We start from the raw sequence: 57,671 nt of genomic DNA on the forward strand, positions 1-57,671 counted from the left end.
CGACAACGATCATTACCCTATCGATACTCATTCTCGGTATCAAGGATGCCGACTTGCGGGCATGCAGTTATGAAAAGAGCGAAATCGTTCTCTCCCGCCATTCAACAGCTTCTCTTATTGCTTGAAGCAATCAAACAACAGAGACTGAACGCTGCCGGATCTTACTATCGCGCTCTTCCTAAAAACTACGCGCCGGCAGATAATGATCTTCTATCACCGACAACGATCATTACCCTATCGATACTCATTCTCGGTATCAAGGATGCCGACTTGCGGGCATGCAGTTATGAAAAGAGCGAAATCGTTCTCTCCCGCCATTCAACAGCTTCTCTTATTGCTTGAAGCAATCAAACAACAGAGACTGAACGCTGCCGGATCTTACTACCGCGCTCTTTCTAAAAACTACGTGCCGGCAGGGTTCTATTGAAACAGTATTACGGTTGAATTCGACTCGGTTGATAGAATCTTCCACGCATCCGCTTCATCGTTCCTTTGGGAAGCCAAATATCGTAATGACTTGGAATCTCCGCTCGATTAGTCTCTATATTACGTAACCATGCAGGATTAAGCTCAATTAAGGTCGCTTCCGAAACACCGGTCTCTTTTGCTAAATCACGCAAGAACATTGGCGTTAAAAGTTCAATCCCCTCAATACTACTCTTAGGATAACGGTAACGGAATCCTGGGAAGTAATGCCCCGGATCTTCTGCAATCTTCTTCGCTGCTAAAAATTCTGCATAGAAATTGCGAGAAGCAAATTTAAAAGCACCCTCACTATAATTGAATACCACTAAACCGATATCATTCCCATAACGCTCCTGCGCTCGCATCGAATGTCCCACTCCGGCATTGTAAGCCGTTAATGCTAATGGCCAATAGGGAACTAAATTGTAGTTATAAGCCATCAATTTAACAGCCCCTTTTGCCGCATGACGAGGATCATAACGAGAGTCGATCACATTCGCTCGCATCGGCATAAAGCTTCGCGCCGTTGAAGGCATAAATTGCCACATTCCCGCAGCCCCCACTTTTGATCTTGCCCCCATATTAAAGGAGGATTCTACATGTGGAAGATAAGCAATCTCCTCCGGCAATCCGGCATCTCTAAAGAGCTTTTTAAAGTAGACAATATAGGGCTCACTCCGCTCTAAGCCTCGGCGAAACTCCGATTTTAAACCTCGCTGTCCTCGTAATCGATCCGCAGCACCGTAAAGTGCCTCTTTTCCACCCGCTTTTAGAAGCATCTTTTTAATCCGCTCCTGATTTTTACTCAATTTCACCGGCGTGTTGAGCGATGCTTCGACCGCTAAAAGATCATCACGAATCAACTCTGAGATGGTATCCCAAGTCATGCGATCCCCTTGTCTGATCGGCGCTAACTCATAGACCACATCAAGGTAACGATTATCATGAAACGCGACAAGATTATTATCCCAACGCGCATAGACATGCACCCAAAAATTGACCATCGGCTCCAGTGCTTTTGGCTCATCAAAACCATTTTTGATACGAGGACCACCGGCACAACTGGCAATAAAGAGTATCAATGCAAAGAGAAAGGTGAGTCGTTTAAAACGGCTAAAAAGTGGGGATAGAAACATCTTAAAATTGCCCTATAAAGCGTAGGAAGGGAAAAGGTAGAGAGATGAGCGCTATAAAAGGAGAAGACGATAGGATTAATAATGCCTATCGCCTCTCACCTCTCAATAACGAGAACTAAACAATTAGTGCTAGATAATCGCTTTTGCACGCTCAATCGCCGCTAAGACCTGTTTCGGTGCAGTACCACCGTAATGATTACGTGCCGCAACAGAACCCTCTAATGTGAGATATTCAAAGACATCTTCATCGATTAGATCGGAGAATTGCTGCAATTCTGCAAGCGTCATCTCTGAGAGATCTCGCTCTGTCTCAACACCTAAACGGACGGCATTTCCAACGACCTCATGTGCATTTCTAAAAGGCATTCCTTTACGGACAAGATAATCTGCTAAATCGGTCGCTGTTGAGAAACCTAATTTTGTCCGCTCATACATATTCTCTTTTTTACTAGAGATCGCCGGGATCATATCGGCAAAAGCACGAACAGAGCCTAAAACAGTATCAACGATATCAAAGAGTGGCTCTTTATCTTCCTGATTATCTTTGTTGTAAGCTAAAGGCTGGCTCTTCATCAGTGTTAAAAGAGAGAAGAGATGACCATAAACGCGCCCTGTTTTTCCTCTCACTAATTCAGGAACATCGGGATTTTTCTTCTGCGGCATAATGGATGAACCAGTACAGAAGCGATCTGGAAGGTTAATAAAATCAAATGCCGGCGTTGCCCAAAGGACTAACTCTTCTGAGAAGCGAGAGAGATGCATCGCTAAGATAGAAGCTACTGCCGCAAACTCAATGGCAAAATCACGATCAGAAACGGAATCGAGTGAGTTTTCAGAAGGCGCACTAAAGCCTAACAATTTTGCCGAAAGATGGCGATCGATCGGATAAGTTGTTCCCGCTAATGCCGCAGCACCTAAGGGTGAGATATTAAGACGCTTACGGCAATCTTGAAAACGCTCACGATCTCGCTTAATCATCTCAAACCAAGCCATCAAATGGTGACCAAAAGTGATCGGTTGTGCCACTTGAAGATGGGTAAATCCTGGCATAATGGTGTCATATTCACGCTCGGCAACAGCAAGAATTCCCTCTTGAAGACGTTTTAACTCAAGATCGATATGATCGAGTTCTTTACGTAACCAGAGACGAATATCGGTTGCCACCTGATCATTACGTGATCTTCCGGTGTGAAGTCGTTTGCCGGCAATCCCAATCTTTTCTGTTAAGCTCGACTCCACATTCATATGGACATCTTCAAGCTCAATCGACCAGGGGAAATCTCCCGCTTCGATCTCTGCTTTAACCGCAGCAAGCCCCTCTTTGATCAGATTGAAATCCTCCTCTGATAAGATACCTTGCGTATAGAGCATCTTTGCATGAGCAAGAGATCCGGCAATATCTTCGGCATACATTCTCTGATCAAAATCGACCGATCCTGTAAAGGCTTGAACAAATGCATCGGTACTCTCAGAGAAACGTCCGCCCCACTGTTTATTCACTTTATTCGACATTATCTTTTCCTTCTTCTAACTCTTCATAGAGAGGAAGCACCACTTCAACGCGTGTACCGATCTGCTCTTTACCTGAATAGATGGCGATCTTTCCGCTATGCTCCTCTACAATCTTCTTCACAACTGATAAACCTAATCCGGTTCCCTTCTCTTTTGTTGAGACATACGGCTCAAACATTCGATTAATTAAGGATTCATCAATACCGCTCCCATTATCGCTAACGGTTAAGCGTAGATGAGCTTCATCAAGCTTGGAGATCTCAACATAGACCTTTCCTAATAATTGATCCTTCTCCTCCTGACATGCTTCAATCGCATTCTTAATCAGGTTATGGAGTAGCTGCCTTAAACGAATCTCATCCCCATTAACATAGAGGATCTGTGCCGGTTTTTGTAAAATAACCTCAACACCTCGAACATAATCACTATAGAGGAAAGTAACCTCCTCTGTTAAAGCATTTAGATCGATCTTTTTCAGATGAAGCTTCGGCGCTCTTGCATATTGGCTAAAAGCATTAACCATCTTCTTCATCGCATTAACTTGCGTAATAATTGTCTGGGTCGATTTTTCAAGGAGGAAGCGATCATCAACCTCCAATTTCCCTTGTAACTTAAAGGCTAATCGCTCAGCAGAGAGCTGTATCGGCGTTAAAGGATTCTTAATCTCATGCGCAAGTCGCCTTGCCACCTCACCCCAAGCCGCTTCCCGCTCTGAATTGATCAATTGGGTAATATCATCAAAAACAATAGCATAACCGCTAGGAAGACTGCGGTTCTCTAAGGGTTCTGAGACACGTACAGAGAGTATCTGCGCAATCCCCTTCTCAACACGCATCACCTCTAATCGATCATTCTCCCCACGCTCTCGCTTCTCAAGATAGTTTTGTAGCGGCATAAAGAAGAAGTGAAGCGATTCATCAATTGTTTCAGGCGCTGAGAGTGAGAGCTTCTGCAATAAAATACGATCGGTCTTTAAAATCGAGAGTGCTGCCTCATTAAAGGTACGAATATTCCCATCATTATCGAGTACTAAAACGCCCGAGGAGAGATTCGCTAATACCGCCTCAAGATAGGATCGCTGTGCAACTAAGAGCCGCTGTGAAGCTTTCTCCGCCTCATTGGCTTGACGCAACTTAATAATCATCTCATTGAATGATTCTGTTAAAAATCCGATCTCATCATTCGATTTAACAACAATCTCCCGATCAAAATTCCCCTCTGAAACCGCTTTTGATGCGAGCGAAAGCCTACGAATCGGATTGACTAATCGTCTTGTGGCAAAGTAAGACCCCCCTAACGCTAAGAGAATCGCTAATAGTGAAACAAGGGTTAAGATGGCAATTAACTGCCCCTTGAGGGATTCTTGCAAGGTCTTATATTGCTTATAGCTCTCTACCGATGCTTGGGTCGATAACCCTAATTGCGTATAACGTTGCGGGATCTCATAGATTGCTTGTACGACACGAGGGATATCGGAATCGACTCGAATAATAACGCGCACCTGTAATTCATCATCCCCGACCGGCTCGAGCCAGACATAATCCATATCATTAAAGACACTCATCAAGACGATATCGTTAGGAAGCTCCGGAAGATTGACGGTGGTATTACTAGAACTTGTGGCTAAAATCCGTCCACGATGATCAAATACGGTAAGATCGAGCGCATTGGCATCAAAACGAAGATTCTCTAACTCATAAGCAAGATCGAGCGAGTTGAGATCTCCCACCCGCTGACCGATCGATTGGGTGATCTCCAAAGCATCTAATCGGCGCGTCTCCAAAGCAGATTGCGCTAATGTTAATGCATCATCAAAACCTTGATCGAGCGACTCATCAAACCAGCTATCGATTCCTCTTTGAATCATAATGCCGGCAAAGAGAAAGAGAATCACAATAGGAACGACCGATAAGCCGGAGAAGAAGATCATCATCCGCGCATTAAGCCTTGCGCCTAAACGCTTTTTCCGCACCCCTTGCAATAGCTGGATCAGAAAGTAGACCACAAGCGACATCAAAGAGAGAAAGCAGATGACGCCGGCAATAATGATCCAGGTATAGTAGCGTGAGTAGAGGACAGCGGACTCAATAGAGCGCACCATCACCCCCAAAATAATCACCAATAGAAGTGATAATAGTAGAAAGATGGTAAAAGCATGTTTTCGAATAAGACTCATCACTTGATTAACTCCCACTGAAACCAATCGGAGCTTAACCACCAATTAGAAGAGAGATAGGCGGGAATGCGAAGAGGAGTTGGCAATGCTTCAATATCGAGCCATAATTTTGCCCTTCCCACATATGCTGCTAGATCAATCCCTTCACTACTCTTCATACTGATAATAATCTCCGCCGGCGTTGAGATCGATAGCAGCGCTAAACTTAAAATAGGATAACTATGCTGTTTTTTTGTCTCTAAATCTCGCACCACAAATTGCTTTGAAAGCCCATGATAGAAGAGAAGATAGCGCACCTCTTTCTGATAACGTTGCTGTGTAAAAAAGCCTCTCTTCTCAAGCCGAATATCGTAAACAAAGGTGAGAGGTATCCCATTGAGAAGCATCTGCTCTTGCTCATCACTCATTATAATCTGGCTCTTCACCTTCAAAAGAAGATCGATCGCTTCTAATTGACCGCTATTGAGAAGCTCCTGATCTCGAATTCGATCCATCTTTTTGCCGGGGTAGTAATACTCATTTTTGATGCTTTCAATACTTAATGAGGAGGCGCGCTGCAATGTTGTTGCAAAAAGTGGTGTGGAGATTAGAAACATTATCAAGAAAAGAAGGGGCAATAAGCGTGAGTACCCCAGCGTTAAAAGATGCTGAGAGCGATTTCCGAATAATGTACGGTCTGTACAGTTCATAATCCGTTGCACCGCGATCTTCCCCTCTCCATACTCTTACACTATAACTGACTACTGCTTCTCTAAGAGCGCATAGTAGAAGCCATCTAAACTCTCTTCTGATTTAAAGAAGCGAGGCAAAATCTGAACACCCACATCACGTTGCTCACCAAAGGGGAGTGATAGAGCTCTCTCTTTCGCCTCAGGATGATTTTTTAAGAAGTGACGAATCTGCTGCTCATTCTCATCTTTGAGGATAGAGCAAGTTGCATAAAGAAGGCGCCCTCCTGTTTTTAAAAGGGTCCATGCATGTTCAAGAATCTCCCCTTGCAGCACTCTTAACTTTTCAATATCTGAAGCTTTGCGAAGACGCTTAATATCGGGATGACGATGCATAATGCCGGTTGCAGAGCAAGGAACATCGAGCAAGATAGCATCAAAACGTTGCGCAGGGCTGTAATCTTGACAAGCGATTGCTTCAATCTCAACAAATTCTGGAATCGCTCCCATCACGCGCTCAATATTCTCTTTCACACGAAGTAAACGTTCTGCGGAACTATCAAGCGCCACCAAGCCCTTCATTTGAGGCATCGACTCTAAAAGCGCTGTTGTTTTGCCCCCGGGAGCTGAACAGGCATCAAGGAGATACTCTCCACTTTGAGGTGCTAAAAGTTGTGCTGCAAGTTGTGCCGAAGCGTCTTGAACACTCACTTCGCCCTCCCAAAACCCTGGGAGCTGATCAACGCTCACCGGCTGATCTAAGACGATAGCACTCTCAACAAATTGGTGTGCAACCGCCTCAATACCACTATTGGCAAGTTTCTCTAGATATTGCTCGCGACTTCCCTTTGTTAAATTGACGCGCAAAATCATCTCAGGATGGAGTTGATAGAAGGTTCCAATCTCTTCTAAAGCCACTTTTCCCCATTGATTCTCAATTCGTTTAGCAAACCACTGAGGGAGATTGCTACGTCCGGCTACACTCTTTGCCGGTGGGAGTTTTCCACGCTGGATATTGCGCAAAATCGCATTGGTTAATCCCGCAGCCCAAGGCTTATCCATCGCTTTAATCAAATTCACCCAGTTATTGAGGATCGCATGCTCAGCAGTTGCCATCTCTGTGAGCTCATAAGCCGCTAAGATCTGGGCTACTTTAACTTCGATCTCTGAATTTTTAATCGGTTTCGATAACATTTGTGAAAGCCGATCCTCAAGAGCGTCATATTGTCTCAAAGCGCCAAAGAGGAGATGTTGTGTAAAACGGCGATCATTCTCATTGAGTCGCTCACTGCATCTTGGTAGTGCATCGGTCAGCGACTCTCCCTCTAGTACAGAGCAGAGTGCCTCTACTGCGACAAAACGGGGATCTTTCATTAATTTGGGATATAGCGCTTCATTGATGGCCATTTTATTGTGCTACCTTCTGATCGATTTCATTACCTTTGATGAAGAGCGCACTCTCCATTCTTCTTTTACCTGCAATCTGCAGCTCTAATACTTCTAATAGATGACCGTCGCCGGCAGTGACATAGAGCGACTCATCTTCAACATGGAATGTTCCCGGTTTTGAATCACTCTTTCGATCAGTCACTAAAACACGATAGAGCTTAAGGAGCGCGCCCTCTAACTCCGTAAAAGCGCCGGGAAATGGATTAAATGCATGAATCTTACGCGCAATTATCGCACAATTTTCATGCCAATCAATTCTTGCTTCCTCTTTACTAATCTTCTCTGCATAGGTAATACCCGCTTCCGGCTGTGGCGTTGGTTTACGCTCACCGGCAATCACTTCAGGAATCGTCGCTAATAGGAGCGATGCTCCCACCGCTTTGAGGCGATCGTGGAGTTCACCTGTTGTCATATAAGGGGTAATCGCAACTCGCTCCTCTCTCCAGACAGCGCCGGTATCTAAACCTACATCCATCTGCATAATCGCAACTCCACTCTCCTGATCTCCTGTCTCAATCGCACGATGAATCGGTGCGGCACCACGCCATCTCGGTAAGAGTGAAGCATGAATATTGAGACAACCATACTTTGGCATCTCTAAGATCGCTTTTGGCAAAATCAGTCCATAAGCAACAACAATCATCAGATCAGCATTGAGAGAGGCAAATTCCGCTTGCGCCTCAGGATCTCGAAGTGAGAGGGGCTGATAGACGGGGATATCATGGGCAACTGCAACCTCTTTTACGGGCGTAAATTGCACTTTTTTTCCTCTTCCTCGCGGACGATCAGGTTGTGTATAGACCGCAACAACCTCATGTTCTGAATCGATCAATGCCTCTAACGTAGGCACTGAAAACTCCGGCGAGCCTGCAAAGATAACTCTTAAACCCATTATTTACCCCTTTCTCCTAAACTCTAAACCCTAGATTCTTAGATCCTAATACTCTCTAAAACTCGCTAATACTCTACGCTAACACTCATTTTTCGACTATAGATTCACTAATAGATTCCTAAAATGCCGTAAAATACTATAATAATGCCACATTAATGACGTTGCGGTATTACTGATTCTGCTCTAATTCACGCTCTTTGAGTACCTTCTCTAACTTCTTCAAGATTCGTTGCTGTTTTAAACGTGAGAGATAATCGATAAAGAGCACTCCTTCGAGATGGTCATACTCATGTTGAATACAGCGCCCTAAAAGGCCATCAGCCTCAAGCTCAAAGAAATCACCATTAACATCTTGTGCGCGAACTCTGACCGCAACAGGACGAATCACCGGGCCACTATAGAGTGTTGGAAGTGAGAGGCATCCCTCTTCTGCGGCATCAGTCTCTTCAGATACTTCTAAAATTTCAGGATTGATAAAGACTTTAGGATCATTGCGCTCTTCAGAGCAATCCGCAACGAAGACTCGCTTTAAGACATTAACCTGATTGGCCGCTAAACCGACCCCTTTTTCGTCATACATCGTCTCTAACATATCCTCAACAAATTGCTTCAACTCTGCATCAAAAGTTGTCACGGGCGCAGCTTTTTCCCGCAAAGTAGGATGAGGAACTGTAATTACATCTAAGATTGCCATAAAACTCTCTCTTCTTTGATCTATCTTCTAAAATCATATCGCTATAAAAAGAGGGCATTTTACACTAAATCGGGAGCGCTCGGTAGCTTTCCAAAAAATTTACTCTACGGCATAATTTCGCCCCTCTTTCTCTCTCAATCGACCAAAATGTTAGCTACTTTATTATTGTCTCTAATCGATAAAGCCCCTCGACATCGTGGTTACTTTTTCAGCAATCTAAAGCATATAGATCAAGCCGAGTGCATCTTGTTCTCCCATAAAAGGGAATCCATGCTATAACAGGAATTTAGCCTAAATCAGATACTCAAGAGTAGATATCCAAGGGTAGATATTCAATTGCTACTTCATGATGTGTCATGATAGTTCTCAAAAAAGATAAAAAGTTTTCAGCTCTTTTTTTGGGTTTTTGCAATTTATAGGGTATTAATTAGAGAGGTATGAAAAATATTATCTATTCGATCCATTCGATCAACTCATTGATAAATGCTCGATATACTTCATTCGATCATTTTATTCAAAGATAAAGTCGATAATTGAATGAGTGATAAAAAATCGTGATAAAAAATTAAAACTAAAATAAATAGCGTTGGATTATGGCAGAAATGGTTAAATTCTCCCTAGTGCTTAATCATTTCAACTTAAAGCCCTCCCCTCACCTATCCTTACCAGGTGTCGTGAAATAAGAGTAGGCTTAGACCCTCACTACTCTTATGAGAGCTGAAAGAGCGATGATCCAATCAATAACAACAATATGTTCACCGAACATTGAAAGCTTAGGAGTCAAACAGTTATGTATGCTTTAGTCATCAATTGCGGAAGTTCCTCACTTAAGTTTGCGTTGATTCATGCAAAAGAGCGCAATACCGTTATTAGCGGGGGCGCAGAGCAGCTCGATACGCCCGACGCCACCTTAACAATTAAATACCATGGAGAGAAGATTAAGAATAAACTTGAAGATCCCACTCACCTAGGTGCATTTAAAGAGGCCTTCCAATTTCTCCAAAAAGAGGGTTATGCCGACAAGATCAAAGCTGTTGGCCATCGTGTTGTCCATGGGGGAGAGTATTTCCAAGAGTCCGTTGAAATTACTCCTGAAGTGATTGAGATCATCAAAAAATGTGCGCCATTAGCACCGATTCATAACCCGGCGAACTTAACAGGGATTTTGGCCGCAAAAGAGGTTCTCCCGGAACTACCACAGATTGCTGTATTTGATACCGCTTTTCATCAAACCATGCCTGAAGAGGCATATCTCTACGGCCTTCCACTTGAGATCTACGAAAAATATAATATTCGTCGCTATGGATTCCATGGAAGTAGCCACCGCTATATTACAGAACGCACTTCGCGCATTCTCGATATCCCCCTCGAAAAACTCAATATCATCAGCTGTCACCTCGGCAATGGTGCCTCTATTGCGGCGATTCGTGGGGGGAAATCGGTCGATACTAGTATGGGATTGACACCGCTTGAAGGGTTAATGATGGGAACTCGCTCCGGATCGCTCGATCCTGGCCTTATCCCCTACCTTGTTGAATGTTTAGATTACGATATCTATGAGATGGATAATCTTCTCAACTTCGATAGTGGACTTCTCGGTATCTCCGGCGTTTCCAATGATTGCCGTACCTTAGAAGCTAAAGCAAAAGAGGGGCATAAACGTTGCCGCTTAGCACTTGATATGTTCGGTTATCGCGTTGCCAAAACAATCTCAGAATATCTCCCTGCACTACAGCGCCTCGATGCCATTGTTTTCACAGGTGGAATTGGTGAAAACTCAGCCTATGTTCGTGAACTCATTATGAGCCAATTAGCATTCTTAGGTTATCGCTTTAGCAACCCTTCTAATAGCTACTGCACAGGTGGCAAAGAGGGTGTTATCGCCACAAGTTCCAACTTCGGTAAGGCTTTAGTTGTCTGTACGGATGAAGAGGGAATGATTGTTCAAGATACCTTAGAAATTATTGCAAAAAAAGAGAAACAGGCATCATAAATCGATCAAGAACGATTAAGACCGATCAAAAGGAATATTGTATCTATGAAAACATTATTTGTCGCACCTACTGGTGATATTAAGAGCTTAACCTCAATTTCACTGGCATTAGTTGAAGCGCTGCGCAAGGCGGGGTTAAGCGTTGGATTTGTTCGCCCTATTGGTGAAGATAATAATCGCTCTGAGCAGCTCTACCGTGAACTCTTCAATGATGAGTCCCCTTCCCCAATTTTGGAAGGAGAGGTGAATAATGCCATTCGCAATGGTAGCTATGATGAGCTATTAGAAGCGGTTGTTGGCAGAGCAACGGAAGCGGCTAAAGGGCACGATATTGTTGTCGTTGAAGGCTTAACCTATCACAACACGCGCCCCTATACTCACGATCTTAATGCCGATATCGCTCGCACACTCTGTGCGGGTGTCGTCTTTGCTGGAAACTCTCTAGCAAATACGCCCGAAGAGGTTGCAGCTCACTTTGATCTTAATGCCTATATCTATAGTGAATCCCATATCTGGCTTGCCGGTTATATTATTAACCATGTCAAAGATCCTAAAGCGATCGAAAAGACGGTCACTTTCTGCCAGACAGATTTCTGTCGCTCGCTCGATACTCTCGGTATTGTGCCTGAAAATGAATCATTAAAGGATGATCTTGCTGCAATTCGCTTTATTGCACAACATCTTAATGTTGAACGCTTAGTAAAAGAGCTGAAGACACAAGGAACAGATCGCATGCCACCATCTGCCTTCCGCTACAAATTGATTCAGAGCGCGCAAAAAGCAGATCGCCGAATTGTACTTCCTGAGGGTGATGAACCCCGTACGCTTCGTGCCGCTGCAATCTGTGCTGAACGAGGCATTGCTCGCTGCGTACTTCTCGGTGATGTTGCTACTATTCATGAGGTTGCCAAAGCACATAATATCCATCTGCCTGATCATGGAATTGAGATTATCGATCCCAAAACGTTGGTAGAGAGATATGTTCCCAGCTTTGTTGAGCGCCGAAAACATAAAGGGGCAACTGAAGAGAGTGCTCGAGAAGCACTGAAAGATAGTGTCGTAGTTGGCACGATGATGCTTGCAGAAGGGGATGTCGATGGCTTAGTTTCGGGTGCTGTTCATACAACTGCCGATACCATTCGCCCAGCATTTCAGCTAATTGGCACTGATAAAAATTCAAAACTGGTCTCAAGCATCTTCTTTATGTTAATGAAAGATCAGGTACATGTTTATGGCGATTGTGCAGTAAACCCCAATCCAACCTCAGAGCAATTAGCCGATATCGCCATTCAATCGGCGGAATCAGCGAAAATCTTTGGAATTGAGCCACGCGTTGCGATGCTCTCCTACTCAACGGGCACATCAGGTGCCGGAGAAGAGGTCGAAAAAGTAGCAAAAGCGACCGAGATTGCTAAAGAGAAAGCGCCCGATCTGCTCATTGATGGTCCACTTCAGTTCGATGCAGCTAGCGTCTTAAGTGTTGGCCAACAGAAAGCCCCCAATAGTCCTGTTGCTGGACGTGCAACGGTCTTTATCTTCCCTGATCTCAATACCGGCAATATCACCTATAAGGCAGTTCAACGCAGTGCTAATGTGGTCTGTATCGGCCCGATGTTGCAAGGTTTAGCAAAACCAGTCAATGATCTCTCCCGCGGCGCTCTTGTCGACGATATTGTCTATACCATTGCGATTACGGCATTACAAGCAACACCCGAAGCTTAAAGAGCAGAATAAAGCGCAATTCCGGCGCATCCTCAAGAGATTGATTCTAGATTTGCGTTAGAATTTGATATAATAGCGAGCTACCTAAAACCGGTAGCTCTCTCTTTATCTATTCGCTTTATCTGTATGCTTAATCTGTATACAGTCTGTATACTTTATCGCTTTGTACTATCTCTTCATGTTATCTCTTTAACAAAACTTATCTGAAGAGATCGATCAGTAGATAAAAGTTGATAGAGTCGATAAGAGATCGATAGAAGATCGCTAGAGAGCCCGCAGAGAGTAGAGAAGAATAGATTAGTTCATTGAAGCAACAAATATTGATAAATTGAGGAATGCTGTGCCTGTCATACGCCGATCACAAAAAGAACCATTTTCTGCAAAACAGATGTACGATTTAGTCAATGATGTGGAATCATATCCTACCTTTCTTCCTTGGTGTAAAGGATCTCGCATCCTTAAATCGACACCAACTATGATGGAAGCCTCTATCTTGACTGCGAAAGGTCCGCTTAACAAGTGGTTTACTACACGCAACACTTTGGTAGAGAGTGAGAAAATTACCCTCAACCTAGTGGATGGCCCATTTAAGCATCTTCGGGGAGAATGGCGTTTTAACGACCTTCCTGATGGTGGATCAGAGATTCATCTCATGATCGATTTCGATTTCTCTTTTGGTCCTGCAAGATTACTTTTAACTCCAATCTTTGAAAATATTGCCGGCAGTATGGTTGCCGCCTTTAGTGCTCAAGCAAAGGTGCGTTATGGAAAACTTCTCAGCTAATTCCCCCCATAATCGCGAGACAATCAAGCGCTATAATCGTACTAATGATCAATTTATAACGGTTGAATTTATCTTAGCGCTTCCCGATCGACAACCTACTGAAAAACAGAAGTTTCAAGAAGGGATCACCTTAAAAGATGCTCTTCCCTTCTTTGCACTCTATCATGAAGCCTGCAAGGTGATTGATTCTCCTCAATTTGGGATCTTCGGCATTAAGGTCGATCAAGATCATCCCCTTAAGGAGGGCGATCGAATTGAAGTTTATCGCCCCTTGATTATCGACCCCAAGCAAGCGCGACAAATTCGTGCTGCACGAGATCCTCGCTTCAAAAGAAAAGGGGATAGTTAACTCCCCTCTCTTAAATCCCTCTCGTTTAAAACTTAGCTTCAAGCATTTTCCTCAAGGAGCTCCTCTTCTTCCAAGCGCTCTCTTTTAAAAGCGCCCTTCGCTTGCTTCCCTCTGTCTCTTTAATCACTTCCCTTAAACTCAAATTGTCGCCATGCTTCATAGATCGCAATCGCAACAGAGTTGGAGAGATTAAGGCTTCTCCCGGCATTCTCCACCATAGGAAGACGTAGACGTTGCTCACCAGGGAGCGAAAAGATCAACGCTTCAGGCAATCCGCGCGTTTCGGGTCCAAAAATCAGCGCATCTCCCGGCTCAAATTTTGCTTCAAAGAAATTTCTACTTCCCTTTGTCGTCATAGCATAGAGCCTATTAGGCGATACTGCCTCAAGACATGCTTCTAAAGATGGCCAAACGCTCATTGTTGCCCACTCCGCATAATCGAGCCCAGCACGACGAAGCGCTTTCTCCTCTAACGAAAATCCAAGCGGCTCAATGAGATGCAGCTCCGCACCACTATTAGCACAGAGCCGAATAATATTACCGGTATTAGGGGGAATCTCTGGCTCATAGAGAATTATCGATAACTTCTGATTCATCTTCTAATATTATCCTTTATGTTGTTATCCTGTATGATTTCATCCTTTATGGTTTTATCCTTTATGGCGGATAAAAAAGAACCTAGAGGGATCTCGCTATCGACCACACTCTAGGCTCTTTCTATATTCTTATATCTTCTATTGTTAGCCGCTATTGTTAACTGATACTCTTAACTTTGACTATTCGTCACTACCCTTCTCTTCTTGCATTGCTTTTGCAGCATTAACAAAAGCGATAAAGAGCGGATGCCCATCTCTAGGCGTCGATTTAAACTCAGGATGAGATTGCGTTCCAACAAACCAAGGATGATCTTTCAACTCAATAAAATCGATCAAACCACGATCATTCGTACGACCTGAAACAACAAAGTTGCCATCTTGCAATTGATCGAGATAATCAAGATTAACACCATAGCGATGACGATGACGCTCATTCACATCAGCGCGCCCATAAGCTTCATAGGCTTTTGTCCCTTCAATCAAAGTTGCAGGTTGCGCACCCACCGTCATATAGCCTTTAAACTCATCTGTTTCACTATCGCGCTGTGGATCTAACATCTTAATAACAGGATATTCAGAAGTAGGATCAACTTCGCTCGTATTTGCGCCATCAAGTCCCAATACATTACGTGCATACTCAACAACCGCTAACTGCATTCCTAAACAGAGCCCTAAGAAGGGGATATTATTTTCACGGACATATTGAATCGCGCGAATCTTCCCTTCCATTCCACGCTCACCAAAACCACCAGGAATTAAGACAGCATCCATACCGGCAAATGCCGCAGATAGCTCCGTCTCATCCATATCTTCTAAAGAGGCAGCCTCTACATAGTGAAGCTTAATCTTTGTCTTTGTCTGAATTCCCGCATGAAATAGCGCTTCATTGATCGATTTATAGGTATCGGTCAATTCCGTATATTTACCAACGATCAAAATATTTGCCACACTATCAGCAGTAGCGATATTTTCTAACACCTGATCCCACTCAGAGAGATCAGCCTCTTTCGCTTGAATATTAAATTGCTCAAGCACGATACGATCAAGCCCTTGATCATGAAGAATACCGGGGATTTTATAGATTGAGTCAGAGTCAACACAGGAGATAACTGCCTCTTCTGCAACTGAGGTAAAGAGTGCAATTTTGCGACGCTCTTCCACTGGAATCGGCTCTTCTGTACGGCAGATCAAAATATCAGGTTGAATACCGATCGAACGCAACTCTTTTACCGAGTGCTGTGTCGGCTTTGTCTTCAACTCACCAGATGCACGTAAAAAAGGTACTAAAGTTAAATGAAGAAAAAGCGCATTACGAGGCCCTACCTCTGTACGAATTTGACGAATTGCCTCTAAAAATGGGAGAGATTCGATATCGCCAACCGTGCCACCAATCTCGATAAGTGCAATATCAGCACCTTGTGCGACATTGTAGATACGATGCTTAATTTCATCGGTAATATGGGGAATCACTTGAACGGTATTACCGTGATACTCACCTGCTCGTTCACGCTCGATAACGGTTTTATAAACACGTCCCGCACTGACACTATTGCGACGGCTCGCCGTCATACGGATAAAACGCTCATAATGACCTAAGTCGAGATCTGTCTCCGCGCCATCATCGGTCACAAAGACTTCGCCATGTTGAAATGGGCTCATCGTGCCGGGATCGACATTGATATAAGGATCCAACTTCATCATTGTAACCTTAAGTCCCCTAGCTTCTAAAATGGCACCTAAAGAAGCTGCCGCAATACCCTTGCCTAAAGATGAAACAACGCCACCTGTGACAAATATAAAATGTGTCATGAACCCACCCTGAAATTGATGTGAATAAAAAGTCTATCAGGGATCGTATTTTAACTCATTTTCGAAAAAAGTTCGATAAATAATTATCGTGCAACGATCGTCTAATTAACGCTCAAATAACGCACAAATAACGCACAACCATTGATTCCCTCATAATCATCCTTAGAGAGAAGTGACGGACACTTTTCAGTCAAAATGGGCGCTCTTTCCTATGGGATAAGTAAGATTTTTTATTGAAAGTTGAGTATAATTAGGGCTTCTATTTTCGAGTGCTTTAAAGGTTAATGAAATATTATGTCAAAGATGAATAAACAATGCGCAAACGCTATTCGTGCGCTCAGCATGGATGCTGTACAAAAAGCAAATTCTGGTCATCCCGGCGCGCCGATGGGGATGGCAGAGATGGCGACAGCTCTCTGGGGCCTTAATCTCTCACATAACCCCAACAATCCCCACTGGATCAATCGCGACCGCTTTATCCTCTCTAATGGGCATGCATCAATGCTGCTTTATTCTCTTTTACACTTAACAGGTTATGCGCTCTCGATCGATGATCTCAAAGATTTCCGTCAACTCAACGCTAAAACGGCAGGCCACCCTGAATATGGTTTTGCAGATGGGATAGAAACAACAACAGGGCCTTTAGGTCAAGGTATTGCCAATGCTGTCGGTATGGCGCTTGCAGAAAAGATGATGGCGGGAACTTACAATACAGATCAACATACCATTATCGATCACTACACCTATGCATTCTTAGGTGATGGTTGCATGATGGAAGGGATCTCTCATGAAGCTTGCTCTCTTGCCGGCACCTTAAAACTCAACAAATTGATCGCACTCTATGATGATAATGGCATCTCGATCGATGGAGATATTCGTGGTTGGTTTACCGACAATACTAAAGAGCGCTTCTTAAGCTACGGTTGGAATGTGATCGGTCAAATTGATGGTCACGATATTGCAGCTGTTGATGCAGCGATCAAAGAGGCGAAAAAATCAGACAAACCAACACTTATTATCTGTAAAACTCTGATCGGTAAAGGTTCCCCCAATAAAGAGGGATCAGAAGCGACTCATGGCGCTCCTTTAGGCCCTGAAGAGATTGCGGCAACTAAGGCGAGCATTGGTTGGAACTATGGTCCTTTTGAAGTTCCAGAAGAGATCTACCAAGCTTGGGATGCTCGCGATGCTGGCGATAAAATGGAAGAGGAGTGGAATAACCGCTTCGATGCTTATGTTGCAGATCATCCAGAAAAAGCAGATGAGCTTCTTCGTCGCATTGCCGGTGAACTTCCCGAAAATTTTGAAGAGACTTTCGCAGCTGCACTGAAAAGCGTTAATGAGAAGGAAGCAGATATCGCAACACGTGTTGCAAGTAAAAATGCACTCGATCTTTTAGCGACTGATCTTGCAGAGATTGTGGGCGGATCTGCCGACCTTACTCCATCGAACAACACCTTCTTCAAAGGAAGCCGCGATCTCGATATCACAACCGGCGAAGGCAACTATATCCGCTTTGGTGTTCGTGAGTTTGGTATGGCGGCTATTATGAATGGTTTAGCACTCTATGGCGGTTTTATCCCTTATGGTGCAACTTTCCTCGTCTTCTCCGATTATGCACGTAATGCAATCCGCATGAGCGCACTCATGGAGCAACGTGTGATCTATATCATGACCCACGATTCCATCGGTCTTGGCGAAGATGGTCCGACCCATCAACCTGTTGAGCACGTTGAATCTTTACGCCTTATTCCTAATCTCTATGTATGGCGTCCTTGTGATGCGGTTGAGACATTAGTTGCTTGGGCAGATGGTCTCAAAGCTGAAGGTCACCCCACATTACTCGCCCTATCCCGCCAAAACCTTCCTCACCAAACCCGCGATGCCGAGAGCTTAAAAAATATTGAGCGTGGTGGTTATACGCTTCTTGAGAATGATCAGGCCGAAATCACACTTCTTGCAACAGGTTCTGAAGTAGAGTTGGCGATGGAAGCGGCGAAAGAGCTTAATGCTCGCGTTGTTTCAATGCCGTGTGTCGAGCTCTTTAGAGAGCAAGATGAAGCTTATAAACAAGCTGTTTTAGGCGATAAGAAGATCCTTGCCATTGAAGCAGGTGTCACTCGTGGTTGGTATGAGTTTGCAGATGCTGTGATAGGAATTGATACTTTCGGGGCATCGGCGCCAGCAAAAGATCTCTTCCCACACTTTGGCTTCACTGTTGATCATGTGATCCAAAAAGCGCAGATGCTCTTAGCTAAAGCATAGAAGAGCCATCAAAATGGTAAATTAGTGAGATAGTTGGTGAGATAGTAAAATAGTTAGGAAATCTCATTAAACCATCCCTTATAAGAAATCGAGAGAAAGCCACCGGAGAATCATCTTGTGGCTTTCTTTATACCTGTTAACATCACTTCTCCCCCTTTATTTCACAACGCTTCTGCTTGCAAACTGATATGGGATCTTGAGTCATATCGTAAAAGTGGCATAATTGAATCGAATGAAGTACCACTGACAATGAGTGCCGCTACTTCGATCAAAATTTCGCTCAAATGAGTAGAAGTTTTAAGCGTTTGCAATAATATAGTGTTAGAATGATCAACTATTCATTTTTATAGTTGCATTTTTGTAGTTACATTGTTGTAGTTATATTTTTGCAATTATATTTCTGCAATTACATTTTTATATTCATAAATTTTTTAATTTCGAATCATATAAATCATATTTTAATGGGAGCATTTATGAAGCGTTTACTGATTGCTTTAACTGCCTTAGTTTCTCCAGCATTTGCACAAGCTCAAGAGCAAAGCATTTTTCCAACCCTGATTCTGTTTGGGGGAATGTTTGTTGTGATGTATTTCTTGATGATCCGTCCACAACAAAAGCGTGCAAAAGCACATCGCGAATTGATCAACTCACTTAAAGTGGGCGATGAGATCCTTTTAAGCTCAGGTTTTGTTGCAAGAATTCGTGCGCTTGATGAGAACTATGTGAGTGCAGAAATCGCTCCTAACGTTATTATCAAAGCACAACGTCAAGCGATCAGCTCACTTCTTCCAAAAGGAACTTATCGTGAAAAGCTTGATGCAACTCCTGAAAAAGTAGAAAAAACAGAAAAAGCAGAAAAAGCTGAATAATTTTAGAGTCGATATTCAGATCGATCTTTCAGAAAAAAGAGTATAAGGGGGATCAGTGGTGAACTTAATTGACGCAATAGGGGGTGATAAAATCACTCAAGCGTTCAGTTTACTGCTTCGATCACCCTCTCTTTTTTTAGAGTCTAGATTTTTAGAGTCTAGATGTTTAGAACATCAGTACTCAAAAATAGTAGTACTTAAAAGATCGATCAATATGACAATAGATCGCCTTTCTGGCGCCGGCGCCTCTACCCTGTAGAGGCGTTTAGGCTTTTGATTCACACACTAAAAGTAACCCAATATTATGCTAAATCGATATCCGCTTTGGAAAAATATTCTGATTTTTGGGGTCATTGTTCTCTGTACTATCTTAGCGCTCCCCAACCTCTTTGGGGAAGATCCATCTATTCAAATCTCACCGACACGGGATAGTCAGATCAATTCTGAATTGGTCGCTCGCGTGGATACTGTTTTGAAAGAGAACCACTTCGATGTTAAACGTATCGAAGAATCCCAAGATCAAATTCTTATTCGTTTTAAAGATACGGAAGAACAATTAAAGGCGAAAGACCTCCTCGATGGTGTTCTTCAAGATCAATACTTAACTGCACTCAATCTCGCTCCCGACATGCCGGAATGGCTCTCCTCACTTGGGTTACAGCCGATGTATCTAGGTCTTGACCTGCGTGGTGGTGTTCATTTCCTCCTCGAAATTGATATGGAAGGGTTAATTACCCAATTGACCAACACCTATGCCGAGAGCATCCGTAGCCATCTTGCAGATAAGGGGCTCACGCCGCTGATCGATATTACAGACCCTCAAACAATAACCATCAGTTTTGGGAATGCTAATGAAGCCAATCGTGCGCGCCAACTGCTCTCAACCAATCAAGCCTTCTTAGAGCTCTCCTTTGATAGTAGTGGCAATCGCGTCATCGCTAAAATTAGCAATAAAGAGATCAATGAGCGAAAAGCAAGTGCAGTAGTCCAAAATATCACCACGCTTCGAAATCGTGTCAATGAGTTAGGGGTTGCCGAGCCTATTATTCAGCAACAAGGGCTTGATCGTATTGTTGTTCAACTCCCCGGGATTCAAGATACCACTCGCGCTAAAGAGATTTTAGGAACAACTGCGACATTAGAATTCCGTATTGTTGATGATCGCTCCGCTACTGAAGCATATAAAGCGTTAGAAACGGGTCGTGCGCCATTAGGAACAAAGCTCTATCTGACTCGTGATGGGGTTCCCTACCTCTTAAAACGCCAAGTGATCTTAACGGGAGACTCTATCGTTAAGGCAACAGCAGGACTCAATCATGAGACTAACTTGCCGGAAGTCTATATTACGCTCGATTCAAAAGGTGCTGACCGCTTTGCTGAGGGTACAAAAGCCAATGTAAAAAAACCGATGGCGACAGTCTTTATCGAAAATAAGTTACAGACAACTTTTGATAAAGATGGTAATGAGATTCGTAAAAGTATCACAACAGAAGAGATTGCCAACGTCGCAACGATTCAACAGCAGCTCTTCTCCAACTTCTCGATCTCAGGTATCAACTCACTTCAAGAAGCAAACAATCTTGCAATTACCTTAAGTTCAGGGGCATTAGCTGCACCCATCCATATCATTGAAGAGAGAACAATTGGACCGAGCGCCGGTAAAGAGAATGTTCAACGCGGTGTTGATGCATCACTCTATGGACTCTTGATGGTGATGGTCTTTATGATCTTACGCTATCGTGGTTTTGGGATGGTAGCGAACGTTGCGTTACTAGCAAACCTTGTTCTAATCTTAGCGGTTCTTTCACTGCTTCAAGCAACTTTAACGCTCCCAGGGATTGCCGGTATTGTCCTCTCATTAGGGATGAGTGTTGATGCCAACGTCTTGATCAATGAACGGATTCGAGAAGATCTGCGAAAAGGCAGCACACCGCAACAGGCGATCAACAATGGATTTGGTAAAGCATTCGGCACAATTATGGATGCCAACTTAACGAGCCTCTTCTCAGCTATCGCCCTCTTCTTTATCGGATCAGGCCCTATTAAAGGCTTTGCGGTAACCCTCTCTGTGGGGATTATCACCTCTGTCTTTACTGCCGTTTACTTCAATAGAGCGATTATCAATCTTCTCTACGGAAGTCGCCGTACCATTAAGAAACTCTCCATCGGCGGTCGTGAGCGACTCCATATCTTCTCAGGAGAGACCACCTACAACTTTATGCGCTATGCAAAAGTCTGGATCGGCGCCTGTGTTGTGGTCTGTATTCTTGCTGTAGGGATCTCTGTAACGAAAGGCTTCAAATTGGGGCTCGACTTTACAGGAGGAACGGAGATTGAAGCGGTCTATGAAAAACCGGTAGAGATTGATGCTGTTCGTGAGCAGTTAGAGGCGATCGGCTTTGATTCTGTTGTGGCACAACATTTCGGTTCAGCACGTAATGTCTTAATCAACATTCCTACGACCGATGATATTGAAGAGTCCACCACAATCACAGAGGATCTCACGCTCGCTTTAACACTTCCTGATAATCCAATGACGATTCAAAAGATCGATTATATTGGCGCCAAAGTGGGGAGCGAATTAGTATCTGATGGGGTGATGGCATCGGCACTTGCGATCTTCCTAATCCTTGTCTATATCTGGTTTAGATTTGAATGGAAGCTCTCTATGGGGACAATTCTCTCCACAGTCCATGATGGTCTCTTTGTGGTTGCGGCATTCTCTATCTTAGGCTTAGAGTTTGATCTAACCTCTCTTGCGGCGATCTTGGCGGTAATTGGTTACTCTGTCAATGACACGGTTGTTATCTTAGACCGTATCCGTGAGAACTTTAGACTCAATCGTACCGATACTCCTAAAGAGATTATCAATGCCTCGATCAATCAGACACTCTCGAGAACAGTGATGACATCGCTTACCACCTTCTTAGCAGTCTTAGCACTCTATCTCTTTGGTGGCGAGGTGATTCACTCCTTCTCGCTCATTATGTTGATCGGTATCGTGATTGCGACCTACTCTTCAATCTTCATTGCCGCAGCAGGCGCTTATATCTTAGGACTTAAGCGAGAAGATCTTATTCCGCCTCCCGTTGCTAAAGAGGATGGAATTGTTATCGATGAGGGAGATAGTCAGAGCAACTCAACATTGCCCTAGAGTAACACCCCCCATATCAACTATTTGATAGATCCTTATAAGGATCGCTAAAAAACCTTTACATCTCGCAGGTGTAAAGGTTTTTATTCATGGGGCAATTTGCTAGAATAGGGAGTCTTATGAATCAATGAGGCAAAATAGGATCGGTTAGATCGACCGCTCATTAAATCACCGATTGAAGCATAAAACAGATTATTATATTAGATTTTTGTACTAGATTTTTGTACTAGATTTTTATAGTAGATCTTATAGTAGATTATTAAATTGTAAATTCTTGAAGTTAACTCTCTCCAAAGGATCTTCATCAATCTCTAAGAGAGTTCCATAAGGTATTCACTGTTACTCACTTTATTACTCACTTTATTTGCAATAAGGATGGCTCATCTTGCGGCAAGTTGTTCCCAAAAAACCGAAAGCCTCTACGCTTTTTCTGACGGCATTTTCAAAGACGGTAGGAATCGTACTATTTATTGCAACGCTCATTATTGCGCTTGCGATGTCACTGAGCTTCTACAGTTATCATCCCGATGATCCCGCTTGGAGTAGCGCAACCACTGCTGAGGTTGTCCATAATATTATGGGGGAACGTGGGGCTTATTTCGCCGATATTATGCTCTCTGCCATCGGCAGCACCGCTTGGCTTTTACCCCTTTTTCTGATCGGCTTTGGCTATCAGCTCTTCTTGAAAAGAAAGATCTTAACAGTCACCTTAGATAAGATCAGTTTTCGACTTTTAGGCGTCCTCATTACAATCTTCTCTCTCTCAGCACTACTTGATCTTCATAGTGGCAATGGTGGGATGATGGGCGGATTTATTGGGACAGAACTTATCAATATTCTCAGCACTGCTTTCTCCATCGATCCTGAGCTTTTAACCTATGGTACAAAGATCCTCTTTGCGATCTTAACCTTTGTCGGCTTCTATCTTGTTACCGGCTCAGGCCCTATCGGTTGGATGGATTATTGTGGCGCCTTCATCCTGATGCTCTGGTTCTCTATCTTCCCCTCAAAAGAGGCAGAGGAAGATATTGTTAATCAACATCTCCCTGATCACGATGGCAATATTGAGCAAGAGACGATCGACCGTATGCTCAATGAGACTGAAGGTCGCAAAGCACCAAACTTCTTCAATAAGATCTTTGCCGGTGCTGATGACAGCCTTGAGGGTAAACATCAAGATTTTATTGAGATCGATGAAACAATTCTCAAAGAGGAATCATATGAAAACTATGAATCTAATGCCGATTTAACAATGCCGAATACACCTCTCAAAGAGGAGGAGCTCAGCAGCTACCATTATCAACCTCTTGAGGAAGAGAACCAACCTGCGGAAGATCAAGACGAAATGAAAAAAGCACAAAACAACATCCCCCCTATTTTCCGTAACTTAAAAAAAAATCATAACGAACCCACCACGACAGAAGAAGCAATCGTAGAAACAGCTGAAAGACTCGACATCAATCCACTAGAGCCAAAGCTTGATGAGGTCTGGGATGATTTCATTCGTGCGCCCCAATCTTCACAAGAAGATGAGATAGTAGAGAGCGCTACTGATGAGGTGATTGAAGAGGAGGAAGAGAAGAAGAGTATCCCCTCTATCTTCCGTAATCTCTTTAAAGCGCGTCGTAAAACCAAAAAAGTGGAAGAGGAACTCCCTGTTAAAGTTGAGCCCTCTCTCGATTCTCTCAAAACTGCGGCAGTAGTAGCGAGTGCCTCAACAGATACAATACCTCATGAGCAAGAAGAGAGCGTGGAAGATATTGACGCTTTTACAACACAAGCAGATCAAGTAGAGCAAATAGATAGTGACAATCAAGATCTATTAGAGAGCGATCCACTCCAATTTACCCCGCTTCAATTTGCCATCACTGATCCTTCAGAGGTACAAGATGAGAATCACACAATGGAAGATCAGCCGACATTACAGCATGAGGAGCAAGAGATTCAGCCGCTTGATCTCACCGTTGCAGATCTTGAGATAGAAGAGAGTGAGAATGAAGCTGTCGAGGTCATCGCACCGGCATTTGAAACACCACAAGAGAAAACACCGACACCTGAGGCACCTAAAGAGCGCTATATTGGCCATGAGATCGACCCTAAAAGTGGTATGCCCATCCCCGTTAAAGCGCCTAAAGAGTTTCCGATGGCCGGTCGTCTGCCGGGATTAGATCTCTTAGGCAACCCTCCCCCTGTTACCGAAAGCTACGATGAAGAGGAACTTGCGGAACTTGCATCCCTCATTGAAGAGCAATTTAAACATTTCAATATCGAAGTCTCTGTCGTTAATATTGAGCCAGGTCCCGTGATTACTCGCTTTGAGCTCGATCTCGCTCCCGGCGTAAAGATCGCGCAGATCAATAATCTCAATAAAGATATTGCTCGCGCACTCTCTGTCACAAGTGTTCGTATCGTCGATATCATTCCTGGAAAACCCTATATTGGTCTTGAGATTCCTAATAAGAAGCGACAAATCGTCTACTTCAAAGAGGGGCTCTATGCCGAAGCGTATCGCAATAGTAAACATCCCCTTACGATCTTGCTTGGAAAAGATGTCTCGGGCAATCAAGTTGTGGCTAATCTTGTTAAGATGCCCCATCTTCTTATTGCCGGAACAACAGGCTCGGGGAAATCGGTCGGTCTTAATACCATCTTATTGAGCCTTCTCTACAAAGCGCGTCCGGAAGATCTCCGTCTCATTCTCATTGACCCGAAAATGCTTGAGCTTTCGGTCTACGATAATATTCCACACCTTTTAGCGCCGGTTGTGACCGACATGAAAGAGTCTGCAAATGCGTTACGCTGGGCGGTGATGGAGATGGAGCGTCGCTATCTTCTGATGAGTAAACTTCGTGTGCGTAATATCGATGGCTTTAATCAGAAGGTGAAAGAGGCCATTGCTGCCGATAACCCTATTGCTGATCCACTCTGGGATCCATCGCGTGAAGTATCTGACCATGCGACAGCACCGCTTCTCAAACCTCTTCCCTACATTGTGATCGTTATCGATGAGCTTGCCGATATGATGATGAGTGTCGGAAAAGCTGTTGAGGAGCTGATCGCACGCTTAACCCAGAAAGCACGTGCTGCCGGAATCCATATGGTCGTTGCGACACAGCGCCCATCGGTAGATGTAATTACCGGCTTAATTAAAGCTAATATTCCAAGCCGTATCGCCTTCCAGGTCTCAAGTAAGATCGATTCTCGAACTGTTCTTGATCAGCAAGGGGCAGAGAATCTCTTAGGGCATGGAGATATGCTCTTCTTCCCTACAGGAGCGCCCTTCCCTCAACGGGTTCATGGTGCCTTTGTCGATGATAATGAAGTCAATCGCGTCACCGATTTTCTCCGCTTAACAGGTGATACCGATTATGTGGATGATATCTTAAAAGATCCTACAGAAGAGATTCCAGGACTCTCAGAGAATGCCTCTGGCTATGTTGCTTCACCTGATGATGTGGAAGATGTCCTCTATGATGAGGCGGTAAAGATCGTTTTAGAAGATCAGCGCCCCACTATCTCCTATGTTCAACGAAAACTTCGCATTGGTTACCAGCGAGCAGCTCGTCTTATTGAGGCGATGGAGGAGCAAGGAATCATCTCTGCTCCTGCCGCAAATGGCAACCGAGAAATTTTAATTCATTATGAAAAATAGTCTTCCCCGATAAATTCCCAACTAAGATTTATCGAATCAGTAGACTTTTAACAGGAAAGTGAGAAACCATGATGTTACAGACCGAATTAGATCATCTTTATAGTAAACAGGAAGCGGATGCTATTCCCCTCAGTTTTGCAAGCACTCTCTCTGAGATAACGCTAACAGATGCACAACGAACGCGATTAAAGCGAGAAAAGGAAGATGAGACAATTCATGCCGGAGAGATCATCCCGCTCTATGATGAGCAAGGAGAACTTAAAGAGGTGGTTGTCGGTTACAATGAGAAAGAACCTCTCTTCACCTTGGGCGATAGCTATCAAAAACTCCCTTTAGGTCACTATCGCCTTCCTGAAACATTGGGAGAAGAGGCGCTCTATAACCATCTCCTCGCCTTTGGTTTAGGGGCTTATCAATTCAATCAATATAAAGAAGCAAAGCAACGCGCAATCTCCTTCTACCTTCCTGAAAATGTTGCAAAGCGTGTTAAAAATGCTTTGAGTGCTCACTACTTAATTCGCGATCTAATCAATGAGCCGGCAAATACCTTAACACCCGATAATTTTGTAACACAGATTCGTGCAGAACTCTTAGGGTTTCCCGTTACCATTAAAGAGATTGTGGGAAGTGAACTCTTAAAGCAAAATTTCCCACTCATCTATACCGTAGGTGCCGGCAGTAAATATCAACCTCGCCTTGTGGAGATTATTGCAGAAAAAGAGGGAGTACCACAATTAACCCTCGTTGGAAAAGGGGTCACTTTTGATACCGGCGGACTCGATATTAAGCCCTCGAATAGCATGCGTTATATGCAGAAAGATATGGGGGGTGCGGCACATATGCTCGCGCTTGGAAAATGGATACTACAAGAGGAGTGGAATGTCTCTCTTCGTATCCTTCTCCCAATTGTTGAAAATAGTGTCTCCGATCGCTCTATGCGCCCGGGTGATATTGTCAAAAGTCGTAATGGTATGAGCGTTGAGATCGATAATACCGATGCGGAAGGACGCTTAATTCTCTGCGATGCATTGACCTACGCATTAGAAAAACCATGTGATTTCCTGATCGACTTTGCGACTCTAACAGGTGCCGCTCGCGTCGCTCTCGGTACGGAGATCCCGGCACTCTTTACCAATGATGATGCTTTTGCACAGATCATGCAAAAGAGTGGTGAGAAGAATTGCGATACCGTTTGGCGACTCCCCTTTCATCAAGCCTACAATGAATGGATCGATGCAGAGACAGCAGATGTTAGTAACTCAGGAAGCGTCCCCTTTGCCGGCGCGATTACAGCTGCACTCTTTCTTGAACGCTTTACGAAACAGAGCAATGTCCCTTTTGCCCATGTCGATTTAATGGCTTGGAATATTCGTCATCGTCCAGGTCGCCCTAAAGGGGGAGAAGCGATGGGGCTTCGTGCAGCATTTGATGCCCTTAAAGAGCGTCTCAGCTGTCAATAAGGTCAGCCCTAGTAGATCGGCATAGTAGATCGGTCTTATAGATCGATCTGCTGGATCTGACAAGATCAATAAAGCCCTCTATTGAGTCGCAGACAAACAATGAAAACCATAGTATCTGGGGAGTTTTATAGAATCTCTTCTCATGACTATGGTTTTCTCAATTAAATAATTGTACACTGAAATAATAGCTCTTTTTTTGACAATGACTCTTCAATGGGAAACAATCTTATCATTGAGGATCAATATAAGAGATGGGGTTCAAGCTTTTTAATGATCTCTTTTGAAGTTAAAGAATCACCGAAGTTGACCGTTTCTCATACCTCCTGACTATTTCCCTCAACCTAGAATCGTAAATTGCGCCAATGAAAAAGACACTCCGATATCTCCTAGCAGCAAATCTACTGATCTGCACGCTATTGACTCTCGCCTTTGCCGAGACAGGGTTCTCCGCTTTTGTGGTTGATCATAGAACAGGTAAGCCGCTCTATGAACATGATGTCGATGCAAGACGCTATCCGGCATCATTAACAAAAGTGCTAACGCTCTATATTGTCTTTGAGGATCTTGCAAAAGGAAAGGTAAACCTCAATACCAAGGTTCCCTTCTCCGCAAAAGCAGCGGCTCAACCCCCCTCAAAAATTGGTGGAAAAGAGGGAACTGCAATCACATTAGAGACTGCTATTAAAGCTTTAATTGTTAAATCCGCAAATGATGTGGCGCTAGCCGTTGCCGAAAAGATATCTGGTTCTGAAGAGGCTTTTGCGCGTCGCATGAATCAGACGGCAAAAAAATTGGGGATGCATAGTAGTCACTTTGTCAATCCTCATGGATTACCGAATGATAACCAATATACAACTGCTCGAGATATGATCAAATTGGGAATTGCGATTCATAATCATTTTCCACAATACTATCATCTCTTTCAGACCCCTTCGTTTGAATATGCTGGCGTCACTTTCCGCTCCCACAACCGCGTTAACCGAGATTTCCCCGGCGCAGATGGGATCAAAACAGGTTATATTCGTAAATCAGGATTTAATCTCTTAACCAGCGCTAAACGGAATAATAATCGTGTTTTTGCTGTTGTTTTAGGGGGAAGAACCACACAACTACGGGATGATTTGATGATTTCACTTCTCGATCAGAGCTTTAATGATGGTTATAAAGGACGCTCTATTCGTGAGATCTCTCCTTATATCACAAAGGATATGACCGTTCTCTTTACTCCGACAAAAGCACAGCCAAGTGATAAAACACAACTCTTCGATAGCAAAAAAGGGCGTCGAAGTGGTTCTACCGCAATCGTTAAAGCACCACCCGCTCCTAAAATCGAGCCAGTTAAACCTGCAGAAGTCGTTGCCCCTATTCCGGCATTAGTTTTAGAGTCCTCATCTGATCAGATAATCGCCGGCACAGGAGATTACTCACCCGGCACAGCTCCCATCCGTGGGCCGATTGTGAGCGCTTCAGGACTGAGTCATGCGGTACAAGTAGGCGCATTTAAAGATTACAATGCCGCCCGCAATGAAGCACGCAGTGCTTATGAAAAGGTAAGAAGCGGTACTGTTCAAGTCTTTAACACCGGTGAATATTATCGTGCGCTTCTCTCAGGATTTAATGAGAGTGAAGCGGAGAGAACCTGCCAAAGTTTAAGGCAGAAAAAGACAGATTGTTTTGTTATTGCACTTTAAGTGTCTTCAACCTCTCATAAGAATTGATAACAATCTATAAAAGTCTATAAAAAAACATATATAAATCGATAGCGATTACCTAAAACCTACTCCTCTATTTGCGAGTAGGTTTTTTTATGAGCTCATCTCCTCTCTATAATGATGTAGCTCATCATGTCGACAATATCAGCCATTAGTATTATTTCCATTAATATATTTAAATGCTACATTTAACATTAATATTCAACCATAAATTTATTGATACGATTATTGAAATGCTTGTTGATAGGTCCATTGATAGAATTATTGATATAGGGCTATTAATATAGGGCTATTGATATAGCGTTATTAATATTTTATTAATAAATTTAATGATACATTTACTAATATATCTATCCCGGAAATTATATCTACATAAATAACAGCCTCTATTACTAGCAACCTTGATTACAGCAATCCTTTTCTCATTAACATCTAGTTGACAAAAACCATCTATAGAGGTTGCTTTACCCCGATCTAATGCTATTTCACCCATCATATTGAGATTTTTTTATGAAAAAAATTATTATATGGATCATTGCCATTCTGGTTCTTCTTCTACTTGTGGGATACCTCACAAGTTTAGGAATTGTTCACTCCCGCAAAGTTAACCCCAATCACTACTCTAGCAATATTGATTATAATAGTGAGATACTTGCTAAAGGGGAATATATCGCCCAATTAGCAGATTGTGCTGCTTGTCATACTGCGCCGGGAGGGGCTAATTATGCCGGAGGATTGGCGATCGACTCCCCTTTTGGAACGATCTACTCGATGAATATCACCCCTGATATGGAGACAGGGATCGGTGCCTACTCTTTAGCTGATTTTAAAAATGCAGTACAACGCGGTATTCGTAAAGATGGTTCAGCACTCTATCCTGCAATGCCCTACCCCTCATTCACAATTATGAATGATCAAGATATTGAAGCACTCTATGCCTACTTTATGAGTATAGAGCCGGTCAGACAGAAAGATCAGCCCTCAACCTTCCCTTGGTTTATGAGCATGCGCTGGCCCGTCACCTATTGGCAACTTCTCTTCTCCCCCATTCGCCAATTTACTCCTAATCCACAATTGAGTGATGAGGAGAATAGAGGTGCCTATATTGTTGAAGGCCCTGGCCACTGTGGTGCTTGCCATACACCTCGCGGCTTTGCCTATCAAGAGAAGGCGATGCAAAATGACTCACCTGATTATCTCGCTGGAGGAATGATTGATGGTTGGCACGCGAAAAGCCTTCGAGGAGAACTTGGTGGGTTAAAGACTTGGTCTAAAGAGGAGATTGCTCTCTTCTTAAAAACAGGAAGAACCGATAGAGCCGCCGCCTATGGTCCGATGGCAGATGAGGTACAAAATAGCTCTCAATACTGGAGTGATGAAGATGTTACAAGTGTAGCCGCCTACCTTAAGACACTCTCTCCTATCCCGGGAGAAGCGCTCAATCTTCCCCCTAAAGAAGATACAACGACAGATCTCCTACTTTCAGGAAAATATCGCGATCTCGGCGCTGTCCTCTATGTGGAGCATTGTGCAATCTGTCACCGTCGTGATGGTAATGGTGTTCCAAGAATCTTCCCGGCACTCAATCTTAATAATGCCGTGATTGGTGATAATGCCGATTCTGTTATTCAACTCATCCTATCAGGTGGCGAGACTGCCTTAACACCTTACGATCGTATGGCCTTTACTATGCCGGAGTTTGACTATCTTAGTAATGAGCATATCGCTCTTATCGTCAACTTTATCCGCAATAGTTGGAACAATAGCGGTAAAACCATTAAAGCCGATGATGTTGAGCGTATCCGCCGCCACATTGAGTCGAGATCCCCCAACATCACCAGCAATGAAGGATAATCATAGAGGATAAAATTATGAGAGAGAGAATGATGACTCACCTAAATAGCTATCACGATCAAAAGAGAAGTTCCAAGGGTTTCTTATCGTTAACCTTTACGCTCTTAGCAACGCTTGCCCTTTCCTTCCCCATAACGGCACAATCCTCCGAGAGCGCACCTGATAACCGGATCACTAATGACCCCAATAGCTTTCCGATGCTCAATAAGGAGGGGAAATTGATAGGCCGTTATCAAGTTCCTTCCGATGTTGAGATTCTTAAAGAGCCTAATGTCGATCAAATTATGTTAGGCAAGTTGATCTTAAATGATACGAAACGCTTACTCCCCGATCATGTTGGAGCTGAGATGAATTGTAGTAGTTGCCATATCGCCGAGGGAAAAGTTCAATTTAGCTCCCCCTATATTGCAGTAATCCATGACTTTCCTGAGTATTCAAAACGTGCAAAAAAGGTGATCAATATTGAGGATCGCATCAATGGCTGCTTTGAGCGCTCGATGAATGGCGTTCCCCTCAACCCAGAATCAGAGGCGATGCAAGCGATGGTCGCTTATATGACCTTTCTAGCCAAAGGACAGCCTAAAGATGCATTGGTTCAAGTTGTCGATCTTCAACCTCTCGATCCATCTATTGTGCCTGATCCCAAAAATGGGGAGAAGCTCTTTGGCTTACATTGTGCAACCTGTCATGGTGATGATGGACAAGGTATGAAGGATGAGAGAGGCAATATTATCTTTCCGCCACTTTGGGGCCCTTACTCCTTCAATGCCGGTGCCGGTATGCATCATATCTCTAAAGCTGCGAGCTTTATTAAATACAATATGCCGATCGCTGCACGTAAAAAGGGAGCTTGGGGACAAGGGCATCTCTTAAATGATCAAGAAGCACATGATATTGCCGCTTACTTTACCCAGCAACCAAGACCTGCTCTCAACACCGAGAAAGCACGACAAAAGATGGAAGCTGAGGAAGCAGAACAGAAGGAGTATGTAGATGAGAAGCCACAGAAGAAAGATCAAACCGATAATACTACGGCTTCCCTCACAATCTGATAGAGCTTAATCCAATAGAACTTATTGAGTAGTTCAATAGAGTATGAAATGCAGCATACTCATCAAAGTAAGAGAGGAGCGCTTATGATTGCGCTCCTCTTTTTTAATCATTAAATCTTTCTAGATCGCGCCATCTTAGATCTCCACATCAACACCCACATCTTCTGCTAAAGCACTATGATAAACCCCTTGAGCAACAGCTAGATCAAAATAGGCAGAACCGACCGATTTAAAGAAGGTGATCGCACTTTCGTCCTCTCTTCCGCTGATCTTGCCGGCGATCAGATCTTGTAACTCGCCTGAGATCTGATCGAAAGACCACCCCTCTTTTTCGACAGCATGGATAAACTCTCCAGCCTCTTCCGTTGCGCCATGAAAATCATCGACTACAATCTGAGCAGTACGTGTAATAAAGTGAAAATCGACCTCCTGCATATCCGGTAGATATGAGCCCACGCCATTAACATGAGTTCCCGGCTGAATATCCTTGCCATCAAATACCGGCGTTTTAGAGCGTGTCGCGCAATTGATAATATCAGCCTCTTGCACTGCTTTAGCGCGATCAAGGGCTATTACGATCTCAATCTCAGAATTGATCGGATAATTTCGTAATGCCTCTACAAATCGTTCAGCATTTTCAACCGTGGGATTCACAAGATTGATCTTAGTGATATTACGCACTTCCAACACCCCTAAAACTTGCTCAAAGGCCATCTTTCCTGTTCCAATCACCGTTAAAATCTGACTATCAGGACGGGCAAGATAATCGGTAGCAAGACCACTTAAAGCCCCTGTTCGAAGACGAGTTAGATAAGAGGCATTGAGTAGCGCAAGATGATCGCCATTAGTGGCATCCGATAGCAGGATAACCCCTTGTGTCGTATTTTTTCCTTGCAATGGATTATTGGGAAAGATTGTCACTGCTTTCATACTCATCAATTCATTTTCTAAATCTGCACAAGGCATATAGAGAACGGAGGCGTGTTCCTCTGGGAATTCGATCACTGTACGAAGAGGATTTTCCACTTTTCCGGCAGCTTTCGCCTTCAATATATTAGCTACATCGCGTAGTGCTTCCGGCATCTTATAGGTTGCGGCAATCTCTCTCTCATTGAGAATTCTCATTATTATCTCCTCATATTTTATGAGTGGATCTTCTCTGTTAAATCTAGCGGAAACAAACAATAAAACAAACAATATCTTGCTCCCTTAATATGGATATACAGACTCAGATTCAGATTTAGATTCAGATTTAGATTTAGATTTCAAATTAATACACTACCTCAATAGTTTATTCTGATCTAACATCTCCTGACCTAACAGATAGAAGATCGCTCTTAAAAAATCTTACCGCCCATCAACGAGCGGTCATATATTACTTAATAGTGAATGATCTGCTCTATATGTCAATGTTAGAGCGATCACTCCCAATTATTATTCATCGACAGCTTCCTCATCGATATATCGCTTATTTGACATCATTTATTTGACATCATCTATTCGATATCACTTATCGTCGATTTTTCTTATCGATCGATCCTTAATTTATTTCGACCTTCACAATCACGACTCACTAAATGAGCTCTTCTTATTCTTTGCAAAGGCAATCGCTACCAGGGAGATCACTCCTGTCAACATGATATAGATAGCAATAGGAACGTAAGAATCAAAATAGCTTAAGAAGGTTACGGCAATAAGAGGCGCCGTTCCACCTGCAAGCGCAGCCCCAATCTGATAGCCTAACGTAACGCCGGTATAACGAATTTCAGGGGCAAAGATCTCTGAGAAGAAAGTCCCTAAAACTGCGGTAATGGGTGCCCAGATAATTCCTAATCCTAAAATTGTAGCGATCACCAATAGAAGAACAGAGCCTTGGTTAACCATCCAGAAATAGGGGAACATATAGAGAATCATCACAATTGTTCCCACCACATAGAGCTTTTTGCGCCCAACCCGATCAGAAAATGCTCCCATAATCGGAATTAAGATTGAGGTGATAACACTTGCCACCATCACTGCGGTTAACGTTGTTGTCTTACTAAAACCTAAATTGAGCGTAGCATATGAGACGATAAAGGTACTGAAGATATAGAAAGGTGCGGTTTCAACAAATTTAGCGCCAATTGCGATCAATACCTCACGCCAATGGTAGCGAAGTGTATCGATGATCGGCATCTTAGGAACTTTCCCCTCTTTCTGTACCGCCTTAAATGCCGGCGTCTCATCAATACCGTTACGAATCCAGAGCCCTAATACCACTAATAAGGCACTCAAAATAAAGGGAATTCTCCAACCCCACTCTAAAAATTGCTCATCGGGAAGTAGCGTCATCAAAGAGAGGACTAAGGTCCCTAAGACCATGCCGATAGGAATCCCTACTTGTGGCACACTTCCAAAGAAACCTCGTTTCTCTTTAGGTGCATATTCAACGGCTAAAAGTAGCGCACCACCCCACTCACCACCAATACCAATCCCCTGAAGAAGACGGAAAAAGATCAGCAGAATCGGTGCCCAAATTCCAATCGTATGGTAGGAGGGAAGCAATCCGATCGCCATTGTTGCAATTCCCATCAAGCTCAATGTGAGCACTAAGGTCTTCTTACGACCGATTCGATCACCAATGTGGCTAAAAAGAACACCACCAAATGGACGAATAAAGAAGGTTAATGCAAAAGAAGCATAAGAGAGAATCAAGCCAATGGCCGGATCATCACTGACAAAAAAAATCTGGTTAAAAACTAAAGCGGCAACGGTTCCATAGAGGAAAAAGTCAAACCACTCAATAACACTCCCTGTTAGACTTGCGATCAAAATCTTACGCATCGTCTTGGGATCATGCGTATTCTCCATACTTCTCTCCTTTGAGTTATCTATTTTTATTCTTATTTTATTGTTTCTTCTGTTGTCTTATTGTTGTCTTATTGTTGTCGAGCTTATTTGTTCTATAAGTTATTTTTACTCTCTCTCCTCTCACTCCCTTTCTCTTTTATAAGCTATATTGCGCAAAATAAGCAACCAGAAAAGTGATCTATAATTAGGCGGCTCTTCCCACTTTTATCAAATAAGAACTATAGAGAGATCTTTTATTCTTCATTTATTTCAAAACTCACCATAAGAACACAGAGAAAAATAGAATCGATAAAATATTATCAAATTAATGATATCTATAACTATCTAATAATTATTCATAAATCTTCCAACCATCAATCAATAATCAAAAATTTAGACTCACTCTTAATCTAAAATTAATAATAAATTAACAACAAATTAATAGCAGATTAATAGAAAATTAATCTCATGCTAATCATATACCTCACTAACTAATCGCTTCCTAGATGAAATAGCCTGATAAATCGGTTATAAATAGCGATGAAGATAGATCCTAATAGGGCTACTCGATCAGGCAATATAAAGAGAGAGAATGATCAATAGAAGATTGATAGATAAATACAATAAGGGTTAATGATCAAATAACGATAAAAAATCATTAATACTCCTCTATAATAGAGCTATAGAGAGATATTATAAGGAGGTTCTACTAAATCATTCGAGTGCCGGTAATGGGCTCACCGATTTCTAATGACACCCATTTCTAATAATAACCATACAATAATAGTTTTAGTTTTAACTTCCATGTCGATTCGATTGCGATTGCGATTGCGATTCAATTTTGAATTGAGTCGACCTATTAAAATTTATCAATATTAGGGAATAATATGATCACACTAAAGCCTGTAAAGCCGATCCCCGGCGCCATTGCGCTGGGTCTTACACTTCTCATTTGGTTTGTTATCCCAACGCCGGAAGGGGTTCAGGAGAATGCTTGGCAGCTACTTGCCCTCTTTATCGGAACTATCGCCGCGATTATTGGTAAGGCACTTCCAATTGGGGCAATCTCTGTAATCGCAATCTCAGCAGTTGCTTTGACCCAAGTGACCCATCCTGGCGATGCCACGGCGGCACTTAATGATGCATTGAGTGGATTTTCTAATAATCTTATCTGGCTTATCGGAATCTCCATGATTATCTCTGTCAGTCTCAATAAGACAGGATTAGGAGCACGCATCGGATATTGGCTCATCTCTCTTTTTGGTAAACGCTCATTAGGGATTGCCTACTCACTCACCTTTTCAGAGTTGATTTTAGCACCGGTCACCCCGAGTAATACCGCGCGAGGCGGTGGTATTATCCATCCTATTATGAAGTCGATCGCCGATAGTTTTGACTCTCAACCCGACGATCCTGCTTCATCTAAGAAGATTGGGCGCTTCTTAGCCCTTGTCAACTACAATACAAACCCGATCACCTCTGCAATGTTTATTACGGCAACCGCGCCTAACCCCTTAATCGTTAATCTTATTGCGGAAGGTTTAGGTGCAGAGTTTCGCCTTACATGGAGTGCTTGGGCGATTGCAGCCATTATCCCGGGGATTTTATCACTACTGATCATGCCTTTAGTCATCTACTTCTTAGTACCACCAACGATTAAGAAGACCCCTAATGCACCGCTCTTTGCAAAGCAGAAGATGGCGGAGCTTGGGAAGATGTCTCTCCCTGAGATCATTACGGCCGGCGTCTTTATTCTCTTACTCTTAATGTGGGCTGAAGTTCCCGATCTTCTCTTTGGGCTACAGATCAATGCGGCAACTGCGGCCTTTATCGGACTCTCCATCCTACTTCTAACCGGGGTTTTAACTTGGGATGATGCTTTGAGTCATAAGAGCGCCTGGGATACTGTTATGTGGTTTTCAGCGCTTATTATGATGGCAACATTTTTAGGAAAACTGGGGCTTGTTAAATGGCTCGCTTTAACGGTTAGTCACGGCATTGATGAGCTAAGTCTCGGTTGGATTCTCTCCATGCTGATTCTGGTGCTAATCTATGTCTATACTCACTATTTCTTTGCCAGTACCACTGCCCATATTACTGCAATGTTTGGTGCTTTTTTAGCTGCAGGTGTCGCCTTAGGTGCACCCCCGATGTTACTAGCACTCACCTTAGCCTTCTCCTCTTCTCTGATGATGTCATTGACTCACTACGCAACAGGAACGGCGCCCATTATCTTTGGTTCTAACTATACAACCTTAGCGGAATGGTGGCGCGTCGGGTTTGTGATGAGTATCGTCAACCTTGCGATCTGGTTCTATGTCGGTGGTCTTTGGTGGAAAGTACTCGGCTACTGGTAATTGTAATCGCAGTAAAATAATCATAAGAGCGATAATAACAATACCTGCAATAACCTAGGAATCATTCAGTAATCATTCAGTAATCCTTCAGTAATAATCAGGAAGAGAGAGCGATACAGTGTGGCGACTTTTTAGAGTTGCCACTCAATCGTTCCCTTTCCTTTATCGAGGAGATATTGATTGCTCTTAGAGAAAGGCTTAGAGCCAAAAAATCCACGATATGCCGAGAGAGGAGAAGGATGTGCACTCTCTAAAATAAGATGGCGTGTTCGATCGATCTTCGCACCTTTCTTCTGTGCATGCTTTCCCCATAAGATAAAAACAAGATGGTGAAAATGGTCTGCAAGATAGTCGATGACGGCACTCGTAAACTGCTCCCAACCAATCTCTGCATGAGAATGGGCCTTTCCCTCTTCCACGGTTAAAACAGTATTGAGAAGAAAAACACCCTGCTCACTCCATGCGGAGAGATCACCCGATTGAGGTGGCTGAAAATTGGGGATGTCAGTGACTAGCTCTTGATAGATATTGCGTAGTGAAGGGGGGATTTTAACCCCTGGCTGAACAGAAAAGGCTAAACCATGGGCTTGCCCTAAACCATGATAAGGATCTTGCCCTAAGATAACCACTTTGATCTGATCTGGCGCGATCTGAAAGGCATTAAAGATCGATTCAACAGGCGGAAAGACCTTAACTCCCCGATTCACGGACTCCTCAATCCCCTGCTCTATCTTCTGAAAATAAGGTTTTTCTATCTCACTTTTGATAAAATCACGCCATTGTGGATCGATCTTTGATAAATCAAATTTCACTCAGACTCCTATCGTTATCTCTAAAAATATCTCTACAAATTAATCATTCACGACTAAAATGCTCATCCATTAATACGCGCTCAATGAGCTTCTTAACCCATTTAATAGCGCCATCACAAGTGGCACTATTGTAATCAGGCGCACTCAATATGCCAAACTTAATTCAAAATCTTCTCCTTGTTATGTTGGGCGCTTCCCTTGGTGGAGGTTGCCGCTATCTTTTCACGCTGATCGAAAGTCGCCTCTCAACACCTATCCAGATCTCCACTCTTCTCGTTAACATTATTGGAGGATTACTTGCCGGAATAATTGCCGGCTATCTTCTCCATAAGCCAGATCAAACCATTCGTCTCTTTCTCATCGTGGGATTTTGTGGCGGGCTTACCACCTTCTCAAGCTTTTCATTAGAAACGATGAAATTGCTCCAAAACCGAGAGTTTCTAATGGCTCTATCTCTAATACTCTTTCATTTTATCGGTGCGATCGGCGCAACAATCATCGGCTTTACCCTCACCCAACGGTTTATCTCCTAATTGCTTCTGGTAGAGATCACCATTTACCGGCATGCGATTTTAGAAAGTATGCAAGAGTAAGACCCGCCACCTCATCAGCTCTTTTATCTCCACAAATAAAAAAATCACTGTGCTATTAAATTGCAACAGTGATTTTTCTTATCAAATAATGACCACACCAATGATCATACCACTGGTCATATCAATGGTCATATCAATGATTTAGACATTGAAACGGAAGTGAATGATATCACCATCTTGAACGATATAATCTTTCCCTTCAAGACGCATTTTACCCTTCTCTTTCGCACCATTTTCACCACCGAATTCAACAAAGTCATCATAGGCGATTACTTCTGCACGGATAAATCCACGCTCAAAGTCGGTATGGATAACGCCGGCGGCTTGTGGTGCGGTTGATCCTTTTTTGATGGTCCAAGCACGGACTTCCTTGACCCCTGCGGTAAAGTAAGTTTCAAGATCAAGCAGCTGATAACCACCGCGAATAACACGATTTAAACCCGGCTCTTCAAAGCCCATATCCGCTAAGAACATCTCTTTATCTTCATCTTCTAATTGTGAGATCTCTGCCTCTATCGCTGCACAGATCGGTACCACAAAGGAATTTTCTTCAGCGGCATATGCCTCTACCGCTTCAAGAAGGGGATTATTCTCAAAACCATCTTCATTGACATTGGCAATATACATCACAGGCTTCATTGTAAGAAAATGAAAATCTCTTAAGAGTAGACGCTCATCCGCATCTAAACCTAAAGAACGAAGACTTTTTGCCTCATTCAGTGTTGGAATAACCTTCTCTTTTAAGAGCGCGACTTGTGCAACAGCTATCTTATCGCCCCCTTTTGCAACACGTTCAAGACGCTGAAGACCTCGCTCTGCACTTGCAAGATCAGCGAGAGAGAGTTCTGTATTGATCACCTCAATATCATCAATAGGACTCACCTGACCGGAGACATGGACGATATCATCATTCTCAAAACAGCGGACAACATGTGCAATCGCATCCGTTTCACGAATATTGGCTAAAAATTGATTTCCTAACCCTTCCCCTTTTGAAGCACCGGCAACTAATCCAGCAATATCAACAAAGTCGATATAGGTCTGCTGTACGCGCTCAGGATTGACGATTTTCACCAAAGGTGCAAGACGCTCATCTGGAACATTGACTCGACCCACATTGGGCTCAATGGTACAGAATGGATAGTTTGCGGCATCAATGCCCGCATTGGTTAATGCATTAAAAAGTGTCGACTTACCAACATTTGGAAGACCTACAATCCCACACTGAATAGCCATAAAATTTCCTTTAACTCAACTGTTCTATCGGCGATGAAGCTCATTCATCGCTTTCTCATATTCACCTGCTACAAATTGCGGCAAAACCGCTCGAGCAGCATCTATCGCTTGGAAGATCTCATTCTCATCCTTCTCTGGCGTCTTTGTTAAAACATAGCTCGATACCAATGAGGCGTGTCCAGGATGCCCAATGCCGATGCGAAGGCGCATAAAATCACGAGAACCTAATCGTTCTATAATGCTCTTTAAGCCATTATGTCCTCCATGACCGCCCCCTTTTTTAAAGCGAGCAACACCCGGTGCAAGATCGAGCTCATCATGAACCACTAAAATCTCTTCTGGCATTATCTTATAAAAGAGCGCAAGTGCAACTACAGCATCACCACTTTTATTCATAAAGGTCTCCGGTTCTAAGAGATAGACCTTTTGGGAACCAAAGAGTTGCTCTCCGACCAATCCTTTAAAGCGATTATTGAGAGAAAGTGGCGCATTTCGAATACTATCAATAAACCAAAAACCCGCATTGTGGCGGGTTTTTGCATATTGAAGTCCTGGATTTCCAAGACCTACAATCATTTTAATCATTATCTATTACTCAATTCAAAGTAACAAGAGTGATGAATTACTCTTTATCTTCAGCTTCTTCTGTTGCTTCTTCAGCTGCTTCTTCGCCTTCTTCAGTTGTCTCTTCAACTGCAGCACGTGGCTCAACAATTGCAACAACAGGCTGATCATTCATCTCTTCTTCGTTCATGATATTAACGAACTCAACACCTGCGATCGCTGGAATATCAGAGATCATGAAGTGCTCACCAACATCTAAGTTAGCGATATCGATTGCGATCTCATGTGGAAGATCTTTCGGTAAACATGAGACTGCTAATGTCGCTTCATGAAGGAGAACGATACCACCGTTAACAACACCTTTTGCTTTCTCTTCGTTAAGAAGAACAACAGGGATATCAACAACAATCGCTTCATCTGCACGTACGCGCATAAAGTCTAAGTGAGTGATGATTGGCTTGTAAGGGTGACGTTGAACATCACGGAGAATTGCAGACTCTTTTTGACCATCGATAATCACATCTACGATTGAAGTGTAGATATCTTCATGACGGAAACGTTTTAAAACTTCGTTATGATTTAAAACGATGCTGACAGCATCCTTATCTGCACCATAGATAATTGCAGGAATGTTACCTTCGCGACGTAGGCGGCGGCTCGCACCTTTACCCATATCCGAACGTACGGTACCTTCAAAATAGTAATTTGACATTGGTTAGCTCCAATTAAAAGTGTTTAAAATGTGTTACAACCGCGACCAGTTGTAACTATCAAGCCCGAAATTATAAGTCTATTCTGCTCTATTTGCAATCGTAATCGACTTTAACTTCAGATTAACGCGTAACTCTTCCCCTCTTTTTCCACGCTCATCGATCAGAGGCTGCCATTCACTTGGGGTTAACTTAAAGCGGCGCTTACCATACTCCACCTCTAAAGTATCCTCATTAGAGAAGACTAAAGTGGCCACAAGGGAATCCTTCTTCGCCTTAAATTGTGCGCCGGGAATACCAATAATCTGATTACCCTTTCCTCTTGCAATTTGTGGCAATTCACGCAGAGGTACCACCAAAAAGCGTCCTTGTTCACTAACCGCAATCACCCATTGATTCTCAATATCTTCAATCTTTTGAGGCGGAAGCATCATCGCACCATCATTAAGATTGATCATCGCTTTCCCTGCACGTTGACGCGTTAAAAACTCACGATAACTGCCGATAAAACCGTAACCATTTGTGGCACTTAGAAGATAGTGACTCTCCTCTTTATCGAGGATAATCTGCTCAATCTTCGCCCCATCTGCTAAATTGATCCGCGCCGTAATGGGCTCTCCTTGCGTTCTTGCGGTTGGCAATGTATGTGCCGGCGTACTATAACAGCGACCGGTACTATCAAAAAGAACCAATTGCTGATTATTTCGACCGATACATGAGGTGAGATATTGATCCCCCGTCTTATAACTTAAGCCTTCAGGATCGATATCGAGACTCTTCGCCGCACGGACCCATCCCATCTTCGATAGAACAATCATCACCGGTTCATTTGAGACTAATGCCGATTCATCGATCGCTTCAGCGGCTTCTCGCTCCACCACTTTAGAGCGTCGATCATCGCCATATTTTTCGGCATCTTCAGTAATCTCTCGCTTAATCAACGCATCGATCATTGTGGCATCATTCAGATGCGCTAGGATCTCTTCAAGCTTCGCACGAAGTTCTGCCTCTTCCCCTTTAAGCTTCATCTCCTCAAGCTTTGCTAGCTGTCGTAATTTTGTCTCTAAAATATAGTCCGCTTGCGCCTCGCTCAGATTAAATTGTGCCATTAGCTCCGCTTTTGGCTCATCTTCAAAACGGATAATACGAATCACCTCATCGAGATTGAGAAAAGCAATTAAGAGCCCTTCTAGGAGATGTAATCGCTTTTCAATACGATTTTTATGGAATGTTAAGCGACGAACCACCGTTCCACGACGAAACTCAATCCATTCCCGTAAAATGTCCACCAATGATTTTACTTTTGGCTTCAGATCGAGACCGATCATATTCATATTGACGCGAAATGACTTCTCTAAATCGGTAGTCGCAAAGAGATGATTCATCACCATCTCAACATCCACACGACTCGAGCGAGGGATCAAGACGATACGAACTGGCTCATCATGATCTGATTCATCACGAATATCTTCAATCATCGGCAATTTTTTAGATTGCATCTGAGCTGCAATATCTTGCTGAATCTTCTCACCGGAGACCTGATAAGGCAATTCATAGATAATGATCTCATCATTCTCAACACGGTATCTTGCACGAACACGGATCGAGCCACGGCCCTTCTCATAGATACTCAAAATCTCCTCTTTAGGAGTAATAATCTCTCCTCCCGTAGGATAATCGGGTGCCGGAATAATCTTATGGAGCGCTTTGCCGGTAAGATCAGGATTGTCGATCAGTGCGCAGACCCCTTTCGCCACCTCTCGTAAATTGTGCGAAGGAATATCGGTTGCCATCCCGACAGCGATCCCCGTCCCACCATTGAGGAGGATATTAGGAACACGCGCCGGCAGAAGTTTAGGCTCATCGAGCGAACCATCAAAGTTAGGAACCCAATCGACCGTCCCTTCGCCAAGCTCCTTAAGAAGAAGCTCTGCATAGCGAGAGAGCTTCGACTCGGTATAACGCATCGCCGCAAATGATTTGGGGTTATCGAGCGAACCGAAGTTACCCTGACCTTCAACTAATGGATAACGATAGGAGAAGGGTTGTGCCATCAATACCATCGCTTCATAACAGGCACTATCACCATGGGGATGATATTTACCTAAAACATCCCCGACGGTACGGGCTGATTTTTTAGGCTTACTGGCGGCATTGAGGCCTAACTCACTCATAGCATAGATAATACGTCTCTGAACCGGCTTTAATCCATCGCCGATATAGGGGAGCGCACGATCCATAATCACATACATCGAGTAGTTTAAATAGGCCGTTTGCGCAAAATCGGCAACAGGTTGTACTTCAAAGTTTTTATTCGCTAGATGGCTCATAATCTTCCCATTTGTCCACATTAATCCACATTTATTCAATTCGCTCAATGGCTTCAATTGTGTCTTACAGCTCAAATAATCGATATATTTCGACTAATATATTTCAACGAATATAGTTCAACTAATATATATCGATTGAGATATCTCAAATAGATATCTCAAATTAATATCTCAACTGTATGTCTCAACTCTTTCTCTTTAAAGAAGAGAACGCTTCCTTGTAGAGACAAGAAAGAAGTAGGTTTATATCATTTTATGACTTTTAAGAAAGTAAAACTTGTTCAAATAGTGACTCAACCAACGCTTTAATAGTGATAATAAAGCCTTAAAACCCTTTTAGGGCAGTCAAACAGATCAAATAGTCATAAGATCAAACTTCATTCAATAGACAATCTCAATAATCAATCTCAATGATCAATCTCAATAACCAATTAAAAACTGAGCGCTGTAATTGCATAGCGTGATAAAACAAAACCCATCTAATCCCAGAAGATAGATGGGTTTAGGGATACTCTATTTAAGAATCCATTCAAGATTCATTCATGATCTTGAATGATCTTGAATGATCTATTTATGATTTTTTATAAAGAGTATCTACTGTTAGATATTTCGTGACCTATTCTCTTAAATATCGACTTAAAACTCAAACTGAGGTTTATCCTCAAAGCCGATTAAGCGCTCTAAATCACGCTCATAGACAGGTTCGGTTCTAATTTCTCCGGCAACTTTAGTAAAGAGTGTTACATGCATCGCATTTTTCTTACCTACTGTTGCTAAGATACGCCCCTTCTCATTGAGAAGTTCAAAGTATGCTTCTGGCATCTCAGGGAGAGAGCCGGTAAAGATCACGGCATCAAAAGTGCCTAAATCTTGGTAGATATCACGAATATCGCCTGCTTGATAGGTGATGTTAGTATAACCAAGCTCACGCGTGATCGCTTCTGCATTCACATTGAAGCGCTCAACAATATCAACCGCAACAACTTCATTCCCTAAGCGAGAAGCACAAGCTGCTAAAAAGCCGCTACCACTTCCAACAATTAAGACTCTCTCATGCTCTTCGATACGAATCTCTTGAAGAAAGCGCCCTTCATAAGTCGGTGGCAACATCAAGTGGGTCTCATTGAGGGGAATTCTTGTCTCTGAAAAAGCAAGACCTTCATACTCTTTAGGGACAAAATGGTTACGGGGCACCACATCGAAAACCTCAAGTACTCGTTGATTGAGGATATTCCAAGGTCTCAACATCTGCTGAATCATATTTGTGCGAGCTTGTTGGATTTTAAGTTCGTTATCTAACATTTTTCCACCTTTCCAAAGCGAATAATCATCACCGAAATCTTCTGCGCAATTATTAACACGGTTGATCTGTTTTTTTAATCTCTGTTGATAGCTTAATTCTTGATAGCTTAATCTTAAGAAAGCGACCGCTCTAAGCTACAACACTAAAATAGCTTTATAAGCCTCACATCATACCACCATTCAAAAGCTCATTGAAATTATTCAATCACAAATCGACATCCATCAACTTCTCGCACTCTTCTCGCACTCTTTATCTTTCTGTGTCCCTCATCTCTTCTTGCTTCTCTTCTTGCTTCTCTTCTTGCTTCTCTTCTTGCTTCTCTTCTTGCTTCTCTTCTTGCTTCTTCTTGTCTCGCCTTCCAACGCCTCTTTTGATTCTCCCTTCCCTCTTCCATTCTCTTTAATGCAAGATATTTTCTCTAAAGAATAAACCTAAAGCGATGCCGGTAAGAATGCCCTTAGAGAATGACAATTAAGTTGCAAGCTTATGCCGGAAAAACTAAACTAAGAGCGCACCACATCTTTTGTTCTTAACCCCTAAGGAATGATTCATGTTTAAAAATATCTCATTAAAAGAGTTTGATCCCGCCCTTTTTGAGGCTGTTGAGCAAGAAAATAGACGTCAACAAGATCATATTGAATTGATCGCTTCTGAAAACTACTGCTCTCCGCTTGTGATGGAACTTCAAGGTTCACAACTGACCAACAAGTATGCGGAAGGTTATCCCGGCAAACGTTACTACGGCGGCTGTGAATTTGTCGATATCGCTGAAGATCTTGCCATTGAGCGTGCGAAAAAGCTCTTTGGTGCAGATTATGCCAACGTTCAACCCCACTCAGGTTCACAAGCAAATGGTGCTGTCTATTTAGCACTCTTAAATCCTGGCGATACCGTTTTAGGAATGAGCCTCGATCATGGTGGTCACTTAACCCATGGTGCGAAGGTTAACTTCTCAGGTAAAACCTATAATGCAGTCCATTACGGCGTCGATAACAATGGCTTGATCGATTATGATGAAGTGGAACGCCTTGCGCTTGAGCATAAGCCTAAAATGATTGTTGCGGGCTTCTCTGCATATTCAAAAACTTTAGATTTTAAACGTTTCCGTGAAATTGCCGATAAAGTAGGCGCTTATCTCTTTACTGATATTGCCCACGTTGCTGGTTTAGTTGCGGCAGGCCTCTACCCTAACCCGATCGATTATGCTGATGTGGTGACAACCACAACCCATAAAACACTTCGTGGTCCACGCGGTGGTCTCATCCTTAGTAAAAATCGCCCTGAACTTGAGAAGAAACTCAATTCAGCAATCTTCCCTGGAATTCAAGGTGGTCCACTGATGCATGTGATCGCAGCAAAAGCGGTTGCATTCCTTGAAGCGCTACAACCTGAGTTTGTTGAGTATCAAAAACAGGTGATTGCCAATGCAAAAACGATGGCTCGCGTCTTCCAATCTCGTGGCTATAAGATTGTCTCTAACGGTACTGACAACCACTTAATGTTAGTGGATCTTATCGATCGTGGTTTAACTGGAAAACAAGCAGACGAAGCTTTAGGTCGCGCTAATATTACCGTCAATAAGAACTCTGTTCCTAATGACCCACAATCACCTTTTGTGACATCAGGTATCCGTATTGGTACACCGGCAATTACTACACGCGGTTTTAAAGAAGCGCAATGTGATCTGCTTGCAAACTGGATCTGTGATGTTTTAGATAATATCGATGATGATTCTGTGATTGAGCGCGTTGCGAAAAATGTTGTTTCACTCTGTGACAAATTCCCTGTCTATCCAGATTCAGTGGTATAAGGTAATCAGACGATAAGACGCAGCATTAGGAAAAAGGTTATCCTTCTTAGAGGATAACCTTTTTTATCAACCTTAAAATATCAATCAGCATTCATACCAAAACCAAGATGCCAATCCAATCTTCAGCTAGACACGCCTCTCTACGACTCTGTTCGCTTCGACGCGCGCGACTCCTTTTAGCGCTTCTCCTCTCTGCTCTCCTACTATTTTTTATCATCAGCAATATAATGATCGCCACTCAGAGCGCCCAATATCGGCAGTTAACCGCTGAGGCTGAAGAGAGAATCGATCTGATTCTTGTCCTCGGCGCTAAAATTGAGGGAGAGCCCCTCAGGCCGACGGCAACCTTGAAGGAAAGGCTCGATCTTGCCTATCACTATTGGCAACAACATCCGGAACTGCTCATTATCACTTCAGGCGGTTATCCCGATCAGTTAACAGAGAGTGAGGCGATGGTGATGAAACGCTATCTTCTCGCACGCGGCATCCCTGACGAGCAGATCTTTGTTGAAGAACAATCCACCCGTACTGCCGAACAATTTATCAATAGCGATCGGATCCTCCGGCAGCAAGGGATTGAGATTAAGCATCCACTCATTATTACCAATGATTTTCATCTTCCCCGCGCGATGATGTTAGCCCAGCGAAACAATCTCCCTTGGGAGACAATAGATGGCTTAGGAAGTGATACACCCTCAAGAGTAAAACCTTGGATCATCGCCCATCTACGAGAACCGCTTGCCTATCTGCACTCTTGGTTACGAGATTTTCCAGAGCGTCAGTAAGCCCCCCATTCTTCATTTGACTCATTTGACTCGGTGGGTTCATTGGACTCAGTGGACTCATTAGGCTCACGCACTAGCTCAGTCTCTATTGCTTTCGCGTGACGAGCCGCAGCTTCTGCAAGAGCCGCTTCATAACTCCAATGATCTAACGCATCAATAGCGAGTAGATCCCCATGTTCAGCGGCTAACAGTAATAGACGATATGCCTCTGCAAAATCTTCAATGGTGAGATCCCGCAATAAACCACGATAGAGAATCTCCGCCTGCTTATACTTTGCTAAGGCATGATGGCTACCTGTGGCAAGATCGGTCTGATCGTAATAATCGAAAGCACGCTGATAATCGGGCTGAATTCCCTCCCTACCAAAATAGAGCAGATCGCCGGCAAGATGGGCCGTATTGCTATCACCTAATGCGGCACCCTTTTCAAAGTAGGCGAGTGCTTGTGCGTAATCTTGTGCAATACCATACTCCTCTTCCCAATAGAGATGACCTAGTCGATTATAGGCATCTGCAATCCCCGCTTCACCGGCTAATTGGTAGTAGTAGAGTGCCTTTGGAATATTCTGGCGCACATAACGCCCCTCTAAGTAGTAGCCCCCTAAACGGTAAGCGGCATGCAGATCCCCTTCATCGAGACTTTGAAGGGTCTCCATCACAACCCAACTATCGGAATAATCCCGAAGATCTTGATATCGCTGGGCAAGTTGCATTAAAGCATGCTTCTGTAACGATGTTAGCTTATCAAAGCGATCGTTATTCTGATTGAAATGATCCTGATCGAGCTTCCCTAATGTCGCACTATAGAGATAGATTTCACTTAAAGGGGCTAATAACCCTATCGAAAGCGCTCTGGTCGATTCATTCCCCTGCGTTCCTCCACTCGCTTCTACGCGTTGATATTCGTTTTCTGCCATCTCTAAAAGCCTTGTCACAATACGATCATCCACAGCAAATGCTAACGATTGCGCATACCAATACTTCACTTTTTGTGGATTACGAATAAAATCGACCCCATTCTCCTCCCAGAGAGCCGCTAACATAAGGCTCATCTCCGCCCGCGTACTATTATCAAGAACTCCTTCGATCTCATAGTTTTTCAAAAACTCACGATAAGTGCTCGGGCCTACGGGATACGCCGGCGCAATGGCTAAATATTGTAGGTAGAGTGATTCTAACGTATTGAGCTCCGCTAAACTGATCTTCTCATATGAGCGGGGAAGATGATGGCGGTAGAGACGAATCAACGAGATATAATCTCCTTCATCCCCTGCCTCTTTCCAGAGTTGTAATGCTTCTTCTTGCGCCTTCTCCTCTCTCAATTCATAGAGCGTATCGGCAAGCACTCTCTTTAAGATGGGAAACTCTACGCTATATTGCAATGCAAGTGCTCGGCTCTTCTCAAAATCGGGGGCAGATACAACCACTTCATCAACAACATACTCTCTCTGATAGAGAGTTAAGAGTTGTTGAAATGCGGCAATTCGTATCTTTGAACTATTTTGAGGATCTATTGCAATCTTTTCTAATTGGGAGATGGCAAATTGCAGACGCGCTAAACTGATCTGATCACTCTGCATCAAGAGCATCTCTATAAGCCCCAATTGAAAATCGGGAGCTTGATACGCAGGATATGCCGCCTCACTCTGACTTCGATCGAGCAGATTCTCCAGATAGTGATGACGCGCCTCCCCCTCCAACAACTTTGATAAGCCTAAATGAGCCTCAAGTACCCCGAGGGCTAAAGCCTCTTCATAATAACTTCTCGCCATTTTAAGATCATAAGGCTTTCCATAAGAGCGATACTCATTGAGATGAAGCTCCCCTAACGCTAAAATTGCCGTAGAATCGCCGGCAGCCGCAGGTTGATAGAGCGTTCGATAGCGTTCAACGCGATCTTCAATGGTCGCCTTAAAGCGAGGAGAAGCCGCTTCATACCATGTTAGGGCTAACTCCCAATCGGGAGCGATAATGATCTCGCCTGCCTCATCAATGATCCCTTCTTGCGCCATCACACCAAAATAGAAGGCCGCATCTCGGTCGCCACTCTCAGCGGCACGCTTTAACCAGTGATATGCAAGCTCCTGATTCTCCTTAACACCGGCGCCATTACTATAAGCCCGCCCAATTGTGAGCATTGCTTTGCTATTACCCTTCTCGGCAAGAGGCATATTTTTATCAAAGAGATCCATCTGTCGAAGATCGTAATAGGCGCTACTATCGGGATCATTTGCCATCGCAAATTGATAATATTCCCGCGCTTTCTTCCGACTTTCAGGAATACGATCCCCTTTCAGATAGCGATCGGCTAACCGTTGAGTCTCCCAATCCCGATGGGTGAGATGAACATAGGCGATATGGTAACGATTAAAACGTGCCAAGGTGGCCTCATCCATCTCCATTTCTGATACATATTGATCATAATAGGCACGCATAGCACCGATAGACCCCGCCTCTGCCGCCTCAATAAGGAGCTGATCTGCTCTTTGAAGATCGATCATCGCGCCATACTCACCATAACGATAGATCTGTGATTGTAGAAAGAGCGATTCGGGATCTTTTTTCGCAACACCTTGCTGAATCTCTTGATACCGCTCTAAGCGTGCTTTTGCCTCTTCTAGATGATATTTCGCAAATCGATAATCGGGATCGCTCAATTGTTGATAATAAGTGATTGCCAGACGAGCCCCCTCCCCCGGCGCTAACATTAAGGGGAGATCTTGATCATAATAGATCTCCGCTAAACGATAGATCGCTTCATCCTCTTTCAGTTGAGCTGCTTTTTCTAGCCAGAAGAGAAGATCTAACTGTGAGCCACCTAATGCCTCAATCAAGAGCGCATCCTCTTGTTGATAGCGATCTGCAAGAAGATAGATTGCCGGCAGATAATCACGCTCAGCCAATTCTTTTATTGTTGAATATGCCGTTAGAGCTCGCTCTGCCATTTCAGGCGCATTAGCATTAGCATTAGTATTAGCATTACTTTGCGCTAGCGCTTCAAGTGCTAGATAATATTGGGCAAAATTAGGAATCTTGGCCGATTGAGCGACATAATATTGTTGAAGTGCTAAAAAAGCTTTCTGGTTGCCGGGCAGCAAGCGTTCACCATACCAACTTTGTAGCGATGGAAGTGCCTCCATAATCTGAAACAGACTCTGATAAGCACGTTCAGTCTCATCCCTATTGAGAAATCGAGAAGGATCATCAAAATGATTCTGAAGATCTAAAAAGGCCGCCTTCAGCTCTTCTTCTGTTAAAAGAAGTGTCTGAATCTGTTGTAGATTATGGCCTGCCGCACGCAAATAGGCTCTTTGAATCTCCTGATCGATACCTATGTGACCAGAGTCTAACAGCATCGGCGCATTGGCTAATGCAATCTCTGCTTCTGCCGCATGAAGATGAGCCTGCTCACTAAGATCAGAAGCCCCCCGATAATAACTTTTCGCTAACGCTAATGCCTCGTTTAACGCCTCCGATAGACTCGCTGCTAATGTTGGCTCCTCTTCAATTTGCGCTAACAATGCCCAATATTGCGCCATATAACGATCAGCCAAAAGATAGCTGTAACGTGACTCATAGCCCTCAATCCCAAGCAGAATTTCTAAGCGATCTAATAGATGCTCATAAAGCTGTGCTGAAATAGTAGCATCAACTAAAAGAGCGCCATCTTGCTTCGCGGCATATGTGACCTTATCGGCAACCTTATCGGTAAGCTCAGGCGTAAGCTCTACCTCAAAGAGCTCTAAGAGCATGAGGGGTGAAAGCGCAATCGGTGAAAGATCTGCACCAACATTACCACCATCAACATTCCCATCATGATTTGCTAGAAGCGCTCGCTGAAAACCATCACTCTCAAAGTAGAGCGCTATCACACCTTCTAATCCTTGCAAAGTGCTATCGATCGCCTCTGATTGTAAGTAGTAGCCCATCGCAACGCTAGGATCTCTCTCTACCCCGAAACCTAAGCGATAATAATCGGCTAAATCGAGCAGCAATTGTTGATGAGACTCCACATTTTCAATCCCCTGTTGTAATGTCTTCAATGCTATCTCAGGATCTTTCGCAACACCTAATCCCTGCTTATAAGCTTCTGATAATTCAAGATAGGGTTGTGATTCATTCTGAGCTACCTGTTGCCACTGAATCAGCCAGTCGTAGAGCTCTTTCTCAATCATTGCAAGTGGTCGGCTACTCTCATTCCACCATCCGACATTAGATCGCTCATCATAAAGACGATCAACCACCGCTTTGATAGAGCGAGTATCACCTAAATGAGCACCTTGCAGTTCATAAGTGGCAATGATCGAACTATCATCATTCCAACCATAGTTAAAAGAGTCACTTAACCAATGGATTGCCGGTAGATAATCCTCCGCTGCGGCTCGTTGCATCGTCTGAAAGGCTAATATCTTTTCACTCTCTAACTGCATTAATGCTAAAGCGTAGAGTGCCTCGCCTGTTCCTAAATTAGCTAACATCTCTTGATAGTGGATAACTTTAAGCGGATCTTTTTCCACGCCCTCTCCCACTTCATAACGATAAATCAGTTGTAATAGTGCAGAGACGGAACCTTTTGCCGCCGCCGTCTCTAAGCTTTTCTGATATTGCACCCGTTGCTGAGGGGTCATCGCACGGTAGTGTGAATGCTCCTTAGGGAAGAGATCGGAGATCTGCGCTAAGATCATAAAGTTTTCTAATAAGATCGCCTCATAGTATGCCGCTTTAATCGGATCAGCCTCTAAACCATATCCTCCCTCATTGTAGAGCGCGGCAAGCCCCATCACAGCTGGAATAAATCCTTTCTCATAACTCTCCTCTAAGAGAGATACTGCACGCAAATAATCAGGTCCTGAAGGCTGAAAAGGAAGCGGATAGAGAAGCGTACTTGCCAAAACCATCCCTGCTAATCCTGAATTCTCCCCCTCGCCATTTGCAATCTGTGTCAATTGACTTAAGAGATGTAATGTCACCTCTTCTGTAAAAAATGTTTCCGGCATCCCCTCCTCTTCTAACAACTTAATCGCTAGGATGATCACTGCATCATCAATGCCGGCATGACTTGCCTCTAAAAGGAGCTCTAACCCCGATGCATCACCACTTGTCGCCGGAAGTTTTCTCTCCGCCCGAAGATAACCTAAGTTATAGAGTGCCTCCCCATTCCCTGCCTCTGCCGCTCTTAAGAGCCACGTTTCAGCCTGTTGATCATCTTGAGGAACACCGATCCCATAGTAATAGAGCATTCCTACGATAAAGGCGGCATTGCTATCCTTTTTCGATTCTTTCACAAAAAGTTGGTAAGCCTTCTCATTCTCTCCTGCGACTAAGGCGTCAAATCCTGAAGAGACTCCCCCCATTGCGGTAGGTGAAGAGAGATAGAGAAGCGAAGTGATCGCAAGTGATAGGGTTAATTTTTTCATAGAGGCCTGATGATTGATCTGAAGTGATAAAGAAGTATGATGAAGAAGTGTAATGAAAAAGGGTGATAAAAAGGATGAATAAGTAGAGAAGATGAAAATAAGAAACGCAAAAAAATAGTGGGAATTATGACATAAATTCCCACTAAAATATCTAAGCCAAATGGCTAAAGTAATCTAAGATGATCTAGATCTTAATCTTAATCTTAATGCACCAAGCTAGTTCAACTCGTTAAACAAACTAATTAAACATCTAATTAAGCATCTAATTAAGCATCTAATTAAACGATCTTAAAACTCTTGCTCGACATTCAATCCCTTTAATCGGCCGACGCCAGATCTGGTCAACAGCGACTTTAGCAAGCGGTGCCTTGATGGCAACATAGGCTTTCATCGGCAAAAGAGTGATCTTACCGACATCACTTCCACTAATGGCTTCATTCGCAGTTAATGCCCCTAAAATATCGCCGGCACTAATCTTCGCTTTCCGCCCTTCATTGATCTCAATAGTCACCATCTCTGCATGTAGCGGTGCGGGCGTTCCCTTCAATTCTGTGGCAGCGATTCGTGGAAACTGCTCCTCTAAAGCAGCTTCAATCATCTCTATTCGCTCCTGCTTATAGCTTAACGAAAAGGTGAGTGCGCGCCCCTCTTTGCCGGCACGCCCTGTTCGGCCAATGCGATGGACATAGACTTCAGGATCGAAGGGAACATCAAAATTGAGCACTAAAGAGAGATCATCAATATCAAGCCCTCTTGCCGCTACATCCGTTGCCACTAAAACAGGACAACTGCGATTGCTAAATTGAATCAAAACTTGATCCCGATCTTTCTGATCAAGATCTCCATGGAGCGCTAAAGCATCGATTCTATGACGCTGTAGAAAATCAGTCACCTCAATGGTCGTGGCAATAGTATTACAGAAAATCACAGAGGATTGTGGTCGATAGTGGTAGAGAATCTCCGCGGTTACTGCCGGCTTATCTCTTCCATCTTCTACGAGAACCACACTCTGTGATATTTTCGGGCGATTCTCCACTAAAGCTTCCACAACAACCTCTTTCGGTCGATGTTGAAATTGGTGGCTCATCCGACGAATATCTTCAGGAAATGTTGCTGAGAAGAGGAGTGTTTGCCGCTTTTTAGGGATATAACGAATAATCTCCGCCACCTCATCTGCAAATCCCATATCGAGCATACGATCGGCCTCATCTAGGACTAATACCTTCGTATGGGAGAGATCGAGTGTTCCTCGCCCTAAATGATCAAGAAGTCGCCCCGGCGTTCCCACCGCAATGTGAGGTGCATGTTGTGACAGTGAATGGATCTGATGCCGAATCGGCGCGCCACCACAGATCGCAGAGATCTTCAGATTAGGAAGATAACGACCTAAGCGACGAATCTCCTGACGAACTTGTTCAGCAAGCTCTCTTGTCGGGCAGATCACCAATCCTTGCGTTGTAAAATGCTTAAGATCGATCGATTCCAATAAGCCAATTCCAAAAGCGGCGGTTTTACCACTTCCTGTCTGCGCCTGACCGATCAGATCTCCCCCTTTTAAAATCGTAGGGAGAGAACTTGCCTGAATCGGCGTCATCTGGTGATAACCTAACTCCTCTAAATTTCGAAGTTGCGCTTTAGGAAGGGAGAGATCAGAAAAATGTAAAGTTGACACAGATAGGACTCACTTATCAATAGAAACAAAGAGAGATGATACTGAACTTTATAGCGAATAACACCTTTTAAGGTGAGAAATAGTATTCAACTACTTCTCCCAAGCGGTGGGGAGAATAAAACCATCAAAGAGAGGCTCACTTTTAATGTAGTGCTCAAACTCAGGTGATTCATAGGCTGCTTTTAAAGATTTAGCCCAAGGTTTCTCTAAATCATCCTCTCTAATAACGACAATGACAACATGCTCTGCTGGAGTCTTTTCAACAACAAGCCCATCACTTATTTTTAAACCTGCACTTGCAACGTAATTTCCATTAATCACAGCATAATCGACCTCATCCAAAACTCGTAATCCTTGAGCCGGATCTAATGCAATCACTTCAATACCATTCAGAGGCTGAATGTCATTAATACTAAATCTAGAAACATCATCATTTGTCACTTGAATCCAACCAATCGATTCTAAAATTCGAGCAGCCCTCTCACCGTTAACCGGATCATTAGGAATTGCGACTCTCATTCCAGCCTGTACATCATCTAAAGATTGATACTTATTAGAACGTAAAGATTGTGGTGCGCTCGCCGTATCAGCTAACTTCACCATATTTCCTTTCAGTTCTTGGTTCATCTTATGCATATAAGCTTCACTCTGATGCCCAGCAACATCGATATCTCCGCCAATTAATGCCGGATTAATTTGCATATTCTGTGAGAAAATCTTTACACGAACATCATATCCTTCCTTCTCTAAAATAGGTTTTATTCCATATTCAAATTGTTCAGCATAAGTGGATGGACCAAAACCTAAAATAATGGTTTGATCATCTGACTTGCCACAAGCTATCATCAAAAAACTCATCACTATCATCAATGACACTCGACCAACTCTTTTATAACGTCGAACCTTGATTCCTGATAAATACTTCTTACTAAAAATACCCAATTTTACCCCCACTTTTAACTCCCTTAATCTCTTTTTATTAATAATGATACTTTTACAATGACACCTTAAACCGCTGATCCACTCACACACGAATTACCCTAAAAAGTCAAAACTCCCTTTGCCAGGTGCGTATAGACCATATCCTCCATCGGTGGATTATGGAGTCCGGCGCGAACATCGCGATAAGCACGTGAAAGTGGATGGGATTGTGAAAGACTTCGCGCTCCAACAATTCGCATCGCTAAATCGACAACCTTTAAGGCATTATTCACAGTGGCGATCTTAACAGCACTCAATACTTCCCCCATCGTTGAACGCATTGCTTGATCCGCCTCATCCCACTCTTTGGCAACACCGAAGAGAAAATACTCCATCTCCAACAAGAGAACGCGAATCTCCCCGAGTTTCTGCTGAACTGTTGGAAAACTCCCAACCGGTGCCGGCATCGCATTTGAGCGATAGTGATTCGCAAAATAGAGTGCCTCTTCATAAGCTCCCGTTGCGATGCCAAAATAGACTGCCGGAATATGGAGTAGCCAACCTTGTGGTTGCTTCTCCCCGGGGATTAAATATTGCGCTAAATCATCGGCATCTAAGAGAACATCCTCTAAAACAAGATCATGACTGCCGGTAGCACTCATCGAGATTGAATCCCAACTCTCTTCAATCGACACGCCGGGAAGATCCCTTCTGACAAGAAAGCTTGCAACCTGATCACTCCCCTCAATTGAGGCGCTAACGGCAAAAAAATCTAAAACAGGTGAGAGCGTTGTAAAGGTCTTCCGTCCATTTAAGCGCCAATGGTTCCCCTCTTTTACCGCTATTGTCTCGGGCCTTCCTCCTCTTGTGGGGCTTCCTGTTGCTCTCTCTGTTGCTGCATTATTGATCAATGCACCTTGTGAGATCACCGCTTCTGCAAAATCGCGATAGAGCGCCTCCGCCCAGAGCTTATTCTCCCCAAGATGTTTGCTAATCCCCATATGCCAACCGATTGCAAGCCCTGTTGAACCATCATTTTTAGCAATCTCCGTTTGTAATCGAAGCATCTCCTCTAAAGAGATCCCGCCACCACCAAGTGCTTTAGGAATCGTTAATGCCGGAAAATGGATCGCTCGCAATAACCGATAATTCTCAAAAGGAAAGGTGCCGGCTCGATCATGTTTCTCCGCATTCTCCTTAAAATATTGTGCAATTTTTGCCACCACCTCTAAGCGCTCACAGTGCGTTAATGTTAGAAGGTTGATCTCTCCATCAAAAGCCTTTTTAAGGAGTGGGTCAGTTACTATTTCTGCTTGAGAGGGAATCTGTGATCCCTCCCCACATTGCTCTTTTACCTGCTCTTTTACCTGCTCTTTTACCTGCTTTCTCATTTGCTGAGTCATACTTTCTCCAAGATGAGTTGATCGAATGCACGCTAAAGAGCGTACAGCCATTAAGATTAAAATAGATGAAATTAAATAGAATTAGACCAGACTAGATAATCTTGTTGATCTTGTTGATCTTGTTGATCTTGTTGATCTTGTTGATCTTGTTGATGTTGTTGATGTTGTTAAACATGGTAATAATATGCTCCCACCCTTCGATGCCTTCTATTACACCGCCTCTTTATCTCATCTATCAATATCGATCTATAGATCTGTAATAAAAAGAAAGCTACCGAAGAGTGGAATCTAAAATATTATCTAGAATCTTATCTGGATTCTTATCTAAATTCTTATCTGAAACCTTATTAGCGATAACGTTTTGCTAAGAAGTTCCCTAAAGATTGAATCGTCTGTACAACAACAATCAAGGTGATCACAGTGTAGAACATCGCTACATTATCATAACGGTGATAACCGTAATTAATCGCTAAATCACCAATACCACCGGCACCTACAGCCCCAGCCATCGCCGTAGCTCCAATTAGACCTATAATCGCGGTGGTAAAGTTTAAAATGAGTGAGCCACGCGCTTCAGGTAAGAGAAACTTCCATACCGTTTGAAATGTGGTTGCGCCCATTGAGTTTGCTGCTTCGATAATCCCTTTATCCACTTCAAGGAGTGAA

Annotated in this window: 40 protein-coding genes (1 of these 40 running past the window's edge); 17 read left to right on the top strand and 23 right to left on the bottom strand. The window is 43.4% G+C overall.

Going from position 1 to position 57,671, the window contains the following annotated elements; all coding sequences use genetic code 11:
* Positions 1–342 (top strand): hypothetical protein (locus DC082_RS06055; protein ID WP_204758299.1); only part of this gene is annotated, 342 nt, incomplete at its 5' end.
* Positions 343–434: 92 nt separating this feature from the next.
* Here DC082_RS06055 and DC082_RS06060 read toward each other — a convergent pair.
* From DC082_RS06060 to def, 7 genes are all read right to left on the bottom strand, one after another.
* Entirely contained in the window at positions 435–1,601 is a 1,167-nt protein-coding gene (locus DC082_RS06060; protein WP_109236216.1) for a lytic transglycosylase domain-containing protein, read from the bottom strand.
* A gap of 129 nt (positions 1,602–1,730) precedes the next feature.
* Positions 1,731–3,113, bottom strand: a complete 1,383-nt coding sequence (gene argH, locus DC082_RS06065) for an argininosuccinate lyase (RefSeq protein ID WP_189363322.1) — start codon at positions 3,111–3,113, stop codon at positions 1,731–1,733.
* Positions 3,103–5,289 (bottom strand): sensor histidine kinase, encoded by a 2,187-nt coding sequence (locus tag DC082_RS06070; protein ID WP_109236218.1) that lies wholly within the window; start codon positions 5,287–5,289, stop codon positions 3,103–3,105. The genes argH and DC082_RS06070 overlap by 11 nt, the downstream gene beginning before the upstream one ends.
* Positions 5,289–5,990, bottom strand: coding sequence for a DUF4390 domain-containing protein (locus DC082_RS06075; protein ID WP_133243688.1), 702 nt, complete (start codon positions 5,988–5,990; stop codon positions 5,289–5,291). Before DC082_RS06075 ends, DC082_RS06070 begins: the two co-directional genes overlap by 1 nt.
* Positions 5,991–6,029: 39 nt before the next feature.
* The gene (gene rsmB, locus DC082_RS06080; RefSeq protein WP_109236220.1) at positions 6,030–7,364 is read right to left on the bottom strand and encodes a 16S rRNA (cytosine(967)-C(5))-methyltransferase RsmB; all 1,335 of its coding nucleotides are present in this window, start codon (positions 7,362–7,364) and stop codon (positions 6,030–6,032) included.
* A 1-nt stretch (position 7,365) separates the two neighbouring features.
* Positions 7,366–8,298, bottom strand: a complete 933-nt coding sequence (gene fmt, locus DC082_RS06085) for a methionyl-tRNA formyltransferase (protein WP_109236221.1) — start codon at positions 8,296–8,298, stop codon at positions 7,366–7,368.
* Between the two features lie 169 nt (positions 8,299–8,467).
* On the bottom strand, positions 8,468–8,992 hold the full coding sequence (gene def, locus DC082_RS06090; RefSeq protein WP_094567745.1) for a peptide deformylase: 525 nt from the start codon (positions 8,990–8,992) through the stop codon (positions 8,468–8,470).
* Between the two features lie 790 nt (positions 8,993–9,782).
* Between def and DC082_RS06095 the strand changes: the two genes are divergently transcribed.
* The 4 genes from DC082_RS06095 (at position 9,783) to DC082_RS06110 (ending at position 13,840) form a co-directional block, all read left to right on the top strand.
* Positions 9,783–10,985, top strand: coding sequence for an acetate kinase (locus tag DC082_RS06095; RefSeq protein WP_094567746.1), 1,203 nt, complete (start codon positions 9,783–9,785; stop codon positions 10,983–10,985).
* Between the two features lie 45 nt (positions 10,986–11,030).
* Complete coding sequence (gene pta, locus DC082_RS11060; protein ID WP_109236222.1) at positions 11,031–12,707, top strand: phosphate acetyltransferase; 1,677 nt, start codon at positions 11,031–11,033, stop codon at positions 12,705–12,707.
* A 340-nt stretch (positions 12,708–13,047) separates the two neighbouring features.
* Positions 13,048–13,491 carry a type II toxin-antitoxin system RatA family toxin gene (locus DC082_RS06105; protein ID WP_094567748.1) on the top strand — a complete coding sequence of 148 codons (444 nt, stop codon included), beginning with the start codon at positions 13,048–13,050 and terminating at the stop codon, positions 13,489–13,491.
* The gene (locus DC082_RS06110) at positions 13,472–13,840 is read left to right on the top strand and encodes an RnfH family protein (RefSeq protein WP_094567749.1); all 369 of its coding nucleotides are present in this window, start codon (positions 13,472–13,474) and stop codon (positions 13,838–13,840) included. The genes DC082_RS06105 and DC082_RS06110 overlap by 20 nt, the downstream gene beginning before the upstream one ends.
* 119 nt (positions 13,841–13,959) lie before the next feature.
* On the opposite strand, the gene DC082_RS06115 is transcribed toward DC082_RS06110, so the two are convergent.
* Together DC082_RS06115 and DC082_RS06120 are read right to left on the bottom strand one after the other, a co-directional pair.
* Positions 13,960–14,436: a tRNA (cytidine(34)-2'-O)-methyltransferase gene (locus tag DC082_RS06115; RefSeq protein ID WP_094567750.1), complete on the bottom strand. Its 477-nt coding sequence runs from the start codon at positions 14,434–14,436 to the stop codon at positions 13,960–13,962.
* 180 nt (positions 14,437–14,616) lie between these two features.
* Positions 14,617–16,245 carry a CTP synthase gene (locus tag DC082_RS06120; RefSeq protein ID WP_109236223.1) on the bottom strand — a complete coding sequence of 543 codons (1,629 nt, stop codon included), beginning with the start codon at positions 16,243–16,245 and terminating at the stop codon, positions 14,617–14,619.
* 294 nt (positions 16,246–16,539) lie between these two features.
* Between DC082_RS06120 and tkt the strand changes: the two genes are divergently transcribed.
* From tkt to DC082_RS06160, 8 genes are all read left to right on the top strand, one after another.
* Positions 16,540–18,510, top strand: coding sequence for a transketolase (tkt, locus tag DC082_RS06125; protein WP_109236224.1), 1,971 nt, complete (start codon positions 16,540–16,542; stop codon positions 18,508–18,510).
* Between the two features lie 473 nt (positions 18,511–18,983).
* Entirely contained in the window at positions 18,984–19,379 is a 396-nt protein-coding gene (gene yajC / locus DC082_RS06130) for a preprotein translocase subunit YajC (RefSeq protein WP_094567753.1), read from the top strand.
* Between the two features lie 304 nt (positions 19,380–19,683).
* Positions 19,684–22,533, top strand: a complete 2,850-nt coding sequence (secD, locus tag DC082_RS06135; RefSeq protein WP_109236225.1) for a protein translocase subunit SecD — start codon at positions 19,684–19,686, stop codon at positions 22,531–22,533.
* A 385-nt stretch (positions 22,534–22,918) separates the two neighbouring features.
* Positions 22,919–26,185, top strand: a complete 3,267-nt coding sequence (locus DC082_RS06140) for a DNA translocase FtsK (protein WP_109236226.1) — start codon at positions 22,919–22,921, stop codon at positions 26,183–26,185.
* A 68-nt stretch (positions 26,186–26,253) separates the two neighbouring features.
* Positions 26,254–27,645 (top strand): leucyl aminopeptidase family protein, encoded by a 1,392-nt coding sequence (locus DC082_RS06145; RefSeq protein WP_109236227.1) that lies wholly within the window; start codon positions 26,254–26,256, stop codon positions 27,643–27,645.
* Positions 27,646–28,007: 362 nt separating this feature from the next.
* Positions 28,008–29,336: a D-alanyl-D-alanine carboxypeptidase gene (locus tag DC082_RS06150; protein ID WP_109236228.1), complete on the top strand. Its 1,329-nt coding sequence runs from the start codon at positions 28,008–28,010 to the stop codon at positions 29,334–29,336.
* 531 nt (positions 29,337–29,867) lie between these two features.
* Positions 29,868–31,211 (top strand): cytochrome c, encoded by a 1,344-nt coding sequence (locus DC082_RS06155; RefSeq protein ID WP_109236229.1) that lies wholly within the window; start codon positions 29,868–29,870, stop codon positions 31,209–31,211.
* Between the two features lie 17 nt (positions 31,212–31,228).
* Entirely contained in the window at positions 31,229–32,263 is a 1,035-nt protein-coding gene (locus DC082_RS06160; protein WP_109236230.1) for a c-type cytochrome, read from the top strand.
* Between the two features lie 135 nt (positions 32,264–32,398).
* Here DC082_RS06160 and DC082_RS06165 read toward each other — a convergent pair whose 3' ends face one another.
* The gene (locus DC082_RS06165) at positions 32,399–33,388 is read right to left on the bottom strand and encodes an ornithine cyclodeaminase family protein (RefSeq protein ID WP_109236231.1); all 990 of its coding nucleotides are present in this window, start codon (positions 33,386–33,388) and stop codon (positions 32,399–32,401) included.
* Between the two features lie 438 nt (positions 33,389–33,826).
* On the bottom strand, positions 33,827–35,113 hold the full coding sequence (locus DC082_RS06170; RefSeq protein WP_229821656.1) for an MFS transporter: 1,287 nt from the start codon (positions 35,111–35,113) through the stop codon (positions 33,827–33,829).
* Positions 35,114–35,979: 866 nt separating this feature from the next.
* On the opposite strand from DC082_RS06170, the gene DC082_RS06175 reads away from it, so the two are divergent.
* Positions 35,980–37,449 carry a DASS family sodium-coupled anion symporter gene (locus tag DC082_RS06175; protein WP_109236232.1) on the top strand — a complete coding sequence of 490 codons (1,470 nt, stop codon included), beginning with the start codon at positions 35,980–35,982 and terminating at the stop codon, positions 37,447–37,449.
* A 131-nt stretch (positions 37,450–37,580) separates the two neighbouring features.
* On the opposite strand, the gene ung is transcribed toward DC082_RS06175, so the two are convergent.
* Positions 37,581–38,261 carry a uracil-DNA glycosylase gene (gene ung, locus DC082_RS06180; RefSeq protein WP_229821655.1) on the bottom strand — a complete coding sequence of 227 codons (681 nt, stop codon included), beginning with the start codon at positions 38,259–38,261 and terminating at the stop codon, positions 37,581–37,583.
* A 149-nt stretch (positions 38,262–38,410) separates the two neighbouring features.
* Here ung and DC082_RS06185 point away from each other — a divergent pair, with 149 nt between their 5' ends.
* Complete coding sequence (locus DC082_RS06185; RefSeq protein WP_109236233.1) at positions 38,411–38,794, top strand: fluoride efflux transporter FluC; 384 nt, start codon at positions 38,411–38,413, stop codon at positions 38,792–38,794.
* Positions 38,795–38,995: 201 nt separating this feature from the next.
* On the opposite strand, the gene ychF is transcribed toward DC082_RS06185, so the two are convergent.
* The 6 genes from ychF to DC082_RS10740 all read right to left on the bottom strand — a co-directional run bounded on the left by ychF (position 38,996) and on the right by DC082_RS10740 (position 45,391).
* Positions 38,996–40,090 carry a redox-regulated ATPase YchF gene (gene ychF, locus DC082_RS06190; RefSeq protein ID WP_109236234.1) on the bottom strand — a complete coding sequence of 365 codons (1,095 nt, stop codon included), beginning with the start codon at positions 40,088–40,090 and terminating at the stop codon, positions 38,996–38,998.
* A 24-nt stretch (positions 40,091–40,114) separates the two neighbouring features.
* A complete protein-coding gene (gene pth, locus DC082_RS06195) occupies positions 40,115–40,675 on the bottom strand; it encodes an aminoacyl-tRNA hydrolase (RefSeq protein WP_109236235.1) in 561 nt (186 codons plus the stop codon).
* Positions 40,676–40,712: 37 nt separating this feature from the next.
* Entirely contained in the window at positions 40,713–41,366 is a 654-nt protein-coding gene (locus DC082_RS06200) for a 50S ribosomal protein L25/general stress protein Ctc (protein ID WP_109236236.1), read from the bottom strand.
* Between the two features lie 78 nt (positions 41,367–41,444).
* Positions 41,445–43,694 (bottom strand): DNA topoisomerase IV subunit A, encoded by a 2,250-nt coding sequence (parC, locus tag DC082_RS06205; protein WP_109236432.1) that lies wholly within the window; start codon positions 43,692–43,694, stop codon positions 41,445–41,447.
* A gap of 636 nt (positions 43,695–44,330) precedes the next feature.
* A complete protein-coding gene (locus tag DC082_RS06210; protein ID WP_109236237.1) occupies positions 44,331–44,996 on the bottom strand; it encodes a protein-L-isoaspartate O-methyltransferase family protein in 666 nt (221 codons plus the stop codon).
* Between the two features lie 197 nt (positions 44,997–45,193).
* On the bottom strand, positions 45,194–45,391 hold the full coding sequence (locus tag DC082_RS10740) for a hypothetical protein (protein ID WP_157957413.1): 198 nt from the start codon (positions 45,389–45,391) through the stop codon (positions 45,194–45,196).
* A 156-nt stretch (positions 45,392–45,547) separates the two neighbouring features.
* Here DC082_RS10740 and glyA point away from each other — a divergent pair, with 156 nt between their 5' ends.
* Both glyA and DC082_RS06220 read left to right on the top strand, forming a co-directional pair.
* A complete protein-coding gene (gene glyA, locus DC082_RS06215) occupies positions 45,548–46,807 on the top strand; it encodes a serine hydroxymethyltransferase (protein ID WP_109236238.1) in 1,260 nt (419 codons plus the stop codon).
* Between the two features lie 107 nt (positions 46,808–46,914).
* Positions 46,915–47,592 (top strand): YdcF family protein, encoded by a 678-nt coding sequence (locus DC082_RS06220; RefSeq protein ID WP_109236239.1) that lies wholly within the window; start codon positions 46,915–46,917, stop codon positions 47,590–47,592.
* Here the strand turns inward: DC082_RS06220 and DC082_RS06225 are convergent.
* The 5 genes from DC082_RS06225 to DC082_RS06245 form a co-directional block, all read right to left on the bottom strand.
* Positions 47,586–53,009 (bottom strand): tetratricopeptide repeat protein, encoded by a 5,424-nt coding sequence (locus tag DC082_RS06225; protein WP_109236240.1) that lies wholly within the window; start codon positions 53,007–53,009, stop codon positions 47,586–47,588. The genes DC082_RS06220 and DC082_RS06225 overlap by 7 nt on opposite strands.
* 274 nt (positions 53,010–53,283) lie before the next feature.
* The gene (gene dbpA / locus DC082_RS06230) at positions 53,284–54,681 is read right to left on the bottom strand and encodes an ATP-dependent RNA helicase DbpA (protein ID WP_109236241.1); all 1,398 of its coding nucleotides are present in this window, start codon (positions 54,679–54,681) and stop codon (positions 53,284–53,286) included.
* Between the two features lie 90 nt (positions 54,682–54,771).
* Complete coding sequence (locus DC082_RS06235) at positions 54,772–55,548, bottom strand: MetQ/NlpA family ABC transporter substrate-binding protein (protein WP_109236433.1); 777 nt, start codon at positions 55,546–55,548, stop codon at positions 54,772–54,774.
* Positions 55,549–55,721: 173 nt separating this feature from the next.
* On the bottom strand, positions 55,722–57,005 hold the full coding sequence (locus DC082_RS06240) for an acyl-CoA dehydrogenase family protein (protein WP_229821653.1): 1,284 nt from the start codon (positions 57,003–57,005) through the stop codon (positions 55,722–55,724).
* A 347-nt stretch (positions 57,006–57,352) separates the two neighbouring features.
* Positions 57,353–57,671, bottom strand: the end of a protein-coding gene (locus tag DC082_RS06245) for a methionine ABC transporter permease (protein ID WP_094567772.1). 356 nt of this gene lie beyond the right edge of the window; only the last 319 of its 675 coding nucleotides appear in the window; its start codon lies off the right edge, out of view; its stop codon occupies positions 57,353–57,355.

Origin of the sequence: Ignatzschineria indica, assembly GCF_003121925.1 — a bacterium.
In the GTDB taxonomy this organism is placed as follows: Bacteria; Pseudomonadota; Gammaproteobacteria; order Cardiobacteriales; family Wohlfahrtiimonadaceae; genus Ignatzschineria; species Ignatzschineria indica.

What these genes read in the sequence shown, in the direction of transcription:
- DC082_RS06060 (WP_109236216.1), bottom strand. Translation starts at nt 1,601, where the DNA reads ATGTTTCTATCCCCACTTTTTAGCCGTTTTAAACGACTCACCTTTCTC.
- argH (WP_189363322.1), bottom strand. Translation starts at nt 3,113, where the DNA reads ATGTCGAATAAAGTGAATAAACAGTGGGGCGGACGTTTCTCTGAGAGT.
- DC082_RS06070 (WP_109236218.1), bottom strand. Translation starts at nt 5,289, where the DNA reads ATGAGTCTTATTCGAAAACATGCTTTTACCATCTTTCTACTATTATCA.
- rsmB (WP_109236220.1), bottom strand. Translation starts at nt 7,364, where the DNA reads ATGGCCATCAATGAAGCGCTATATCCCAAATTAATGAAAGATCCCCGT.
- fmt (WP_109236221.1), bottom strand. Translation starts at nt 8,298, where the DNA reads ATGGGTTTAAGAGTTATCTTTGCAGGCTCGCCGGAGTTTTCAGTGCCT.
- def (WP_094567745.1), bottom strand. Translation starts at nt 8,992, where the DNA reads ATGGCAATCTTAGATGTAATTACAGTTCCTCATCCTACTTTGCGGGAA.
- DC082_RS06095 (WP_094567746.1), top strand. Translation starts at nt 9,783, where the DNA reads ATGTATGCTTTAGTCATCAATTGCGGAAGTTCCTCACTTAAGTTTGCG.
- pta (WP_109236222.1), top strand. Translation starts at nt 11,031, where the DNA reads ATGAAAACATTATTTGTCGCACCTACTGGTGATATTAAGAGCTTAACC.
- DC082_RS06110 (WP_094567749.1), top strand. Translation starts at nt 13,472, where the DNA reads ATGGAAAACTTCTCAGCTAATTCCCCCCATAATCGCGAGACAATCAAG.
- DC082_RS06115 (WP_094567750.1), bottom strand. Translation starts at nt 14,436, where the DNA reads ATGAATCAGAAGTTATCGATAATTCTCTATGAGCCAGAGATTCCCCCT.
- DC082_RS06120 (WP_109236223.1), bottom strand. Translation starts at nt 16,245, where the DNA reads ATGACACATTTTATATTTGTCACAGGTGGCGTTGTTTCATCTTTAGGC.
- tkt (WP_109236224.1), top strand. Translation starts at nt 16,540, where the DNA reads ATGTCAAAGATGAATAAACAATGCGCAAACGCTATTCGTGCGCTCAGC.
- yajC (WP_094567753.1), top strand. Translation starts at nt 18,984, where the DNA reads ATGAAGCGTTTACTGATTGCTTTAACTGCCTTAGTTTCTCCAGCATTT.
- secD (WP_109236225.1), top strand. Translation starts at nt 19,684, where the DNA reads ATGCTAAATCGATATCCGCTTTGGAAAAATATTCTGATTTTTGGGGTC.
- DC082_RS06145 (WP_109236227.1), top strand. Translation starts at nt 26,254, where the DNA reads ATGATGTTACAGACCGAATTAGATCATCTTTATAGTAAACAGGAAGCG.
- DC082_RS06150 (WP_109236228.1), top strand. Translation starts at nt 28,008, where the DNA reads ATGAAAAAGACACTCCGATATCTCCTAGCAGCAAATCTACTGATCTGC.
- DC082_RS06155 (WP_109236229.1), top strand. Translation starts at nt 29,868, where the DNA reads ATGAAAAAAATTATTATATGGATCATTGCCATTCTGGTTCTTCTTCTA.
- DC082_RS06160 (WP_109236230.1), top strand. Translation starts at nt 31,229, where the DNA reads ATGAGAGAGAGAATGATGACTCACCTAAATAGCTATCACGATCAAAAG.
- DC082_RS06165 (WP_109236231.1), bottom strand. Translation starts at nt 33,388, where the DNA reads ATGAGAATTCTCAATGAGAGAGAGATTGCCGCAACCTATAAGATGCCG.
- DC082_RS06170 (WP_229821656.1), bottom strand. Translation starts at nt 35,113, where the DNA reads ATGGAGAATACGCATGATCCCAAGACGATGCGTAAGATTTTGATCGCA.
- DC082_RS06175 (WP_109236232.1), top strand. Translation starts at nt 35,980, where the DNA reads ATGATCACACTAAAGCCTGTAAAGCCGATCCCCGGCGCCATTGCGCTG.
- DC082_RS06185 (WP_109236233.1), top strand. Translation starts at nt 38,411, where the DNA reads ATGCCAAACTTAATTCAAAATCTTCTCCTTGTTATGTTGGGCGCTTCC.
- ychF (WP_109236234.1), bottom strand. Translation starts at nt 40,090, where the DNA reads ATGGCTATTCAGTGTGGGATTGTAGGTCTTCCAAATGTTGGTAAGTCG.
- pth (WP_109236235.1), bottom strand. Translation starts at nt 40,675, where the DNA reads ATGATTAAAATGATTGTAGGTCTTGGAAATCCAGGACTTCAATATGCA.
- DC082_RS06200 (WP_109236236.1), bottom strand. Translation starts at nt 41,366, where the DNA reads ATGTCAAATTACTATTTTGAAGGTACCGTACGTTCGGATATGGGTAAA.
- parC (WP_109236432.1), bottom strand. Translation starts at nt 43,694, where the DNA reads ATGAGCCATCTAGCGAATAAAAACTTTGAAGTACAACCTGTTGCCGAT.
- DC082_RS06210 (WP_109236237.1), bottom strand. Translation starts at nt 44,996, where the DNA reads ATGTTAGATAACGAACTTAAAATCCAACAAGCTCGCACAAATATGATT.
- DC082_RS10740 (WP_157957413.1), bottom strand. Translation starts at nt 45,391, where the DNA reads ATGGAAGAGGGAAGGGAGAATCAAAAGAGGCGTTGGAAGGCGAGACAA.
- glyA (WP_109236238.1), top strand. Translation starts at nt 45,548, where the DNA reads ATGTTTAAAAATATCTCATTAAAAGAGTTTGATCCCGCCCTTTTTGAG.
- DC082_RS06220 (WP_109236239.1), top strand. Translation starts at nt 46,915, where the DNA reads ATGCCAATCCAATCTTCAGCTAGACACGCCTCTCTACGACTCTGTTCG.
- DC082_RS06225 (WP_109236240.1), bottom strand. Translation starts at nt 53,009, where the DNA reads ATGAAAAAATTAACCCTATCACTTGCGATCACTTCGCTTCTCTATCTC.
- DC082_RS06235 (WP_109236433.1), bottom strand. Translation starts at nt 55,548, where the DNA reads ATGATAGTGATGAGTTTTTTGATGATAGCTTGTGGCAAGTCAGATGAT.
- DC082_RS06240 (WP_229821653.1), bottom strand. Translation starts at nt 57,005, where the DNA reads ATGACTCAGCAAATGAGAAAGCAGGTAAAAGAGCAGGTAAAAGAGCAG.